58 protein-coding genes and 1 other RNA gene (1 of these 59 cut by a window edge) are annotated in these 56,332 nt (G+C 65.7%); 20 read left to right on the top strand and 39 right to left on the bottom strand.

All coding sequences use genetic code 11. The features are described 5' to 3' along the window. On the bottom strand, positions 1-608 hold the beginning of the coding sequence (locus ACZY0B_RS10810; RefSeq protein WP_463764099.1) for a flavin monoamine oxidase family protein. 739 nt of this gene lie to the left of the window's left edge; the window shows 608 of its 1,347 coding nt (coding positions 1-608); its start codon is at positions 606-608; the stop codon falls past the left edge of the window. A gap of 218 nt (positions 609-826) precedes the next feature. On the opposite strand from ACZY0B_RS10810, the gene ACZY0B_RS10805 reads away from it, so the two are divergent. Continuing rightward, positions 827-1,786, top strand: coding sequence for an alpha/beta fold hydrolase (locus ACZY0B_RS10805; protein ID WP_463764098.1), 960 nt, complete (start codon positions 827-829; stop codon positions 1,784-1,786). On the opposite strand, the gene ACZY0B_RS10800 is transcribed toward ACZY0B_RS10805, so the two are convergent. From ACZY0B_RS10800 to ACZY0B_RS10790, 3 genes are all read right to left on the bottom strand, one after another. Beyond that, on the bottom strand, positions 1,781-3,127 hold the full coding sequence (locus ACZY0B_RS10800; RefSeq protein WP_463764097.1) for a flavin monoamine oxidase family protein: 1,347 nt from the start codon (positions 3,125-3,127) through the stop codon (positions 1,781-1,783). The two genes, ACZY0B_RS10805 and ACZY0B_RS10800, sit on opposite strands and share 6 nt — an antisense overlap. 120 nt (positions 3,128-3,247) lie before the next feature. Beyond that, positions 3,248-4,363 (bottom strand): Rv3169 family protein, encoded by a 1,116-nt coding sequence (locus ACZY0B_RS10795; protein ID WP_463764096.1) that lies wholly within the window; start codon positions 4,361-4,363, stop codon positions 3,248-3,250. Further along, the gene (locus ACZY0B_RS10790; protein WP_463764095.1) at positions 4,363-5,496 is read right to left on the bottom strand and encodes a phosphotransferase family protein; all 1,134 of its coding nucleotides are present in this window, start codon (positions 5,494-5,496) and stop codon (positions 4,363-4,365) included. The genes ACZY0B_RS10795 and ACZY0B_RS10790 overlap by 1 nt, the downstream gene beginning before the upstream one ends. A 57-nt stretch (positions 5,497-5,553) precedes the next feature. Between ACZY0B_RS10790 and ACZY0B_RS10785 the strand changes: the two genes are divergently transcribed. The 7 genes from ACZY0B_RS10785 (at position 5,554) to ACZY0B_RS10755 (ending at position 11,217) form a co-directional block, all read left to right on the top strand. Then, positions 5,554-6,156, top strand: coding sequence for a TetR/AcrR family transcriptional regulator (locus tag ACZY0B_RS10785; RefSeq protein ID WP_463764094.1), 603 nt, complete (start codon positions 5,554-5,556; stop codon positions 6,154-6,156). After that, positions 6,153-7,022 carry an SDR family NAD(P)-dependent oxidoreductase gene (locus ACZY0B_RS10780; RefSeq protein ID WP_463764093.1) on the top strand — a complete coding sequence of 290 codons (870 nt, stop codon included), beginning with the start codon at positions 6,153-6,155 and terminating at the stop codon, positions 7,020-7,022. The genes ACZY0B_RS10785 and ACZY0B_RS10780 overlap by 4 nt, the downstream gene beginning before the upstream one ends. Before the next feature lie 79 nt (positions 7,023-7,101). Continuing rightward, positions 7,102-8,037: a DUF4129 domain-containing protein gene (locus ACZY0B_RS10775; RefSeq protein ID WP_463764092.1), complete on the top strand. Its 936-nt coding sequence runs from the start codon at positions 7,102-7,104 to the stop codon at positions 8,035-8,037. Beyond that, positions 8,034-8,516, top strand: coding sequence for a hypothetical protein (locus tag ACZY0B_RS10770; protein WP_463764091.1), 483 nt, complete (start codon positions 8,034-8,036; stop codon positions 8,514-8,516). Before ACZY0B_RS10775 ends, ACZY0B_RS10770 begins: the two co-directional genes overlap by 4 nt. 14 nt (positions 8,517-8,530) lie before the next feature. Then, on the top strand, positions 8,531-9,493 hold the full coding sequence (locus ACZY0B_RS10765) for an AAA family ATPase (protein WP_463764183.1): 963 nt from the start codon (positions 8,531-8,533) through the stop codon (positions 9,491-9,493). Between the two features lie 6 nt (positions 9,494-9,499). Continuing rightward, entirely contained in the window at positions 9,500-10,765 is a 1,266-nt protein-coding gene (locus ACZY0B_RS10760; RefSeq protein ID WP_463764090.1) for a DUF58 domain-containing protein, read from the top strand. A gap of 2 nt (positions 10,766-10,767) precedes the next feature. Next, the gene (locus ACZY0B_RS10755) at positions 10,768-11,217 is read left to right on the top strand and encodes a hypothetical protein (protein ID WP_463764089.1); all 450 of its coding nucleotides are present in this window, start codon (positions 10,768-10,770) and stop codon (positions 11,215-11,217) included. 25 nt (positions 11,218-11,242) lie between these two features. On the opposite strand, the gene nuoN is transcribed toward ACZY0B_RS10755, so the two are convergent. The 27 genes from nuoN to ACZY0B_RS10620 form a co-directional block, all read right to left on the bottom strand. Continuing rightward, entirely contained in the window at positions 11,243-12,838 is a 1,596-nt protein-coding gene (gene nuoN / locus ACZY0B_RS10750) for an NADH-quinone oxidoreductase subunit NuoN (protein WP_463764088.1), read from the bottom strand. Next, positions 12,835-14,415, bottom strand: a complete 1,581-nt coding sequence (locus ACZY0B_RS10745; RefSeq protein WP_463764087.1) for an NADH-quinone oxidoreductase subunit M — start codon at positions 14,413-14,415, stop codon at positions 12,835-12,837. Before ACZY0B_RS10745 ends, nuoN begins: the two co-directional genes overlap by 4 nt. Next, positions 14,412-16,298, bottom strand: coding sequence for an NADH-quinone oxidoreductase subunit L (gene nuoL, locus ACZY0B_RS10740; protein ID WP_463764086.1), 1,887 nt, complete (start codon positions 16,296-16,298; stop codon positions 14,412-14,414). The genes ACZY0B_RS10745 and nuoL overlap by 4 nt, the downstream gene beginning before the upstream one ends. Before the next feature lie 11 nt (positions 16,299-16,309). Further along, positions 16,310-16,609: an NADH-quinone oxidoreductase subunit NuoK gene (nuoK, locus tag ACZY0B_RS10735; RefSeq protein WP_025735676.1), complete on the bottom strand. Its 300-nt coding sequence runs from the start codon at positions 16,607-16,609 to the stop codon at positions 16,310-16,312. Further along, positions 16,606-17,379 (bottom strand): NADH-quinone oxidoreductase subunit J, encoded by a 774-nt coding sequence (locus ACZY0B_RS10730; protein ID WP_463764085.1) that lies wholly within the window; start codon positions 17,377-17,379, stop codon positions 16,606-16,608. The genes nuoK and ACZY0B_RS10730 overlap by 4 nt, the downstream gene beginning before the upstream one ends. Next, a complete protein-coding gene (gene nuoI, locus ACZY0B_RS10725; protein ID WP_463764084.1) occupies positions 17,376-17,921 on the bottom strand; it encodes an NADH-quinone oxidoreductase subunit NuoI in 546 nt (181 codons plus the stop codon). The genes ACZY0B_RS10730 and nuoI overlap by 4 nt, the downstream gene beginning before the upstream one ends. Then, positions 17,914-19,173, bottom strand: coding sequence for an NADH-quinone oxidoreductase subunit NuoH (gene nuoH / locus ACZY0B_RS10720; protein ID WP_463764083.1), 1,260 nt, complete (start codon positions 19,171-19,173; stop codon positions 17,914-17,916). Before nuoH ends, nuoI begins: the two co-directional genes overlap by 8 nt. Next, complete coding sequence (locus ACZY0B_RS10715; RefSeq protein WP_463764082.1) at positions 19,170-21,587, bottom strand: NADH-quinone oxidoreductase subunit G; 2,418 nt, start codon at positions 21,585-21,587, stop codon at positions 19,170-19,172. Before ACZY0B_RS10715 ends, nuoH begins: the two co-directional genes overlap by 4 nt. Before the next feature lie 7 nt (positions 21,588-21,594). After that, the gene (gene nuoF / locus ACZY0B_RS10710) at positions 21,595-22,938 is read right to left on the bottom strand and encodes an NADH-quinone oxidoreductase subunit NuoF (protein WP_463764081.1); all 1,344 of its coding nucleotides are present in this window, start codon (positions 22,936-22,938) and stop codon (positions 21,595-21,597) included. After that, positions 22,938-23,732 carry an NADH-quinone oxidoreductase subunit NuoE gene (gene nuoE / locus ACZY0B_RS10705; RefSeq protein WP_463764080.1) on the bottom strand — a complete coding sequence of 265 codons (795 nt, stop codon included), beginning with the start codon at positions 23,730-23,732 and terminating at the stop codon, positions 22,938-22,940. The genes nuoF and nuoE overlap by 1 nt, the downstream gene beginning before the upstream one ends. Continuing rightward, complete coding sequence (gene nuoD, locus ACZY0B_RS10700) at positions 23,729-25,054, bottom strand: NADH dehydrogenase (quinone) subunit D (protein ID WP_463764079.1); 1,326 nt, start codon at positions 25,052-25,054, stop codon at positions 23,729-23,731. Before nuoD ends, nuoE begins: the two co-directional genes overlap by 4 nt. Continuing rightward, positions 25,054-25,782: an NADH-quinone oxidoreductase subunit C gene (locus ACZY0B_RS10695; RefSeq protein WP_463764078.1), complete on the bottom strand. Its 729-nt coding sequence runs from the start codon at positions 25,780-25,782 to the stop codon at positions 25,054-25,056. Before ACZY0B_RS10695 ends, nuoD begins: the two co-directional genes overlap by 1 nt. Further along, positions 25,779-26,333: a NuoB/complex I 20 kDa subunit family protein gene (locus tag ACZY0B_RS10690; protein WP_463764077.1), complete on the bottom strand. Its 555-nt coding sequence runs from the start codon at positions 26,331-26,333 to the stop codon at positions 25,779-25,781. Before ACZY0B_RS10690 ends, ACZY0B_RS10695 begins: the two co-directional genes overlap by 4 nt. A gap of 8 nt (positions 26,334-26,341) precedes the next feature. After that, positions 26,342-26,719 (bottom strand): NADH-quinone oxidoreductase subunit A, encoded by a 378-nt coding sequence (locus ACZY0B_RS10685; protein WP_463764076.1) that lies wholly within the window; start codon positions 26,717-26,719, stop codon positions 26,342-26,344. A 200-nt stretch (positions 26,720-26,919) separates the two neighbouring features. Next, positions 26,920-27,321 carry an Rv3143 family two-component system response regulator gene (locus tag ACZY0B_RS10680; RefSeq protein ID WP_463764075.1) on the bottom strand — a complete coding sequence of 134 codons (402 nt, stop codon included), beginning with the start codon at positions 27,319-27,321 and terminating at the stop codon, positions 26,920-26,922. Positions 27,322-27,351: 30 nt separating this feature from the next. Continuing rightward, positions 27,352-27,888: a YceI family protein gene (locus ACZY0B_RS10675; RefSeq protein WP_463764074.1), complete on the bottom strand. Its 537-nt coding sequence runs from the start codon at positions 27,886-27,888 to the stop codon at positions 27,352-27,354. Positions 27,889-27,896: 8 nt separating this feature from the next. Then, positions 27,897-28,298: a nuclear transport factor 2 family protein gene (locus ACZY0B_RS10670; protein WP_463764073.1), complete on the bottom strand. Its 402-nt coding sequence runs from the start codon at positions 28,296-28,298 to the stop codon at positions 27,897-27,899. 9 nt (positions 28,299-28,307) lie between these two features. Then, a complete protein-coding gene (locus ACZY0B_RS10665; RefSeq protein ID WP_463764072.1) occupies positions 28,308-28,646 on the bottom strand; it encodes a DUF6285 domain-containing protein in 339 nt (112 codons plus the stop codon). After that, positions 28,643-29,632, bottom strand: coding sequence for a phosphotransferase family protein (locus tag ACZY0B_RS10660; RefSeq protein WP_463764071.1), 990 nt, complete (start codon positions 29,630-29,632; stop codon positions 28,643-28,645). Before ACZY0B_RS10660 ends, ACZY0B_RS10665 begins: the two co-directional genes overlap by 4 nt. Then, positions 29,629-30,867 carry an acyl-CoA dehydrogenase family protein gene (locus ACZY0B_RS10655; protein ID WP_463764070.1) on the bottom strand — a complete coding sequence of 413 codons (1,239 nt, stop codon included), beginning with the start codon at positions 30,865-30,867 and terminating at the stop codon, positions 29,629-29,631. Before ACZY0B_RS10655 ends, ACZY0B_RS10660 begins: the two co-directional genes overlap by 4 nt. Positions 30,868-30,877: 10 nt before the next feature. Then, positions 30,878-31,507, bottom strand: a complete 630-nt coding sequence (locus ACZY0B_RS10650; protein WP_463764069.1) for a TetR/AcrR family transcriptional regulator — start codon at positions 31,505-31,507, stop codon at positions 30,878-30,880. After that, positions 31,507-32,406, bottom strand: a complete 900-nt coding sequence (locus tag ACZY0B_RS10645; protein WP_463764182.1) for a hydroxymethylglutaryl-CoA lyase — start codon at positions 32,404-32,406, stop codon at positions 31,507-31,509. Before ACZY0B_RS10645 ends, ACZY0B_RS10650 begins: the two co-directional genes overlap by 1 nt. A gap of 5 nt (positions 32,407-32,411) precedes the next feature. Beyond that, complete coding sequence (locus tag ACZY0B_RS10640) at positions 32,412-33,617, bottom strand: CaiB/BaiF CoA transferase family protein (RefSeq protein ID WP_463764068.1); 1,206 nt, start codon at positions 33,615-33,617, stop codon at positions 32,412-32,414. Further along, complete coding sequence (locus ACZY0B_RS10635; RefSeq protein WP_463764067.1) at positions 33,614-34,819, bottom strand: alpha/beta hydrolase family protein; 1,206 nt, start codon at positions 34,817-34,819, stop codon at positions 33,614-33,616. The genes ACZY0B_RS10640 and ACZY0B_RS10635 overlap by 4 nt, the downstream gene beginning before the upstream one ends. Before the next feature lies 1 nt (position 34,820). Continuing rightward, the gene (locus tag ACZY0B_RS10630; RefSeq protein WP_463764066.1) at positions 34,821-35,912 is read right to left on the bottom strand and encodes a homogentisate 1,2-dioxygenase; all 1,092 of its coding nucleotides are present in this window, start codon (positions 35,910-35,912) and stop codon (positions 34,821-34,823) included. A 137-nt stretch (positions 35,913-36,049) separates the two neighbouring features. After that, positions 36,050-37,021 carry an NADPH:quinone oxidoreductase family protein gene (locus ACZY0B_RS10625; protein ID WP_463764065.1) on the bottom strand — a complete coding sequence of 324 codons (972 nt, stop codon included), beginning with the start codon at positions 37,019-37,021 and terminating at the stop codon, positions 36,050-36,052. Positions 37,022-37,084: 63 nt separating this feature from the next. After that, positions 37,085-38,083 (bottom strand): acrylyl-CoA reductase family protein, encoded by a 999-nt coding sequence (locus tag ACZY0B_RS10620; protein WP_463764064.1) that lies wholly within the window; start codon positions 38,081-38,083, stop codon positions 37,085-37,087. Positions 38,084-38,105: 22 nt separating this feature from the next. Here ACZY0B_RS10620 and ACZY0B_RS10615 point away from each other — a divergent pair, with 22 nt between their 5' ends. Further along, on the top strand, positions 38,106-38,963 hold the full coding sequence (locus tag ACZY0B_RS10615) for an oxidoreductase (RefSeq protein WP_463764063.1): 858 nt from the start codon (positions 38,106-38,108) through the stop codon (positions 38,961-38,963). A 15-nt stretch (positions 38,964-38,978) separates the two neighbouring features. Here ACZY0B_RS10615 and ACZY0B_RS10610 read toward each other — a convergent pair whose 3' ends face one another. The 7 genes from ACZY0B_RS10610 to ACZY0B_RS10580 all read right to left on the bottom strand — a co-directional run bounded on the left by ACZY0B_RS10610 (position 38,979) and on the right by ACZY0B_RS10580 (position 46,977). Beyond that, on the bottom strand, positions 38,979-40,187 hold the full coding sequence (locus ACZY0B_RS10610) for an acyl-CoA dehydrogenase family protein (RefSeq protein ID WP_463764062.1): 1,209 nt from the start codon (positions 40,185-40,187) through the stop codon (positions 38,979-38,981). 24 nt (positions 40,188-40,211) lie between these two features. Continuing rightward, positions 40,212-41,609 (bottom strand): acyl-CoA dehydrogenase family protein, encoded by a 1,398-nt coding sequence (locus ACZY0B_RS10605; RefSeq protein ID WP_463764061.1) that lies wholly within the window; start codon positions 41,607-41,609, stop codon positions 40,212-40,214. Between the two features lie 77 nt (positions 41,610-41,686). Further along, positions 41,687-42,469, bottom strand: coding sequence for a histidinol-phosphatase (hisN, locus tag ACZY0B_RS10600; RefSeq protein ID WP_463764060.1), 783 nt, complete (start codon positions 42,467-42,469; stop codon positions 41,687-41,689). 45 nt (positions 42,470-42,514) lie between these two features. Further along, a complete protein-coding gene (locus ACZY0B_RS10595) occupies positions 42,515-43,312 on the bottom strand; it encodes a slipin family protein (RefSeq protein WP_463764059.1) in 798 nt (265 codons plus the stop codon). Continuing rightward, positions 43,300-43,935, bottom strand: a complete 636-nt coding sequence (locus tag ACZY0B_RS10590; RefSeq protein WP_463764058.1) for a hypothetical protein — start codon at positions 43,933-43,935, stop codon at positions 43,300-43,302. The genes ACZY0B_RS10595 and ACZY0B_RS10590 overlap by 13 nt, the downstream gene beginning before the upstream one ends. Positions 43,936-43,938: 3 nt before the next feature. Further along, positions 43,939-46,257, bottom strand: coding sequence for a nitric-oxide reductase large subunit (locus ACZY0B_RS10585; protein WP_463764057.1), 2,319 nt, complete (start codon positions 46,255-46,257; stop codon positions 43,939-43,941). Between the two features lie 291 nt (positions 46,258-46,548). Further along, positions 46,549-46,977: a pyridoxamine 5'-phosphate oxidase family protein gene (locus ACZY0B_RS10580; protein ID WP_463764056.1), complete on the bottom strand. Its 429-nt coding sequence runs from the start codon at positions 46,975-46,977 to the stop codon at positions 46,549-46,551. Between the two features lie 141 nt (positions 46,978-47,118). Here ACZY0B_RS10580 and ACZY0B_RS10575 point away from each other — a divergent pair, with 141 nt between their 5' ends. Continuing rightward, positions 47,119-47,436, top strand: coding sequence for a hypothetical protein (locus tag ACZY0B_RS10575; RefSeq protein ID WP_463764055.1), 318 nt, complete (start codon positions 47,119-47,121; stop codon positions 47,434-47,436). Between the two features lie 69 nt (positions 47,437-47,505). Next, entirely contained in the window at positions 47,506-47,709 is a 204-nt protein-coding gene (locus tag ACZY0B_RS10570; protein WP_463764054.1) for a hypothetical protein, read from the top strand. 48 nt (positions 47,710-47,757) lie between these two features. On the opposite strand, the gene ACZY0B_RS10565 is transcribed toward ACZY0B_RS10570, so the two are convergent. Further along, entirely contained in the window at positions 47,758-49,119 is a 1,362-nt protein-coding gene (locus ACZY0B_RS10565) for an FAD-dependent oxidoreductase (RefSeq protein ID WP_463764053.1), read from the bottom strand. A 184-nt stretch (positions 49,120-49,303) separates the two neighbouring features. Here ACZY0B_RS10565 and prfB point away from each other — a divergent pair, with 184 nt between their 5' ends. The 9 genes from prfB to ssrA all read left to right on the top strand — a co-directional run bounded on the left by prfB (position 49,304) and on the right by ssrA (position 56,252). Next, positions 49,304-50,410 carry a peptide chain release factor 2 gene (gene prfB / locus ACZY0B_RS10560; RefSeq protein WP_463764052.1) on the top strand — a complete coding sequence of 369 codons (1,107 nt, stop codon included), beginning with the start codon at positions 49,304-49,306 and terminating at the stop codon, positions 50,408-50,410. Next, positions 50,400-51,386 carry a mechanosensitive ion channel family protein gene (locus tag ACZY0B_RS10555; protein ID WP_463764051.1) on the top strand — a complete coding sequence of 329 codons (987 nt, stop codon included), beginning with the start codon at positions 50,400-50,402 and terminating at the stop codon, positions 51,384-51,386. The genes prfB and ACZY0B_RS10555 overlap by 11 nt, the downstream gene beginning before the upstream one ends. After that, entirely contained in the window at positions 51,383-51,862 is a 480-nt protein-coding gene (locus tag ACZY0B_RS10550) for a hypothetical protein (RefSeq protein WP_463764050.1), read from the top strand. The genes ACZY0B_RS10555 and ACZY0B_RS10550 overlap by 4 nt, the downstream gene beginning before the upstream one ends. A 44-nt stretch (positions 51,863-51,906) precedes the next feature. After that, the gene (gene ftsE / locus ACZY0B_RS10545) at positions 51,907-52,596 is read left to right on the top strand and encodes a cell division ATP-binding protein FtsE (protein WP_463764181.1); all 690 of its coding nucleotides are present in this window, start codon (positions 51,907-51,909) and stop codon (positions 52,594-52,596) included. Continuing rightward, complete coding sequence (gene ftsX / locus ACZY0B_RS10540; protein WP_463764049.1) at positions 52,596-53,489, top strand: permease-like cell division protein FtsX; 894 nt, start codon at positions 52,596-52,598, stop codon at positions 53,487-53,489. The genes ftsE and ftsX overlap by 1 nt, the downstream gene beginning before the upstream one ends. A gap of 2 nt (positions 53,490-53,491) precedes the next feature. Further along, entirely contained in the window at positions 53,492-54,001 is a 510-nt protein-coding gene (gene smpB, locus ACZY0B_RS10535; RefSeq protein ID WP_463764048.1) for an SsrA-binding protein SmpB, read from the top strand. A 53-nt stretch (positions 54,002-54,054) separates the two neighbouring features. Further along, a complete protein-coding gene (locus ACZY0B_RS10530) occupies positions 54,055-54,843 on the top strand; it encodes an EamA family transporter (protein ID WP_463764047.1) in 789 nt (262 codons plus the stop codon). Positions 54,844-54,921: 78 nt separating this feature from the next. Continuing rightward, positions 54,922-55,767, top strand: coding sequence for a maleylpyruvate isomerase family mycothiol-dependent enzyme (locus tag ACZY0B_RS10525; RefSeq protein WP_463764046.1), 846 nt, complete (start codon positions 54,922-54,924; stop codon positions 55,765-55,767). A 116-nt stretch (positions 55,768-55,883) separates the two neighbouring features. Beyond that, positions 55,884-56,252, top strand: a transfer-messenger RNA (tmRNA) gene (gene ssrA, locus ACZY0B_RS10520). Positions 56,253-56,332: the final 80 nt, after the last annotated feature.

Here is a 56,332-nt window from a genome sequence, read left to right as displayed (position 1 = left end):
CCATCGGCGAAGTCGCCGGCGTCAAATGTCGTGGCGGAGAGCTGGTCTGCACCTGCCGCGAATTCGTCCTCGATCTCGGTGGCGACGAAGAATGCCAGCTGCGCGCGGTCCGAGGCGGAAAGCTCGTCGCGTTTCGCGGCGGCGTCGACTGCGGCGCCGAGACTTCCGCCAGTGACCCGGTCACAAGCCTGCTCAACGAACTGACGCCAAGGGTCGGGGTCGTAGTCGACTTGCGGTAGCCGGCGATCCACCGCGAGCTTCGCCCACCCGTAATAGTCGGTCGGGATGACCTGGGCCCGTGCCTTGCGCGCCAGCTCCATCATCGGGTCGTTGGCCGTGCCATGGATCCAGGACGCACCCATCTCGATCGGCACGCCCCAGTCGCGGTTGGTGTAGACGCGGCCGCCGACGCGATCGCGGGCCTCGATCAGGCGCACCGGCCATCCCGCGTCGACGAGGCTGCGTGCGGCAGCCAAGCCCGCCATGCCGGCGCCGACGATCAGCACCGACTGGGTGTCCGGTTTGGTCTCCGGCGGCGGAGGCGGTGGCGACGCCGACTGTTGACCCGATGTGCAGGCGGCCACCAGCCCACCGGTAACCGCGCTCATCGTTGCTGAGAGCAACGCCCGACGGGACATCGGGGACATGACAGTTAGCCTCTCACATGGAAACCGGCGCTGTGCCGCGGTTTGCTCGTTACCGGAAAATTGTGTGCTGTAATTCGGCGCGCGGGTTTGGCGGAATTGCATAGTTGGACGACCGTGCCGATATAGGATCGCTGCAACCAGGGTGCGGCGACGGGGCCGTGTCGAGGGGGGAGCTGGCGATGAGTGCTCGGCGATCGACACGTGTGGCCGACCCGCTTCCCGACGTATTACCGCCGAGTCGCACGCTGACCGTCCGCGCGGTCGACGGCACGCCGTTGCACGCGGAGGTCTTCGGGCCGCCCGACGGCTATCCGATCGTGCTGAGCCACGGCATCACCTGTGCGATCAGGGCGTGGGCGTACCAGATCGCGGACCTGTCCACCGATTACCGGGTGATCGCGTTCGATCACCGCGGCCACGGCCGAAGCGGCGTCCCGCGCCGCTGCGGTTACAGCCTCAAACACCTTGCCTCCGACCTGGATTGCGTGTTGGAGGCGACGGTGGCACCACACGAGCGCGCCATATTGGCCGGACACTCGATGGGCGGCATCACGATCGCCGCGTGGTCGGCGCGCTACCGCCACAAAGTCCACCGGCGCGCCGATGCCGTCGCGCTGATCAACACGACCACCGGCGATCTGGTGCGCCAGGTGAAGCTGTTCTCGGTGCCGGGCCAATTGTCGCCGGCACGCGTGATGGCGGCGCGCAGCCTGATCAACGTGTTCGGTGGGTTCCCGATCCCGAGTGCGGCGCTGCTGGCCAGTCGCTCTTTCGTCGCGATGCTGGCCGTCGGCAAGGACGCCGACCCCAGCGCCGCGAAACTCATCCACGATTTGTTCGCGCAGACATCACCCGCCGGGCGCGGTGGTTGCGCGAGGACGCTCGTCGAATCGCTGGGCTCGCGGTACCTCGACTTATCGGGGTTGACGGTGCCGACCCTGGTCATCGGCAGCGAACGGGATCGGCTGACCCCGATCGGCGCCTCCCGCGAGATCGCCCGGACCGCGCCCAACGTCGTCGGCCTTGTCGAACTGCCCGGCGGCCACTGCTCGATGCTGGAGCATCACCGCGAGGTCACCGGCCAGCTGCGGTTACTCGCCGAATCCGTCACCCTGCCAATCGCGCAGATCAGCTCATAGCAGGGCGCTGACCTCGTCGGCCGCTCGCCGGCCGGACCTGACGGCGCCGTCGAAAAACCCGGTCCACTCGTCCGCGGTCTCGGTGCCCGCCCAGTGAATCGGCCCGACCGGTTCCCGCAGCCACGGCCCGAACCGCGTCCACGACCCCGGCGGCACCGCCGCAGTCGGACCACCCGGGGCGAAAACCTCGGTGCCCCAACGATGATCCACATAGTCGAGAGGTGTGAGCGCCTCGTCGCCGAACAGCGAGGCGAAGCAACGCAACGTGTCACGGCGGCGCTGGTCGGTGGGCAGCGAGTCGAACGCCCGGGCGTCGACAAATCCCATCAGGATGCCCGGCCCGTCGGCCTGCGGACTGACGTCGAACGTGATGAACACCGGCCCCCGGTCGGAGAGCGCCTGTCCGGAGAATCCGTTGGCCCGCCAGAACGGTGTCGAATATGCCGCGAAGGCCTTGCTGAGCCGGCCCTGCGGCCATTGCCCAGCCAGTTGTTGGTACTCGGCGGGCAGTGGGGGAGTGAACTCGATCGACGCACGATGGGCCGGCGGGATCGCAACGATGACGAACCCGGCGTCGGCCTGGCCGCGCTCGGTTGTGACCGTGACGCCCGAACCGTGCCGCTCGATGCGGCGGACCGGGGCGTTCAGCACCACGCGGGCGCCCAGTTCGTCCGCCACGGCTCGGGCGATCTGCTGCGTTCCACCCTGGAAATGGTCCTGCTGGGCGCCGTCCTCGACATCGAGCAGCCGGTCCAGGCCGCCCGCGGCGCGTACGTAGCGCACCGCGTGCAGCATCGACACGTCATCGAGTTCGCATCCCCAGGTCACCCGGGCCATGATGGCCATCAGGTCGCGCGACGAGGCGGTGGCGCGTACCGAGCACAACCACTGTCCGAACGACAGGCCGTCAAGCTGACGGGCGCGGTCCGCACGCCACGGTGCGTCCACCGGAATACCGTTGGCAATTCTTTCGAATTGCCAACGCAGCCTGCCGATGTCGAGCAACCCGGTCAACGAAAGTTTGGGGATGGTGCCCCGGTAGGACCGCGTCCAGCCACGCCAGTGGATGACGTTCTTGCCGTCATGGTGCGTAGGCATGGTCGGGATCTGCAGCTCGGCCGCCAGCGCCAGCACGGCGTCTTGGGTCGGACCGACGAACGCACCGCCCATATCGACCGGCAATCCTGCGACGCTGCCGGTGAATGAACGCCCGCCGACCCGGTCCCGGCCTTCGAAAACCACCACGTCGTGACCCTGTTGAGTCAGCTCTCGCGCCGCCGCAAGGCCGGCAAAGCCGGCACCGACCACCACAACATCGACAGTCCACGACGGCATCGTCACGTCCTCCAGTCAACCGCATTGTGCCGCGCCAGCGGTACCCCCGTCCCGCGGCGAACGTCGACTTGTTGCGCGGCTATACCTCAAAATGGCCCGACAAGTCGACGTTCGGCGCGAGATCGGTTACGGCGCAACCGTTAACCAGTCGGCGAACCCCGACGGGTCGTGGCGACCCAGCGCGCCATGCTCGTAGAGGCCCCAGCCTTCGACCGGAGCTTTGTCGCCCTCGATGCAGACCGCGCGGCCGACATGGTCGATCACCCCGAAACCGGATCGTCCGATGATCGCCGGGTCGGTCATGTTGTACGTCAGGCGTTCGGCGAACTTCTCGCCCTTCCAGGTGCCGTGTATCCAGTCCGAATCGCCGCCGTAGCCGCCGCCGACGTGAATGGGCACCGGCAGTTTCGACTCGACGTCGAAGTGGACGGGGGAGCCGTCGGGAGTGGTTGCGTCGATCGTGGCGCCGGTCGGAATGCGGGTGCCGGAGCGGTAGTGGATCTTGACCCGTGGCCAACCCAGCTGCTCGACGCGGCCGTCGCGCCAGATCCGGGTGCAGTCGTTGAGCGAGCGGAACCCGTTGGGCTCCTCCTGGATGATCAGCACGATCGCGAAGTCGTCGAAAGCCATTGGCACGTAGAGCCACCACATGCCCTCGAACGGCGGGTCGGCCGGCCGTCCCGCCGGCTCGGCCTCACCGATCGGCCGGATGCCCCACGACCGGTCGCGGCTACCCAGCCAGGTGTTGGGGTCGACCGTGATTTCCTCGCCGTCGATCACGATGTGTCCGCTCCAGCTGCCGAGCTGCGCGAAACGCTGCGCGTCCAGGGTGACCCGGTTGCCGGCCCGCAGGATGTGTGGCTGCTCCTGCACGACGTCGAACAAGCCCTTCCAGGTGAGATCGGCTGCGATGCCCTCGGTTTCGTCGAGGACGATCCGCAGCTTGTGCAGAGGCTCGATGACCTCGACGCGGTAGCCGTTGACGTGCTGGTTGAGCCGGTCTTGATCGATGGCATCCGAGACGTGCACCGCGGTCTGTGTGTCCCCGCGCCTGATGAGCACGAACGCGTCCTTGACCCCGAGGTTGGGGTAGTAGCCGATGCCGCTGATCAAGAAGATGTTTCCGGTGCGGTCGTGGGCGTTGTAGTAGGACCGATCGTAGAAGTTGCGGTCCGAGGAGCCGGGCCACGCGATCGGCTGGGGGATCTGATGTACCGGGTACTCGTCGAGCGGTCCGAGCATTACTGGTCCTCTCCGATAAGACGTTTCATCAATCCGGCGTGGTAGAACAGCGACTCGACGTCGTCGGGCTTCTCGGTTTCGCCGAAGTGCACCCGCCGCGCACCGGTGCGCATGAACACGCAAGCCCACATCACGCCGGAATACACGTAGAACCAGCGCAGGTCGCCCACCTCGACGCCGGTGAGCCGCTGGTAGGTCGCGCGCACGTCCTCCTCACGCATCACATCGGGCAATCCCGGCAGCCCCGCAAGGCCGGTGAGCTCCTGGAACACCATGTGCGCGTAGATCATCCACGCGACATCGAGCTCGCGCGGACCCAGTGTCACCATCTCCCAGTCCAGCACCGCGACCGGCTGGAAGTCGCGGTACAAGACGTTGCCAACCCGGGCGTCACCCCACAGCAGCACCGGCTCACGCGCGTCCACTTCCGTCGGCCAGTTGTCTTCCAGCCAGTCGAATGTTTGCTCCAACAGCGGTGATCGGCCGATGTCCGGCACCGCGAAGTCGTACCAACCCCGCACCCAGTTGTAGTGCCGACGCAACGCGGTCTCGCCTTGACCTTCAGACAGGAATCCGAACGTATTCTCCGCGTTGGGGATTGAGTGCAACTTCGCCAGCACCCCGACGGTGGCGTCCTGAAGTCCGCGCTGCTGCTCGACGGACGCATCGGCGAACCAGTTGTCGCCGAAGGTGTAGGGCATGACGTCGGGCGGTACCACACCGTCGACGTAGTCCATCACGAAAAAGGGTGTGCCCAGGACGTCGCCGGTGGGCTCGAGCCAGCGCACCGGCGGGACGGGGACCTCGGTGATTTCGCCGACCTTGCGGATCACTTCGAATTGATGATCAAGGCGATAGGTGGGGAAGACCTGCACGTCCTCGGCGCTGGGCGCGACCCGCGTCACCAGCTTCTGCTCGATCGACTGCCCTCCCTCTTGCCACCGGGCGGTCAGGATGATCGTCTCCGACGACATGCCCGTCGAGTCGACGCCGCTTTCGACGGTGACGTCGGGTGTCGCGCCGTCGGGCAACACGGTGGACAGCCATTTCGACATCACCGCCGGCAGCGTCGTGACGTCGCGGCTCGAGCGTTGAAGTCGGTCGACGTTGTCGAGCACAGGCTCATTGGCCACGGGGTGCCTCCATTCTTTGAGACCTTTCGCGGCAATTACGATACGGTAGGTAGCGTTATGAAAGCAGACCCGTCCGACCTTGACAAGGCCCCTGGTGCCGGGCGCCCCAGGGATCCGCGTATTGACTCTGCCATCCTTGCGGCGACCGCGGAACTGCTTGTGGAAATCGGCTATTCGAACCTCACCCTGGCCGCCGTTGCCGAGCGGGCCGGCACCACGAAATCGGCGCTGTATCGCCGATGGTCGAGCAAGGCGGAATTGGTGCATGAAGCGGCGTTTCCGACCGCGCCCAGTGCGCTGGAGGCCCCGGCCGGCGACTTTGCCGCTGATCTGCGGATGATGATCGAGGCGACACGGGATGTGTTCACCACTCCGGTGGTGCGGGCCGCGCTGACGGGGCTGGTGGCGGATATGACGGCCGACCCCGAGCTCAACGCACGGGTGATGTCGCGTTTCACCGGCCTGTTCGCCGCGGTGCGGGTGCGGCTACGCGAGGCCGTCGACCGGGGTGAGGCACATCCTGATGTGGACCCGGACCGCTTGATCGAGTTGATTGGGGGCGCCACGATGCTTCGGATGCTGCTGCGCCCGGACGAAAAGCTGGATGACGCGTGGGTGGAGCAGACGGCCGCCATCGTCGTGCACGGGGCGACGCGATGACGCAGCGACTTGCCGGGCGTGCCGCGATTGTCACCGGCGGCAGCCGCGGTTTGGGCCGGTCGATCGCGCTGGCGCTCGCCGCCGAGGGCGCGGCCGTGGCGGTGGCCGGGCGCACCGAGCAGGTGTGGGACGACCGGTTGCCGGGAACCATCGGTGAGACGGTCGCCGCCATCGAGGCGGCGGGTGGGCGCGCGGTAGCGGTCCGCGCCGATCTGACCGACCGCGACGACGTCGCCCGGTTGGTGGAACAGGCCCGAGATGCGTTGGGCCCCATCACTGTTCTGATCAACAACGCGGCCTTCACCGCGCCGGGCCGGCCACCGGTACCCGGTGGACAACCGCGCGCAAAGCCCGCCAAAGCCGTCGGTGCCGCCAAGCCCGGCTGGCCGGGGTTCGTCAGCACGCCGTTGTCGGCGTTCCGCCGTCACTTTGACATCGCGGTGTTCGCGGCCTACGAGTTGATGCAGATGGTGTCGCCGGACATGATCGAGGCCGGTGGCGGCTCGATCATCAACATCACCTCGGTGGCGTCGCGGTTGCCCGGCGACGGACCCTATCCGGACCGAAGCGGCGGTGTCCTGCCTGGTTACGGCGGATCCAAGGCAGCGCTCGAGCATCTCACCCAGTGCGCTGCGTTCGACCTGGCAGATCACCACATCGCCGTCAACGCGCTGGCACCGTCGAAGCCGATCATGACGCCCGGCCTGTCGTACTACGCAACAGCGTTCAATGACACGGCATCGGAAGATGAATTCGCGCGGGCGGCAGTGCAATTGGCGCTGGTGGACCCCGCCACCGTTACCGGGCGCACGATCGGTCACCATGAGGTTCTCGACGGCAGCTTCCGGCCGTTTACCGTGGTCTAGCGATTTTCCCGCCTGACGTGCAAGGATGAATCAGGTCTGTGCCGCAACGGCATAGGAAAACCGGCGAGTGGTGTGCCAGATGCCCGATAAGCCGACGGGGCGCGTCGTTGCGCTCATCGTGCTGTTGATCGTCGTTGCCGCTGCGCTGCGCGGATATCTTCCGGCTCGCGATCATGCAGCGCATCCGGAGTCGGGTGGTGGCCGGGCGGCGCTGGTGTTCGTCGTCGTCCTGTTGAGTGCGGCCCTCGCGTTGCTGGCAGTCGCGGTGATCGCCCGTTTGCGGGATCCACGTGCGTTGGCGCCGAAGACGAGTGATCTCTCCGAGATGCTCGGCACCGGCCGAGGGCGACCGAGCTGGCGCGTGTTGTTGATCGGGCTCGCGGTGATCGTCGCGTGGCTGTTGATTGCGATGCTGCTGGCCCGATTATCGCTGCCCCACGGTGTTCCTCCCGCTGAGCATGCACCGGATGCCGGCGCGCAGCAGCACACCGCCGGGCCGCCGCCGCAGCACCGGCCCCCGCACAACGACAGCGGCAACATGCTGGGAATTCTGTTGGCCGCCACGGTTCCGGTGATGCTGATCCTCGTCGCCGGGACGCTGATCATGTCCCGGCGGAGATTCCGCGCCGCGACCCTGCACACCCTTGCCGATGACTACATCGAGGATCGGCCGCCGACGCGGTCGTCGGAATCCCTCGTGCGCGCAGCCGAAGTCGGGCTGGCCGAGATGTCGGACCGTAGCCGCGAACCGCGAGAGGCCATCATCGCGTGCTATGCCGCGATGGAACGTGAGCTCGCGAATGTGCCCGGAGCTGCGCCGCAGGAGTTCGACACACCGACCGAGGTACTGGCTCGCGCCGTCGAACGCCATGCGCTGCATATTGATAACGCCGTTCAGTTGGTGAATCTGTTCGAGGAGGCACGATTCAGCCCGCACGTGATGAATGAGGGGCAGCGGGACGTCGCGGTAGACGTGCTGCGGCTGGTTCTCGCAGAGCTTCGGAGCCCAGTATGAAAAGGCTGATGCCCCTGGGTGTTTGCTTGATCGTCGGCGCCGAGCTCTTGGTGCTGATCGTGCATGATCGCCCGTTCGTGTTGGTGGCCTCCGGTGTTGCCCTGGCCCTGGTGCTGCTCGACGTTCGCCGGCTGCTGGGGCGCGGGACCGAACCCGGGCCCGACCTGGACCCCGACGATCTCGGGGATTCGCTGCGCCGCTGGCTGGCCACCACCGAGACGACTATTCGCTGGTCCGAGTCCACTCGAGCGGACTGGGATCGGCATCTGCGTCCCATGCTCGCCCGCCGGTACGAAATCGCCACCGGTCAACGACAAGCCAAGGACCCGAAGGCATTTCAGTCGACCGGCCGCATGCTGTTCGGCGCCGAACTGTGGGAATGGGTCAACCCCAACGACATCAGCCGCACCGGTGACCGCCAGCCCGGTCCCGGCCGGGCCGCGTTCGAAGAGATCCTGAGGAAGTTGGAGCAGGTATGACAGAAGGCGTCACGATGCCGGCCGCGACCACCACCGCGAACTGCGAGGCGGTGCTCGACGAGATCGAACGCGTGGTGGTGGGAAAACGCACCGCGCTCACGCTGATCCTCACCGCGGTGCTCGCGCGCGGCCACGTGCTCATCGAAGATCTCCCCGGACTGGGCAAGACACTGATCGCGCGATCCTTCGCCGCCGCGCTGGGTCTGCGATTCACCCGGGTGCAGTTCACGCCGGACCTGCTGCCGGCGGACCTGCTCGGTTCGACGATCTATGACATGCAGTCGGGCCACTTCGCGTTTCGCGCCGGCCCCATCTTCACCAACCTGCTGCTCGCCGACGAGATCAACCGCACTCCACCCAAGACCCAGGCGGCGCTGCTCGAGGCGATGGCCGAAGGACAGGTCAGCATCGACGGCGAAACCCACAAGCTGCCAACGCCATTCATCGTTCTGGCCACCGACAACCCGATCGAGTACGAAGGCACCTACCCGTTGCCAGAGGCGCAGCTGGATCGATTCGCGATGCGGCTGGAACTGCGATACCTCTCCGAGCGCGACGAAACCTCGATGCTGCGCCGGCGCCTCGACCGCGGTTCGGCCGAGCCGACGGTCAATCAGGTGGTGGATGGCCACGATCTGCTGGCGATGCGCGAATCGGTCGAGCAGGTGACGGTGCACGAAGACGTCTTGAATTACGTGGTGTCGCTGGCCACCGCGACCCGGCGCCATCCGCAGGTCGCCGTGGGCGCCAGTCCGCGCGCCGAACTCGACCTGGTTCAGCTTGCCCGCGCTCGTGCGCTCTTGCTCGGCCGCGATTATGTGATCCCCGAGGATGTCAAGGCTCTCGCCGTCCCGGCGGTTGCGCACCGGATCACCCTGCGCCCGGAGATGTGGGTGCGCAAGATCCAGGGCGCCGACGTCGTCGGAGAACTGTTGCGGCGCTTGCCGGTACCTCGCACCAACGAGGGGGCCGGGTAGCCCGCTGTGGACGGTCGCGAGGTCGAGTTCCGATGGCGCGCATCGCCATTGACACGGGCAATCGCGACCTGCGCGGGGGTTGCGCTCACCGCCGCCGTGATCGGCGCGCATTGGCAGCTCGTCGCGTTCGCGGCGCCCCTGCTCGGCGTGCTGTGCTCGATCAGCTGGCAGCACCCCGTGCCGAAGATCTACGTTCGCGGGGAGCCGGAGTCACAGCGATGCTTCGAAGGCGAGCGGGCGAGGGTGACGCTGTCGGCCACGGAGGAAGCCGGGGCGCCCGGAGCATGGGCGGTCGAACTGACGGTTCCCGCCGTCGATGGCATGGAGCTCGAAGTTCTCGCTTCGGATTCCCGGCACGCGAAAACGGTTGTGGCAGTGGCACAACGCTGGGGCAGGTACGCGATCGGAGCCCGGGTTGATGCGGTGGCGCGCGGTGGCCTGCTGACGGGGACGGCAACCGTCGACGCCGCCGATGTCATCGTGTTTCCGTTGACGCCGCCGCAGTCGACGCCCATCCCGCGAACCGAGTTGCTCGACCGCCTGGGCGCCCACCTGACCCGGCATACCGGCCCGGGCGTCGAGTACGCCGATATTCGTCCCTACGTTCCGGGTGACCAACTGCGGGCGGTCAACTGGCCGGTGAGCGCGCGCCGCGGCCGGCTGCACGTGACGGAGCGACTGACCGACCGCGCCGCCGACATCGTGGTGCTGATCGACGGGTATCGGCAGCCCGCGGGCCCGGCAACCGACGCCACCGAACGAGTCGTGCGTGGCGCCGCTCAGGTGGTGCAGACCGCGTTGCGTTACGGCGATCGCGCCGGCATCGTTGCGCTCGGAGGTAATCGCCCACGGTGGATTGGCGCCGACATCGGTCAGCGGCAGTTCTATCGCGTTCTCGACACTGTGCTCGGCGCGGGCGGCCGATTCGAAAACACCACCGGCACACTGGCCCCGCGCGCGGCCGTTCCGGCCGGGGCGATCGTCATCGCGTTCTCCACGCTGCTCGACGCCGAATTCGGCCTGGCGCTGATCGATTTGCGTAAACGCGGTCACGTCGTGATCGCCGTCGACGCTCTCGACAGTTCTCCGTTTGAAGACGAACAGGACCCGCTGGTGGATCGGCTGTGGGCGTTGCAACGTTCCGCCATGTATCGCGACATGGCAACCATCGGTGTCGACGTCGTCTCTTGGCAGGAAGATCACACCTTGGAGCAGTCGATGGGCGTGATGCCGGATCGCCGCCACCGGGTGCGGGGACGGCTTCGGGGGTAGCAATGTCATCGGTCGCACGATTCGGGCTCCATGCTCTGGCAACGGGATTCGGCCTTGTGATGGTCGGCTTGGCCGCGGTGGGAACCCACGGGCCGGCATTGGGCGCCGGGTTGGCCGCGATGGTTACGGTGGGTGTCGGGATGGTGTTTCGACCGGCCGCCACGGTTGCCGTGTTGCTATCGGTGACCACGATCGTGATGTCCGATCCGTCATATGTCTACGTCGGACTTTCGGGCCTTTGCGCGGCCGCCTACCTGATCTGTCGCCACGCGGCCGGGATGCCGGACGTGGCCGTCATGGCAAGTTGGCCGACAATTGTTGCCGCAGTGGGGTTTACCTTTGTGGGCGTGGTCGCGATGTCGTTCCCGCTGCACCTGCCGTGGGTGCCGTTGGCGGCACCGCTGGCGGTCTTGGCGATCTACGTCGTGGCCACGCGGCCGTTTTTGGGCTGAGGTGGTTACTGCAGCAACTGCGCGGTTACTGCAGCAACTGCGCGGCGTGGTCGGCGAGGTCGAGCAGCGGTTGCGGGAAGATCCCCAGAATCACGGTGATTGCGGCGCAGATCGCGATAGCGATCTTGCTCAGGATGCCCGGCGCCACGACCTGTGGGGTGTTGTCCGTCGGCTCGGTGAAGAACATCAGCACGATCACCCGGACATAGAAATAGGCTGCGACCCCGCTGGCGATCACACCGATGATCACCAACGGCACGGCGCCACCTTGTGCGGCGGCCTTGAACACCGTGAGCTTGCTGATGAATCCACTGGTCAATGGGATACCGGCGAAGGCCAGCAAAAACATCGAAAGCATCACGCCCACAATGGGGGACCGCTGTCCGAGCCCGGCCCAGTGCGACAGCGTGGCGTCCTCGACGCCGTCGGAGTTGCGAATCAGACCGACGATGGCGAACGCGCCGACCGTGCTGAAGCTGTAGGCGACGAGGTAGAACAACGTCGCCGCAAGACCGGCCTGGTTGTCGGCGATCACACCGGTGAGGATGAAACCGACGTGGGCGACCGACGAATAGGCCAGCATGCGTTTGACATCGGCCTGGTTCACCGCGGTGACCGTGCCGACCGCCATGGTCAGGATCGAAATGGCCCACAGCACAGGGCGCCACTGCTCGTGCAGGGGCGGCAACGCGACGTAGACCACGCGCAGCAGTGCGCCGAACGCCGCGACCTTGGTGGCCGCCGCCATGAACCCGGTGATCGGCGTTGGCGCGCCCTGATACACGTCGGGAATCCACGAGTGGAACGGCACCGCGCCCACCTTGAACAACAGGCCGACCGACAACAGTGCGACGCCGACCAGCGCCATCGAGCTATCACCATGGGCCGCAAGCGCATCCCGGATACCGGTCAGCAGCAGTGTGCCGGTGGCGCCGTAGACCAACGCCACACCGTAGAGGAAGAACGCCGACGAGAAGGCGCCCAGCAGGAAGTACTTCATCGCCGCTTCCTGCGACAGCAGCCGGCGGTGACGCGCCAGCCCGCACATCAGGTACAGCGGCAGCGACAACACTTCCAGCGCAACGAACATCGTCAACAGGTCGTTGGCTGCCGGGAACACCATCATGCCGCCGACGGACAGCATCAGCAGCGGGAAGAGCTCGGTCTGGGCGCCTCCGGCCCGCTCGGCCTCACGTTCGGCGTCGCTGCCGGGGACCGCGGATGCCTGCGGGGTAAAGGCATCCAATCCGGAGGCATGCCCGGACACCCCCGCAGCGACCGCCACCTTGTTGGCGGTCTGGGCCATGTTGCTGCGCTCGGCGATGAAGATGACGGCCATCACGGCCACCAGCACCACGGTGCCCTGCAGGTACAGCGTGGGCCGGTCGATGGCCACCGCACCCAGTACCGCGCTGCGACCGGACGCGGGTAGCGAACGGCTGACCACGATGTCGGCGACGAATGCCGCGACCAAACCGCCGAGGGCCAGCGCTACCTGCGAGACGTAGCGAAAGTTTCTGGGCAGGAACGCTTCAGCCAGCACGCCGACCACCGCGATGCCGAAGACGATGAGCATCGGGCACAGCAGGAAGTACTCGATGCTGGGGGTGGGAAGGGTCATTGGTGCGGTCCTTCGGCTGTCCGGGGTACGCCCGTACCCACCGGTACCGTCGGCGCGGGATCATGCTGGCCGATGGTGATCATCGTGTGGTCTACAGCAGGATTGATGATGTCGAGCACCGGCTTGGGATAGACGCCGAGAACAAACAGCAGCGCCATCAACGGTGCGACGACGACCAGCTCGCGTAGCCGCAGATCAGTGATTTTCTCGTTGCCTTCGGCCACCGGTCCGGTCATCACGCGCTGGTAGAGCCACAGCATGTAGATCGCCGCCAGCACCAATGCGGTCACCCCAAACGCGCCGGCCAGCCAGTACCGGTTGAAAGTGCCCAGTAGGACCAGGAATTCGCTGATGAACGGCGCGAGGCCGGGCAGCGAGAGGGTGGCCATGGCCGAGACCAGGAAGGTGCCGGCCAGGATCGGCGCCACCTTCTGCACCCCGCCGTAGTCCGCGATCAACCGGCTGCCCCGTCGTGTTACCAGGAATCCCGCGATGAGGAATACCGCCGCCGTGGACAGGCCGTGATTGAGCATGTACAGCGTCGAACCGCTCTGGCCCTGGCTCGTCATCACGAAAATGCCGGCGATGATGAACCCGAAGTGCGAGATCGAGGTGTAGGCGATCAGGCGCATCATGTCGGTTTGGCCGATCGCGACGATCGCGCCGTAGATCACCCCGATGATGGCCAGCGTCACGATCAGCGGCCGGAAATAGTTTGACGCATCGGGGAACAGTTGCAGGCAGTAGCGCAGCATCCCGAAGGTGCCGACCTTGTCCATCACCGCCGTGATCAAGACCGCGGTGGCCGGAGTGGCCTCGACCGCGGCGTCGGGCAGCCAGCGGTGGAACGGCCACAGCGGGGCCTTGACGGCGAACGCGAACATGAAGCCCAGGAACAGCGCCTTGAACACTGCGGGGTCCACGCCGGCGAAGCGGCCCGAGGAGATGCCGGTCACGATTTCCCGGAAGTCGAAGGTCCCCGAACCGTGTTGTGCGGTCACCACATACAACCCGATGACTGCCGCCAGCATGATCAGGCCGCCGAACAGGTTGTACAGCAAGAACTTCACTGCGGCACGCGAGCGGCCGGCGCCCTTGCCGAAACCGCCGATCAGGAAGTACATCGGGATCAGCATCGCTTCGAAGAACACATAGAACAGCAGCACATCCAGTGCGATCACCGAGATCAGCACCATCGACTCGATGGCCAGCGTCAAGGCGACGTAGGCGTGCACGCCTCGGGTGCCCTCGCCGCCGTCGTTCCAGCCCGCCACCAGCAGCAGCGGAATGAGGATGGCGGTCAGCAGCACCAGCACCACTGCGATGCCGTCCACGCCGAGGTTGTAGCCGGCGCCGAACGCGGGAATCCAGGGATGCTTTTCCAGGAATTGGTAAGGGGCGCCGCCGGTCTTGAAGCCGAGCGTGACGACGAGCGCGACCGCCAGGGTCAGGACGCTGACCACCACGCCCGTCCACTTGGCGAGCTGGCGCAGCCCGGGCGGCATCAGGATGATGATGATCGAACCCGCCAGCGGCACCAGCCAAAGCACCGACAGCCATGGCACGTTCGAGCTCACCACAGTTGCACCGCCAGGATCGCCGCGACCAGCAGAGTGGCGCCCGCCAACATCTCTAGTGCGTAGGAGCGGGCGAAGCCGGTCTGCAGCCCCCGCAAGCGATTTGAGGTCCGGCCGACCAGTGCGGCCAGGGCGTTGACCGAGCCGTCCACGCCCACGTTGTCGAATTCGACCAGCGCGTCGGTCAACTGCGCGCCAGGGCGCATGAATACCTCCTCGTTGAAGGCATCGCCGTACAGGTCTCTACGTGCGGCGGTGGTCAGCACCGACACCTGAACGGGAGCAACTCTGGGAATCTCAAGCCTGCCGTACTTCTGATAAGCCACCAGGATTCCGACCGCGACGACCGCCAGCGCCAGCGTCGTGCTGATCCAGGCCGGTAGGGCGTGCGTACTTTCTTCGTGCGCGCCCACGACCGGTTCCAGCCAATGCGGCAGGGTGCCGCCGATGGCGAACAGGCCGCCGGAGAACACCGACCCAACGGCGAGCAGGATCATCGGCCCGGACATCAAGGCCGGTGCCTCGTGCGGATGGCTGCCCGGGGCCCAACGCTTTTCGCCGAAGAAGGTCATCAGCATCACCCGCGTCATGTAGAACGCGGTGACGCCCGCGCCCAGCAGCGCGGCTGCGCCCAGTGTGTAGCCACGGAGGTCGCCGGCGCCCAGCGCCGCCTCGATGATGGCGTCCTTGGAGTAGAAGCCCGCGAACGGCGGCACGCCGATGATCGCCAGGTATCCCAACCCGAAGGTGATGAACGTGACGGGCAGGGCGGCGCGCAGCCCACCGTAACGGCGCATGTCCTGCTCTTCGTGCATCGCGTGAATGATCGAGCCCGACCCGAGGAACAACCCGGCCTTGAAGAAGCCGTGGGTGAGCAGATGCATGATCGCGAACGCGTAACCGGCGGGACCGAGCCCCGCGGCCAGCACCATGTAGCCGATCTGGCTCATCGTCGACGCCGCCAGCGCGCGCTTGATGTCGTCCTTCGCGCAGCCGATGAACGCCCCGAACAGCAGGGTCACGGCGCCGACAAGGACGACGCCGAGTTGGGCGCCCGGAGCGAGGTTGTAAATCGGGTTGGACCGCACGATCAGGTACACACCGGCGGTCACCATGGTCGCGGCATGGATCAGCGCGGACACCGGGGTCGGGCCCTCCATGGCGTCACCCAACCAGGCCTGCAGCGGAACCTGCGCGGACTTGGCGCAGGCGCCCAGCAGCAGCAGCAACCCCATCGCCGTCAGCACGCCGCGGCTGGCGGCCGGGGCGGCGGCGAAAACACCGGCATACGAAAGGGTTCCGAACGTGCTGAACATCAAGAACATGCCCAGCGCCAGGCCGGCGTCGCCGACTCGGTTCATCACGAACGCCTTCTTGGCCGCCGTCGCTGCCGACGGTTTGTGATACCAGAATCCGATCAGCAGGTAGGACGCCAGACCGACGCCTTCCCAGCCCACGTAGAGCACCAGGTAGTTGTCGGCGACGACCAGCAGCAGCATCGAGGCCAGGAACAGGTTGAGGTATCCGAAAAACCTTCGGCGGTCCGGATCTTCGGCCATGTAGGCGACCGAGTAGATGTGGATCAGCGATCCCACGCCGGAGATCAGCAGCACGAAGCAGATTGACAACTGGTCGATCTGCAGCCCGAAGTCGACTTGGAATTGGTCGACCGGGATCCAGGTGAACACCGTCTGGTGGATGGCGCGGTGCTCACTGTCGCGGCTCAGCAAGTCCGACAGCAGTGTTGCGCCCACCCCGAACGCCCCCAGCGCGGCGACGACGCCCAGCCAATGTCCCCACGCGTCGGTGCGTCTGCCGCCGAACAGCAAGATTGCGGCACCCGCCAGCGGTAGTGCCACGAGCAGCCAGGTCAAGTGTGTCATCGCGGCGATCTTTAGCCTTTGAGTAGGTTCGCGTCGTCGACCGACGCCGATTTGCGGGCACGGAAAATCGTCATGATGATGGCCAGGCCGATCACGACCTCGCACGCGGCCACCACCATCGTGAAGAACGCGATCATCTGTCCGTCCAGGTGGCCGTGCATGCGCGCGAAGGTGACGAATGCCAGGTTGACGGCGTTGAGCATCAGCTCGACGCACATGAACATCACGATGGCGTTGCGGCGCAACAGCACTCCGGAGGCCCCGATGGTGAACAGCAGTGCCGAAAGATAAAGGTAGTTAGCCGGATTCATGACGCACCGCCTTTGATGGCCTGCCGGCGGGGAGTCTCTTTGCCGTCCGCGCCGCGGGTTTGCAGCATGCTCGACACCGACTCGTCCGAGTAGGAGCCGTCGGGCAGCAACGCGGCCACGTCCACCGCGTTGTGGCGTGCGTAGACGCCGGGGCTGGGCAGCGGGGTCGGGCGACCGGTTCGGAACCGTTCTTCGGAGAGTTCACGCTGCGTCTTGCGACGTTCGAAACGCTCGCGGTGCGCCAGCACCATCGCCCCGACCGCGGCGGTGATCAGCAGTGCGCTGGTCAGCTCGAACGCCCACAGGTAGCGCGAAAAGATCAGCGCCGCCAGGCCTTCGACGTTCCCGTTGGCGTTCGCGGTGGTCAATCCGACGAAACCCCCGGTCGTCACCTTGCCGATGGCGGCGACCAGAAGAATGCCGAACCCGAGTCCGGTGATCACCGCGGCGACGCGCTGCCCGCGCAGCGTTTCCTTCAGTGATTCCGCGGAGTCCACGCCGATCAGCATCAGCACGAACAGGAACAGCATCATCACCGCGCCGGTGTAGACCACGACTTGAACCACACCCAAAAACAGAGCGTCCTGGATCATGTAGAAGATGGCCAGGATGATCATGGTCATCGCCAGGAACATCGCCGAGTACACGGCGTTGACGGCGGTTACCACCCCGATCGCGCCGATCACGGCGAGGGCGCCCAGCAGCCAAAAGGCGACCGCTTCGCCGGTGGAGGTCCGGATCATGACATCGGTCGCCAGTGTGGTGGTCACCGGGCCTCTCCCGCGTTCTGGTTCTCGCGCAAGCCATCTGCGGTGACGTTGCCCTGGTAGTAGTCCTTGTCGGTGGCGCCTTCGGCCCTGGGGTGCGGCGGCGCGAGCATGTTTTGCAGCAGCGGCGCCAGCAGCCGGTCCTTTTCGTAGATCAGGTCGGCGCGGTTGTCGTCGGCCATCTCGTAGTTGTTGGTCATTGTCAACGCGCGGGTCGGGCAGGCCTCGATGCACAGACCGCAGCCGATGCACCGCAGATAGTTGATCTGGTAGACCCGGCCGTAACGCTCTCCCGGCGAAAACCTTGCCTCGTCGGTGTTGTCGGCGCCCTCGACGTAGATCGCGTCGGCCGGGCAGGCCCAAGCGCACAGCTCGCAGCCGATGCACTTCTCCAGGCCGTCGGGGTAGCGGTTGAGTTGATGACGGCCGTGATAGCGCGGGGCGACCGGGCCGGGCTTCTCCGGATACCCCTCGGTGACACGCTTTTTGAACATCGCGCTGAATGTGACGCCGAATCCTGCGACGGCGTCCAGGAATTTAGCCACGTGCTTTCTCCTTGCTCGCACCGACTGACGACGTCAGAACCTTGGCCGGCAGCGGTGGTGTCGGGAATGCCGGTGGCGGCGGTGCCTCGTCGCGACGCTTGCGAAGCTCGCGCGCCAGTGCGCGATTGCCCGGCGGGCTGAATGGCTTACGCAGCACGAGCACGAGTCCAACGGCGAAGACGATGCTGCAGACCACCAGCAGGGGAGTCCAATGCGCATAGCCCTGGTTGCGCAGCGTGCGGATAACCGCCGCGATCAGCACCCAGACGAGCGACGCAGGGATGAGCAGCTTCCAGCCCAGTGCCATGAACTGGTCGTAGCGCAGCCGGGGCAGGCTGGCCCGCAGCCACATGTAGATGAACAGGAAGACCCACATCTTGGCGGTGAACCAGAGCACCGGCCACCAGCCGGTGTTGGCGCCATCCCACATGTTGAGCGGCCAGGGAGCATGCCAGCCGCCAAAGAACATGAGCGTCGCGAGCGACGAAACCGTCATCATGTTGACGTATTCGGCCAACATGAACATCGCGAACTTCAGCGACGAGTACTCGGTGTGGAAGCCGGCGACGAGTTCACCCTCGGCCTCCGGCAGGTCGAATGGGGCGCGGTTGGTTTCACCCACCATCGAGATCAGATAGATGATGAACGACGGCAGCAACAGGAATACGTACCAGACGCCGTCCTGCGCCTTGATGATTCCCGACGTCGACATGGTGCCGGCGAACAGGAAGACGGCCGCGAACGACAGCCCCATCGACACCTCGTAGGAGATGACCTGCGCGGTGGACCGCACCCCACCCAGCAGCGGGTAGGTGGAGCCGGATGCCCAGCCGCCCAACACGATGCCGTAGACACCGATCGCCGAGAGCCCCAGGATGAACAGCACCGCGACCGGCATGTCGGTCAGCTGCAGCGGGGTGCGGTGGCCGAATATCGACACCTCGGGGCCGAACGGGATGAACGCGAACGCGGTGAACGCGGGGATCGTCGAGATGACCGGCGCCGCAAAGTAAACGAACTTGTCGACGCCGACCGGGGTGATGCTCTCCTTGAGGGCCAGCTTGATCCCGTCGGCCAGGCTCTGCAGGGCGCCCCAGGGGCCGGCCCGATTGGGTCCGGGCCGCAGCTGCATCCAGCCCAGGATCTTGCGCTCGAGCAGGATCGCGAGCAGTACGTTCAGCATCAGGAAGACGAAGATGGCCAGCGCCTTGCCGAGCACCAGCCACCAGGTGTCGTGTCCGAAGGTGGTCATGAGCCCGCTCCGATTCGCACGATGTTGCCGACGGTGACGCCCAGGTCCCGCTGCACCGCGGAGCCCGGCGAGTTCAGCGGCAGCCACACCACCCGGTCGGGCATGTCAGTGATGTTCAGCGGCAGGCTGATTGAGCCGCGCGATGTGCTGACCGTGACGGTGTCGCCCTCGGCCGCGCCGATCTCGGTCGCGGTGCCGGCCGACAGCCGCGCCACGGGTTTGCGTGCTGTTCCGGCCAGATACGGTTCGCCATCCTGTGCACGGCCGTTGTCGAGCATCATCCGCCAGCCGGTGAGCACGGCTTCGCCCTTGCCGGGCTGGGGCGGTTCCCCCGCGTCGACCGGTGCGCCGCTTGCGCGCTCGCCGTCCCAGTTGCCCAGCGCCGACATCTCCTCGCGAGCCGTTGCGACGCTGGTCATTCCGAGGTACACGCCCATTTCGTCGGCGAGCGTGTCGAGGACCTGATGATCGGATTGGGCGGCCTGCTGGGTGCTGCCGTGCAGCGCGGGCGCGAAGGGCCGGAATCGGCCCTCCCAGTTGATGAATGCGCCCGCCTTCTGCGTGGTGGGCGCGACGGGGAACACCACGTCGGCGCGTTCGGTGACCTCGCTGCGCCGTAGCTCGAGGCTGACGACGAAGCGGGCGGCGTCCAGCGCCGCCAAGACGGCATCCGGATCGGCGAAGTCGGCGGGTTCGATACCGCCGACCAGCAGCGCTCCCAGGCTTCCGTCCTGCACGGCGGCCAGAATGCCGTCGACGTCACGCCCAGCGGCGGAAGGCAATTCGTCGACATTCCATGCCGCGGCAACCTGTGCGCGGGCGGTGTCGTCGGCCACCAGACGACCGCCGGGCAGCAGCCCGGGCAGTGCTCCGGCCTCCAGCGCGCCACGTTCCCCGGCACGCCGCGGCACCCAGGCCAGCCGGGCCCCGGTGGCATCGGCGAGCCGGGCCGCCGCGGACAACCCACCGGGCACCGTGGCCAGGCGTTCGCCGACCATGATGACCGCTCCGGGGTGGGACAACAGGTCGCCCACCTCGCCGGTGGCCAGACCGTCCAGGGTCGACGGTTCCGCGCCGGGCACGGTTTGGATCAACCGGCCGGACATCTTCGTCAGCGCGCGCGTGGCGAACGGGGCGACCGCGTAGATCGGCACGCCATGCTTGCGGGCGGCCTTGCGCAGCCGCAGGAATACGATCGGCGCCTCGTCCTCGGGTTCGAACCCGACCAGCACGACCACCGGCGCCGATTCCAGATCGGAATAGCTGACCGTGAGTGGCAGGCCCGCGACGCGCGCCGACAGAAACTCCGCCTCTTCGGCCGAGTACGGGCGCGCGCGGAAGTCGATGTCGTTGGTGTCCAACGTGATTCGCGCGAACTTGGAATAGGCGTAGGCGTCTTCCCAGGTCACCCGGCCCCCGACGAGCACACCGGTGTGCCCGCGAGCCGCCTCGAATCCCCTTGTGGCCGCGACGATCGCGTGCGCCCACGACGCCGGCTGCAGCGTACCGTCGGCGTCGCGGACCAGGGGAGTGGTGAGCACATCGGGCTGGGTGTCGTACCGGAACGCCCAACGTCCCTTATCGCAGTTCCACTCCTCGTTGACCTCGGGGTCATCACCGGCAAGCCGGCGCAGCACCTTGCCGCGGCGGTGATCGGTGCGCTCGGCGCAGCCGCCCGCGCAGTGCTCGCACACGCTGGGGCTGGAGACCAGATCGAAAGGGCGGGCCCGGAATCGGTAGGCGGTGCCGGTCAGGGCACCCACCGGGCAGATCTGCACGGTGTTGCCGGAGAAGTACGAGTCGAACGGCTCATTGGCGTAAATGCCGACCTGCTGCAGGGCGCCGCGCTCCTGCATGTCGATGAACGGATCACCGGCGATCTGCTCGGAGAACCGCGTGCAGCGAGCGCACAGGATGCACCGCTCGCGGTCCAGCAGCACTTGCGAGGAGATGTTGATCGGCTTCGCGAACGTGCGCTTGACATCTTCAAAGCGAGAATCGGCGCGGCCGTTGGACATGGCCTGGTTCTGCAGCGGGCACTCGCCACCCTTGTCGCACATCGGGCAGTCCAGCGGATGGTTGATCAGAAGCAGCTCCATCACGCCGTGCTGCGCCTTGTCCGCGGCCTCGGAGGTGAGCTGAGTGCGCACCACCATGTCTTCGGTGCAGACGATGGTGCACGACGCCATCGGTTTGCGCTGACCCTCGACCTCGACCATGCACTGCCGGCAGGCCCCGACCGGATCCAGCAGCGGGTGGTCGCAGAACCGCGGAATCTGGATGCCCATCAGCTCGGCTGCGCGAATCACCAAGGTTCCCTTGGGAACCGAGATCTGGGTGCCGTCAATGGTCAGCGTCACCATGTCTGGCGGCGTCACCTCGTCGCCAGTCTGGGTTTTGGCCGCACTAGTCATCGGGCTGTCACGCCTTTCCGTTCGACGTAAGCATGGAGTCTCGTGGGTCGAACGGGCAGCCGCCTCCTTCGACGTGGGCGATGTACTCGTCGCGGAAGTGCTCGATCGACGACATCACCGGGCTGGCCGCACCATCGCCCAACGCGCAGAACGACTTTCCGAGAATCGCGTCGGAGATGTCCAGCAGCTTGTCGAGATCCTCGAGGGTCCCCCTGCCGGTTTCCAGCCGTTCGTAGATCTGGTCCAACCAGAAGGTGCCCTCACGGCACGGCGTGCATTTCCCGCACGATTCGTGTTTGTAGAATTCGGTCCAGCGCCGCACCGCGCGCACCACACAGGTGGTCTCGTCGAAGATCTCCAGCGCCTTGGTGCCCAGCATCGAGCCGACGGCGCCCACACCCTCGTAATCCAATGGCACGTCGAGGTGTTCGTCGGTGAGCAGCGGTGTCGACGACCCGCCGGGCGTCCAAAACTTCAGACGGTGCCTGGCGCGGACCCCGCCGGCGTAGTTGAGCAACTCGCGCAGCGTGATGCCCAGCGGGGCCTCGTACTGGCCGGGGCGGGTGACGTGCCCGGACAGCGAATACAGTGTGAAGCCAGGCGATTTCTCGCTGCCCATCGATCGGAACCATTCGACGCCGTTGAGAATGATCGCCGGCACGCTGGCGATGGTCTCGACGTTGTTGATCACCGTGGGGCAGCCGTAGAGCCCGGCCACCGCGGGGAACGGCGGCCGCAAGCGGGGCTGTCCGCGACGGCCCTCGAGCGAGTCCAGTAGCGCGGTCTCCTCGCCGCAGATGTAGGCGCCGGCGCCGGCGTGTACCACCAGCTCCAGGTCGAACCCGGATCCGTTGATGTCGCGACCCAGGTAGCCGGCGGCGTAGGCCTCGGCCACCGCGTTCTGCAAGCGGCGCAACACGGGTACGACTTCACCGCGCACGTAAATGAAAGCGTGGCTGGCCCGAATGGCATACGAGGCGATGATGACGCCCTCGACGAGCAGGTGCGGTGTCGCCAGCATCAGCGGAATGTCTTTACACGTACCGGGTTCGGACTCGTCGGCGTTGACCACCAGGTAGTGCGGCTTGGCGGCCGCGCCGCTGTCGCCCTGCGGAATGAACGACCACTTGGTGCCGGTCGAGAAGCCGGCGCCGCCGCGGCCGCGCAGGCCGGAATCTTTGACGGTGCCGATCACCGCGTCGGGCGCCATCGCCAGCGCCTTCTGCATTGCCTGGTAGCCGTCGTTGCGGCGATAGGTTTCCAACGTCCACGACTCGGGGTCGTCCCAGTACCGGCTGATCACCGGGGTCAACGGCGTCGCTTGCTCGCCGGGCGCGGTGGGGGCGGCCATTACTCTTTCTCCCCGGCGGTCGTGGTGTTCGGTTCCGGCGCCTGCATGCCGTGCTCCTTGGCCACCTCTAGTCCGGCCAACGTGGCCGCGCCGGCGCCGCCCTGGCCTTCATCGGGGCGCTCGTCGGCGAGACCGGCCAGGATGCGCGATGTTTCGCGGAATTTGCACAACGGGGCACCGCGGGTCGGTGCTGCGGGCTTGCCGGCTCGCAGCGAGTCGACAACTTCGCGCGCCGACTCGCAAGTCTGGTTGTCGAAGAACTCCCAGTTGACCATCACCACCGGCGCGAAGTCGCACGCGGCATTGCATTCGATGTGCTGCAGGGTGACCGATCCATCGGAGGTGGTCTGGTCGTTGCCGATGCCGAGATGCTCTTTGAGCGAGTCGAAGATCGCGTCGCCGCCCATGACCGCGCACAGCGTGTTGGTGCAGACGCCGACGAGGTAATCGCCGGTGGGGCCGCGGCGGTACATGGTGTAGAAGCTGCCCACCGCCGATACCTCGGCACCGGTCAGTCCGAGCTGCTCGCCGCAGAACTCCAGGCCCGCCGGTGTCAGATAGGAATCTTGCGCTTGCACCAAGTGCAGCAGCGGCAGCAGCGCCGAACGCTTGTTGGGGTAGCGGCCGATGATCTCCTTGGCATCGACCTCCAGCCGGGCCCGGACATCCGGCGAATACGACTGCGGCGCACCCTCAACCACGAACTGGTTGGGTTCTTCGGGCGGCGGCCCCAGCCGGATGAACACCCGCTCGCCAGAGCCGGCCCCAGGGCTGGAAGAAATGGGGTTAGTCATCGGTCGACTCCTCCCATGACCGGGTCGATACTGGCGACCGCGGTGATCAAGTCGGCGACCATCCCGCCTTCGCACATCGCGGCGACCGACTGCAGATTGGTGAAGGACGGGTCCCGGTAGTGCACCCGGTAGGGACGGGTTCCGCCGTCACTGACCATGTGCACGCCGAGTTCTCCACGGGGTGATTCCACCGCGCTGTAGACCTGCCCCGCCGGCACCCGGATGCCTTCGGTGACCAGCTTGAAATGGTGGATCAACGCTTCCATCGAGCCGCCCATGATCTTGGCGATGTGCTCGGGCGAGTTACCCATGCCGTCGGGGCCGACTGTCAGGTCGGCGGGCCAGGCGATCTTGCGGTCCTCGACCATGTGCGGCCCAGGGCGCAGCTTGCCCAGGCACTGCTCGACAATCTTGATCGACTCCCACATCTCCTTGACGCGAATGATGTAGCGCCCGTAGGCATCACACGTGTCGGCGGTGATCACGTCGAACTCGTAGTTCTCATACCCGCAGTAGGGTTCGCTCTTGCGCAGGTCGTGCGGCAAGCCGGTGGCGCGCAGGATCGGGCCGGTGATGCCCAACGCCATGCATCCGGCCAAGTCGAGGTAGCCCACGCCCTCGGTGCGCGCTTTCCAGATGGCGTTCTCGTTGAGCAGATCGCCCATTTCCCGCAGCACCTGTCTGAGCCCCTTGAGGCCTTCGACGATGTCGGCTTCCGCGTTGGGCGGCAAATCCTGCGCCACCCCGCCCGGGCGCACGTAGGCGCTGTTCATCCTTAGACCGCTGATCTTTTCGAACAGGGTCAGGACGATCTCGCGTCCCCGGAAGCCGACGAACATCGGTGTCATCGCGCCCAGTTCCATACCACCGGTGGCCAGCGCGACCAGATGCGAGGAGATCCGGTTGAGCTCCATCATCATCACCCGGATGACGTTGACCCGCTCCGGGATCTCGTCGGTGATGCCGAGCAGCTTCTCGACGCCGAGGCAGTAGGCGGTCTCGTTGAAAAACGGTGCCAGGTAATCCATTCGGGTTACGAAGGTGACGCCCTGCGTCCAGTACCGGTATTCGAGGTTCTTCTCGATGCCGGTGTGCAGGTAGCCGATTCCGCAGCGCACCTCGGTGACGGTCTCGCCCTCGATCTCGAGGATCAGCCGCAACACGCCGTGTGTGGACGGGTGCTGGGGCCCCATGTTGACGACGATGCGTTCGCCGGGATCCGCGGCGTGGGCGGCCTCGACAACCTGCCCCCAGTCCTGTCCACCGACGACCACGACAGTTTCGGCGCCGCCATCGGGCGTCGAATCAGTGATTGTGCTCATTAGTTGTACGCTCTCCGCTCGTCGGGCGGGGGTATCTGCGCTCCCTTGTACTCGACGGGAATACCGCCGAGCGGGTAGTCCTTGCGTTGCGGATGGCCGTGCCAGTCGTCCGGCATCTCGATGCGGGTCAGCGACGGGTGCCCGTCGAAGATGATGCCGAAGAAGTCGTACGTCTCGCGCTCGTGCCAGTCGTTGGTCGGGTAGATCGCATACAAAGACGGAATATGCGGATCACCGTCCGGCGCAGACACTTCCAGCCGCACGCGGCGATTGTGCGTGATCGACTGCAGCGGGTAGACGGCGTGCAACTCGCGGCCGTCCTCGTGCGGGTAGTGCACGCCGTTGACACCCAGACACATCTCGAAACGCAGTTCGGGTTCGTCGCGAAGACGTTGCGCCACCTGTGGCAGTGCCTCGCGGCGCACATGCAACGTCAGTTCGTTGCGGTCGACAACGACTTTCTCGATGGCGTTTTCGAATTCGATGTCGCCGGCCTTCAGCGAGTCGGCCAGCCGGTCGACCACATCGTCGAAATAACCGCCGTACGGCCGGGGACTGCTGCCCGGCAGCGTGACCTCCCGAACCAGGCGGCCGTAGCCGGATGTGTCGCCCGATCCCGAGATGCCGAACATGCCGCGACGCACGTTGATCACTTCTTCGCCGGGCGACGGAACGGCGCCGCCCACTTCGCTGGCGGCTACCTTCGGGTCTTGCTCCGGTGAGCTCATCGCAGTAGTCCACGCATCTCGATGGTGGGCCGGGCCCCCAGCGCCGCCTGCTCGGCTTCAGCGACGGCGTGCTCGCGGTTGACGCCCAGCGGCATTTCCTGAATCTTCTCGTGCAGCTTGAGGATTGCGTGCAGGAGCATCTCCGGACGGGGCGGGCAGCCGGGGAGGTAGATGTCCACCGGAACCACGTGGTCCACGCCCTGAACGATCGCATAGTTGTTGAACATCCCGCCGGACGACGCGCAGACGCCCATGGCCAGCACCCATTTCGGTTCTGCCATTTGGTCGTAGATCTGGCGCAGCACCGGGGCCATCTTCTGGCTGACCCGCCCGGCCACGATCATCAGATCGGCCTGCCGGGGCGTTGCCGAGAACCGCTCCATCCCAAACCGTGCGATGTCGAACCGCGGCCCGGCCGTTGCCATCATCTCGATCGCGCAGCAAGCCAATCCGAACGTCGCCGGCCACAGCGAGTTCTTGCGGACGAAGCCGGCGATCTTCTCGACAGTCCCCAGCAGGATGCCGGCGGGTAGCTGTTCTTCCAGGCCCACGATTTACCTCAATCCCATGTCAGGCCGCCGCGGCGCCACACGTAGGCGTAGGCCACAAAGACCGTGAGCATGAACACCACCATCTCGACCAGAGCAAACGTTCCCAGCGCGTCGTAGCTGACCGCCCAGGGATACAAGAACACGATCTCGATGTCGAAGACGATAAATAGCATTGCGGTCAGGTAATACTTCACCGGAAACCGCTGCCCGGGCGTCGCATGCGGGCCACTTACCGGGGTTTCGGTCGGTTCGATTCCACATTCGTAGGCCGCCATCTTCGACTTGTTGTAGCGCGACGGGCCGGCGATGCTCGCGATCGCAACCGAGCCGACAGCGAAAGCGGCGGCGATCCCGCCGAGGACCAGGATGGGTATGTAGACGTTCAACTCGCTCCAAGATCCGTCGTTGGGCCGCCTATAAGCGACCAGGCGGCGACCGTGGCTGCTGTGACGAACGGGGTCTGTAGCCCATCACAGTGATCTTCAACATAGCGTTGAGGTCGCTTGGGCGCTTGCTCGGGGTGATGCTAACTGTCCGGCCGCGATCTTCGTCGCGTTTCGGGTCGGGCTACTGTCCTGACGGTGCGCTAGATGGCGGGAGCACGGAGCAACCCGAGCACGGTTCGACCCAGCACGATGGGGTCGATCGGATGCGGTACCGAGGCTTCGGCGCGCGACCAGTTCGCCAGCCACGCGTCGTCCGGGCGTCCGGTGAGCACCAGGATCGGTGGGCAGGTTTCGAGTTCGTCCTTGAGCTGTTTGGCGATTCCCAATCCACCGGTCGGGGTCGCCTCGCCATCGAGGATGGCAAGGTCGATGCCGCCCTCGTCCATGGTGCGGACCACCATCGGGCCGGTCGCCACCTCGACGTAGTTCAACTCGGGCAGATCCGGGTGCAGGCGTTTGCCCAATGCCCGCTTCACTTTGTCGCGGGTATTGGGGTTGTCGCTGTAGACGAGGATCCGCAGAGCGATGGTGGCGTCGGGCACGGTCCAGATGCTACTGGTGCGCGACCGGCTTTATTGGCCAGACCGCACGAAAACGGCCTGCGCCGCTGCCTTGGCCGTCGGCGCGATCATGCCGAACTTGTTCCAGCCGATGTCGAACTGGGATCGATCGATTTTGGTTTCCCCCGCGATCTGGATCGAACCGTCGCCGGCCTCGGTGACGGTGACGGGCAGTGGCAGCGGAGCCGTGACGCCCTTGATGGTGAAGCTGGCGCGCAGGTCCGCGGCCTTGCCTTCGGTCGGGTGCACTGCGGTGACGACGACGCTGATCTCGGGAAAGCGCTCGACATCGAAGAAGTCGGACGAACGCAGGTGCTCGTCGCGTCGGCCGATGCCGGTGTTCAGCGACGCCGTGTGAATGTCCAGGCGGCCGAAGACCGCGCCCTTGCCGGTGAGCTGTCCGTCGCCGGCGAACTCGGTGAAGCGACCCTTGACGTTCAGCAGGCCCCACATGTTTCTGATCTTGAAGGTGACGGCCGAGCGGTCCGGAACGATGTTCCACACCCCGGCCAGGTCGGGATCATTCAGCAGTGTTTCCAGCGTCGTCATCGTCCGTCTCACCTCATCAGCGGCGCGATCTCGGCGGGGTCGAAGTACTCGTCGATCCGATCGATCAATCCGTTTGTGCCCACCCTGATCACGATGCAAACACGCATGGAGATCGATTGCCCCTCATGGCCGGTGGCGTGCAGGACGTGCTGCTGGACGAAGCCGCTGATCGATCCGTCGTCGAAGAGCCGACGGTCGAGGATTTCATAGCGGCGCTCGGTGGTGGCACCGATGAACCAGTCGATGACTCGCAGTGCGCGCGGCTTGTCGTTATCCCGGCTGGCGCCCACCCGCCACACCGCGATGTCGTCGCTCCACAGCCGATCGACCGCGGCCTTGTCGCCGTTGACGATCGACGTGAACAGCTGGTCGGCCGTGTCGACGACGACCTCGGCAGTAGCAGCGGGCATGTCAGGCTCCTATTCGCTGTCGTATCCGGGATGGGCAACCGCTAGTCGATTGCGCACCAGGGTCCTCAGGCCGGACAGGACATCCCCGGCACGCTCGTCGAACTCGCCGGCCCGGATGGCGGCGGCAAGTTGTTCTTCGTCGGGGAAACCCAAGTCGGCCAGCGTGGCTCGCGATTCCGCCTCGCTCTCGTCGAGCAGTTCGCGCTCGACGATGCGCAATGCGTTGGCGGCCACCCGGGAGTGGAAGTTGACCTGTCCGTCGGTCGCCGCCCGAACGTCGGTTTCCAGGAATTCCGCGACTGCGGCCACGAGTTCGGCTGCCAGCGGGCGGCCGTAAGCGCCGATCACGATCGGACCTCCTCGAGCAGGTTGAGGAGGTCCCACTCGGTCTCGCACACGCGGCGGCCGATCGCGGCCAGTTCGACCGAGCGGGATTGGCCGGTCAAGTGCCGTTCCGCCTGGTAGCGGCAGATGACACCCCAGCGCAGGGTGGCCAGCACCAGCCACCAGTGCAGCGCCACCCGGTCGACGGCAGTCCCGCTGGCCTGCTCGTAGTCGCGCACGAAGCTCTCGATGCTGCCGAGGCCGCCGGCACCGAGGCTGGCTGGAGCGCCGAATCGCCAGGCGCGGATGCAGAACCAGGCCAGGTCTTCGTAGGCCTCGCCGAGGTGTACCAACTCCCAGTCGAGGACCGCGGCCAGGTCGGATCCGTCGACGATCAGGTTGCCCATCCGGTAGTCACCATGTACCAGAACCGTCGCCGACGGGTGCGGTTGATGGGCGGCCAGCCAGCGAAACGCCCATTCAAAGGTCGCGGTGGTGTCATTCATCGCGTCGAGCCGCTCGCGCCACTCGACGAGCTGGTCCTGGTGGGTCAGGCCGGGTATTTGCGGGTCGGCCCGGTGGATGGCGGCCAGCGCCTGCGCGCATTGCCGGAGCAGTTCGGTTCGGTGCGCGTATCCGTCGGCGGCATCGAGCCGGCGCTGGATGCGCCGGACGATCGTCTCGCCCTTGATCTCATCGCAGACGAGAAACGGATTGCCCAGCGGCGCAATCGAATCGTCGGCGACCAGGATGTGGGGGACCGGTGCCCCGGCCGCCGCGGCGGCGGCCTGCGCGCGGGCTTCCAGCTCCATGCCGGCGTGCACGTCGTCGGGTGGTCCGGTGCGCAGGATCAGCGCGCGGCGCTGGCTGCCGGTGACCGCGTCGAACGCCCAGGTGGTGCGGCTGGCGCCGCCGGTGAGCGCCCGCAGATTCTCGATCGTGGTGCCGGCGCCGAGTGCCGGCTCCAGCACGCTTACCAGTTTGGGGGCCAGCTCGTTGCCGTCGGTCACTGCTTGCCAAACTTGAACAGCCGCTGGGCCACTCGGCGAATCTGGATTTCCTCGGCTCCCTCGGTGATGCGGTAGCGGCGGTGGTGGCGGTAGATGTGCTCGAACTGCTCATGACGGCTGTAGCCGAGGCCGCCGTAAACCTGCATGGCGCGGTCGGCGGCATCGCAGACCAATCGGTTGGCGCGATAGTTCGCCATCGACACTTTGTCCGACACCTCCATGTGGTGGTCCCTATCCAAGTGCCAGGCGGCGAATTGCACCAGCAGCCGCACCATCTGCGCTTCGGTCTGCAGCTCCGCCAGCGGCCATTGCACGGCCTGGTTGACCGACAGCGGTTTGCCGAACACCGTGCGTTTGGCAGCGTATTCGGCGGCGCGGTCGATGCAGTATTGCGCCGCGCCCAGGCTGCTCGCGGCTTGTCGAATCCTGTTCTCGTGCAAGAACGTTTGTGCGACCTCCAGGCCGCGGTCGACCTCACCGAGCACCGCGTCGGTGGGGATGCGCACATCTGTCAACTCGACTTCGCCGTGGTCTGTCGGCATGTTGAATGTCCACCAGTAGTAGGGGACCGTGAATCCGGGCGTGTCGGTCGGGACCAGAAACGCGGTGATACCCCGGGCTTGCCCCGGCTCACCGGACGTCCGGGCGAAGACCAGGTCATGCGTGGCGCGGTGCACCCCGGTGTTGAATCGCTTGGAGCCGTTGATCACCCAGCTGTCCCCGTCGCGTTGGGCGTGGGTCTCCAGCCAGGTCGCGTCGGATCCGTGCTGCGGCTCGGTAAGCCCGAAAGCCATGGACCGCTCCCCGGTGATCAACGCCTCTGACCACACCCGGCGCTGCTCATCGGTGCCGAACCGCTCCATCATGATCACCTGCGGAAAGTTCCCGACGATCGATGACTCGTTCTGCAGGTCGTTGTGCAATCCAAGGCCCTTGTGCGCCAGGTGCTCCCGGATCACCGCCATGTCGACGTTGGTACCGTCGCGGCCGCCGAGCGAGGCCGGCAATCCGTAGCGCAGCCAGCCCGCCTTGTCGGCGCGCCGACGCATCTCGGCGAGTAGCTCCTCCCACTCTTGCGTCGGGATGCCGTCGTTGTCCCAATCGGTGCGGGCGTGCTCACGGCGCTGGTCGAAATACTGGATATTCTCGCGTTCCAGCGGCTTGATCTCCGCCTCGATGAACGCATCCATCTCGGCCAGCAGGCCCGGAAGATGTTCTGGGAGGGTGAAATCCACGATGATCTCCTTATGCGCCGTACAGGGTCTTCTTCCAAACCGTCGACAGGGTAACGATGGCGTCGTCGTCGCTGATCTCCATTCCCAGACCAGACTGCCCGACGAAGACGGTGGTGAAGTTCTCGAACAGCAGCGCGATGGCCGCCGCGGTGTGCTGCGGGTTCAGCTCGCGGCCGTAACCTTGCTCCTGGGCGCGCCGCACCGATGCGGCCACGATATCCATCCCGAAACGCCGAAACTCGTTCTGCACAGCCGCGAACCGTTGTTGGGTGGTGGCCAGTTGGGCGACGGCGATCATGATGCCGATGTTCTGCTTGAAGATGTTCCAGTATCCGGTCACCACCGAGGTGAAGAACGCATCATCATCCGGCGAGTCGGGCAGGTGCAGGCTCAACCCGGACGGGGCGACGACCTCGTGCAGGAACGACTCCGCCAGGGCGGCCAGCAGGTCTTCCTTGTCGGCGAAGTACCGGTAGAAAACCGCCGGTGACTTTCCCGCGGCCGAGGTGATGTCGGCCAGCGTGGTGCCGTGAAAGCCTCTTTCGGCGAACAGTTTTCGTGCTGCCAGTTCGATGGCCTGCCTGGTCTGGCGGCCTTTGGATGTCAGCGCCCGCGTCGATTCGGGGGCGGGCGTGGACATCAGTTTCTGATCCGGTCGCCGGCGCGCAGCAGCGCGCTCGGCAGGTCATGGCGGACAGCCGATTTCGCGACATCAGCGGCGGCGATCGCGGCCTGCAGGTCGACGTCGACATCGATATCGCTGTCGGTCAGCAGGTAGACCAGGTCCTCGGTGGCGATATTGCCCGTGGCGCCCGGCGCGAACGGGCAACCGCCCAGCCCACCGACCGAGGCGTCCAGCCGGGTGACTCCAGCGCTGACCGCCGCGTACGCACTGGCCAGGCCGGCACCGCGAGTGTTGTGGAAGTGCGCACCCAGGGGCAGGTCGCCGATCACCGGACGCAGTTGAGCTATCAGCGAACTGACCCGGCCCGGGGTGGTGGTGCCGATGGTGTCGGCGATCGACAGGCGATCGGCCCCGCGGTCGCGGGCGGCCGTGGCGATCTCCAGCACCCGCTGCGGCGGGGTGGGGCCTTCGAACGGCGAGTCCCACGCGGTGGCGATGACGACCTCAACGGTGACGTCACTGCCGTGTGCGATGGCGACGATGTCGTCGATCTGGTCGGTGGCCTCGGTGCTGCTGCGCCCGACGTTGGCCTTGCTGAACGTGTCGTCGGCGGCCACCACGTATTCGATCGACCGTAGCCCGGCGGCAACGGCGCGCTTGGCGCCGTTGGGGCTGGCGACCAGGGCGGAGAATTCGATGTCGGGGTAGTTGTGCAGGTGCGCGGCGAGTTCGGCGGCGTCGGCCATCGACGGCACCTTCGTCGGGGACACGAAAGCCGTCACCTCCACCTCGCGTACGCCGGTGGCTGCCACCGCCGCGAGCAGTTCCAGCTTCGCCGCCAATGGGATTGGCTTTTCGATCTGCAGCCCGTCGCGCAGCGCCACCTCACGGATATCGACGTGCTGATTCTGCACTGGTTTCACAGCACCCCCTCGGCGCGCAACTCCTCGAGCTCTTCGGCGGTCTTGCCCAGCAGCCCCAGATAGATGTCGTTGTTGTGTTGGCCCGGGCAGGCCGGCCCGGCGTGGCGGACACTTCCGGGCGATTCCGACAGCACCGGAATGACGCCGGGGCCCAAGACATTGCGCTCGATGCGTTCGTCGTAGTGCTCGACCAGCATGCCGCGCGCCCGCAGCTGAGGGTCTTCGACCACTTCCGCGACGGTGTTGATCGGGCCCGCGATCACGCCTGCGGCAGAAAGGGTTTCGACGATGTCCCCGGGCTGCCGCTCGGCGGCCCAGGCGCCGATGATCTTGTCGAGTTCGTCCTGGTTGCGGCCGCGGGCGGTGTGGGTGGCGAACCGGTCGTCGCTGGCCAGCTCCGGGCGTCCCATCGCGGTGCACAGCCGGGCGAACACGGTGTCCTGGTTGGCGGCGATCACCACCCAGGAGTCGTCGGAGCTGCGATAGATGTTGGACGGCGCGATGCCTTCCAGCCGAGTGCCTGACGGTCCGCGTACCACGCCGCCGACGTCGTAGTCGGGAATCGTGGATTCCTGGATGGCCAAACATGATTCGGTGAGCGCGACGTCGACGACCTGGCCCCGCCCGGTCACGCTGCGGCGGTACAGTGCGGCCATCGCGCCCTGGGCGCCGAACATGCCGGCCAGGCTGTCGCCGAGCGAGAGCGCAATCCGGGGCGGCGGTCCGCCGGGAAAACCGTTGAGGTGCCGCAGTCCGCTGGCGGCCTCGGCCACCGAGGCGTAGCCGGCCTTGTGTGCGTCGGGCCCGGTCTGTCCGTAGCCGGACACCCGGACCAGGATGATGCCCGCGTTACGTGCGCTGAGCACGTCGTAGCCCAGGTCCCACTTCTCCAGCGTTCCCGGACGGAAGTTCTCCACCACGATGTCGGACTTCTCGACGAGCTCGAGGAACAGTTCGCGGCCGGGCGGCCGGCGCAGGTCGAGGGTGATGGCTTTCTTGTTGCGCGCGGCCACGGTCCAGAAGACGTGGTGCCCGGCGTGTTCGGCCTGGCCCCAGTTGCGCAGCGGGTCAGGTGCGCCCGGCGGCTCCACCTTGATCACCTCTGCGCCCATGTCCCCGAGTAAGCGGCCGGCGAACGGACCCGCGATCAGAGTGCCAAGTTCGAGCACTCGGATGCCGTCCAGCGGTCCGCTCACGGTCATTCGGCGCTCGCGAAATCGTGTCGGATCAGCCAGTCGGTAACGATGTCGACGGCCTTGCGCAACTTGTCGCGTTGGTCAAGGCCTGCGTAATAGTGTGTAGCGCCGGGGATTTCGTGCATCTCCTTGTCGGGATGACCGATCGCCTCGAACAACCGCCGGGTGTGGCTGGGGGTGCAGGCGTCGTCGGCCAGGTTGCCGATCACCAGCGCGGGGATCGCGATGTCGTGTCCGCAGTCCACGCCGTCGCCGCGCGCCTCGTCGTAGCTCCATTGCGACAACCAACCGCGCAGCGTCGAGAAGCGGGCCAGTCCGACCGGGCTCATGTTCACCACCTGGGGGTCACCCAGGTAGCAGGTTCCCGGGGTGCGCTCGTTGGGATCCACGGTGGGATCCAGCCATCGGGGGTCGGCCATGGTGCCGTGCACGACGAATCCGAATTCGTCGTCGGGGCGGCCCTGAGCGCTCAATTCTGCCAGCTTCTCTTTGACCCATGCGGTGATGCGGCGGTTGCGATCGATCTGCGCTTGACGGTACCGGTCCAGGAATTCCTGGCTGTAGGGCGGTTGGTTGGGGTTGTCGGGGTTGTAGATATCCAGCTCGGGATCGCGCTTGGTGGGATCGGATTCGTCGAGGATGGATGCGTCGAGCCATTCGGTCAGCGTGCCGTGCCGGCTGATGTGCGCGGCCAGCAGCATGATGCCGTCGGCTGCGGGCAGCTCCAGCGCGGTCAGGTCCGGGCCGTCGCCGGTCGGGCTCGATGTGATCGTCGCGTGCTGGGCCTGCTGCTGGTAGAACACCGACAACGAGCCACCGCCACTCCACCCGGCCAGCACCACTTTTTGATAGCCCAGCCGGTTTTTCGCGTCCTTGATGCACTCGCCGAGATCCTCGACCACCTTCTCCATCAGCAGCGCCGAATCCGTGCCGCGGAACCGGCTGTTGCAGTAGATGACGTGGTGGCCGGCCCGGGCCAGCGCGTTGATCATCGGCAGATACGCGCCGCCGCCGATCGGGTGCATGAACACCAGCACGGTGTCCGACGGCTTGTCTTTCGGTTTGAGCAGATAGCTTTCCAGCACGGTGATCTCGGCCAGTCCGCCGTAGACATCGCGGACGCTGGAATTGTTCTGGAAGGCAACCAGATACGGGATTCGTTCGTAGTCGTGCTTGACGGCTTGCTTCACAGTTTGCGTGCTCCCCATGTCAGTGTTGTCCCAGGTCGTGTGCCAGTACTTCGGGTGACGGTGTCAGCCGCCGGCGGGTGTCGACGGCGATGACCTGCCAGTCGACGCGTGAGTGCTCGTCGAATTTGCGACGTGCTCGTTCCCGCGCCTTCTCCGGCGCGCCGTGGTGAACCCCTTGCGGCGCATGGGTAATCAGGCCCGGGGGCATCGGGATGCCGTAGAGCGAGCCGCCGTGGAAGAACGCGATTTCGTCGTAGTCGACGTTGCGGTGATACCAGGGGGTGCGTTCGGTGCCGGCCACACCCTCGGCGGGCTTGGGCAGGAAGTTCATCACGTAGACGCCGGTGGCCTGCATGAACAGATGCACGGTCGGCGGCAGGTGGACGCTGTCGGAGGTGATGACGTTGTAGTCGTCGATGTTGAAGGTGAAGGCGAAGTTGTCGCCCCGCCAGCCTTCGACATCGAGCGGATTGTGTTGGTAGAACAGCGTTGTCGGGCCGCCCTCGTGGACGAGCCGGACCTCGTACTCGTCGCGGCCGTCGTCTTCGATCGGAGCCGGCTCGGGGATGGTGGCCTGCGAGGGGTCGAACGGGAAGTGCCGGCCCAGCGGGCCCGGCGGTGGCACCCGGAATTCGTCGGTGGCCTCGATCATCAGCAGCGTGGTTTCGCGATCCGGCACCTGGCGCCAGGTGCACGCCTTCGGGATGTAGATCCAGTCGCCGTCGCGGTAGCGCAGCGGGCCGAACTCGGTCTCCAGCAGTCCGGTGCCTTGGTGGACGAAGGACAGCAGATCCCCGTCGACATGGCGGGCGAAGTAGGGCATCGGCTCGGCGCGACGGCTCAGCAGCACGCGACAGTCCTCGTTGCTGAACATCAGCAGCGGTCCACCGTTGGCGTCGGTGGCGTCGCTGGGCTTGAGCTCGCTGGACAGCACGTCGACCGGCCGCAGCGGTCCGGTCGACCGGTAGGCGGTGGGATCGTGGCGGCGGTAGATGTTGGCCGTCCGTCCGGTGAACCCGCCCCGGCCCAGCTCGTCGTCCTTGAGGCCGTCGAGGTCGGCATGCAGGCGATGCGGTGTCTTGCCTTTGCGCAGGTGAACGAAGGATTCCATGGTGACTCCCGGGTGGTGGACGGGTTCGTCAGGCGATCAAAACTGAAAGTGACATTACTTTCTCTTTTCGAGGCGCACAAGGGTGCGGCCCGGTTGTCGCTCGGAGGCGGGCAAAAGGCCGCTCGCTTGCGCGGCCGCTAGCCGCGGACGCGGAGGACGACTTTTCCTTTAGCGGTGCGATTCTCCATGGACGCGACCGCGGCGGCGGCTTGGTCCAGCGGGAAGACCTCGGGCTGCGGGGCAGCCAACTGGCCCGAGCTGAGCAGGCGCTCGAGTCCGGCCCACTGCTCATCCAGCGCGTTGGGGTGCGTCGCCGTCCAGGCGCCCCAACCGACACCGACCACGTCAATGTTGTTGAGCAGCAGGCGATTTACCTTCACGGTGGGAATCTCGCCACCGGTGAAGCCGATGACCAGCAGCCGTCCGCCCGCAACGAGCGAGCGCAGGGAATCGGTGAACCGGTCACCGCCGACCGGGTCGACGACCATGTCGACGCCGCGGCCGCCGGTCAATTCCTTCACCGCGTCCTTGAAGCCGTCGGCCAACACCACATCGGTTGCGCCCGCCGCGGTCGCGACCTGGGCCTTCTCTTCGCTGCTGACCACCGCGATGGTGCGGGACGCCCCGAGCGCGGGCGCCAGCCGGAGCGTCGAGGTTCCGATCCCGCCGGCCGCGCCGTGCACCAGCACCGTCTCGCCCTGATGCAGGCGGCCGCGCACCGTCAGCGCGAAGTACATCGTCAGGTCGTTGAACAGCAGGCCGGCGCCCGCCTCGAAGCTCACGTTGTCCGGCAGCTTGAACGCCCGGTCGGGGGAGAGCACCGCCACCTCGGCCATCCCCCCGGTCAGCATCGTCAGGCCGACAACCCGATCACCGGGACGTACATGACAGTCGTCCGGCGCCGATCGAACGACCCCGGCGATCTCGGCCCCCAGCACGAACGGCGGGTCGGGCCGGTACTGGTAGAGGCCGCGGGTGAGCAACGCGTCCGGGAATGCGGCGCCGGCGGCGTGCACCTCGACGACGATCCCGTCGCCGGTGGGTTCGTCGACCTCGCCGACCTCGATCGCGTCTGGACCATCTAGCCGCGTCACCCGTGCTGCACGCATGCTGCCTCCGTTGTCGATAGGGCCGGAAGCTTCCGGCCAGCGCTCGAATAGCCTACTGCCAGCTCAGAATCCACCGGCGACGCGCACCACCGCGCGACCGGAGAAGGTGCCCGCACGAAGTTGATCCAGCACGCCGACGACGTCTTTGACGTCGACATCGCTGGTGACAGCGTCCAGATGCCGCGGCCGCAAGGAGTCGCCGAGCAGCGCCCACAGCTTGCGGCGCCGGGCGATCGGCATCAGCACCGAATCCATCCCGAGCAGGGAGATGCCGCGCAGGATGAACGGCATCACCGTGGTGTGCAGCGCGGGCCCTCCGGTGAGCCCGCTGGCCGCCACCGCGCCGCCGTAGTCGACGGTGCTGAGCACATCGGCCAGCGTCGCACCCCCGACGCAGTCCACCGCGCCCGCCCACCGCGCCTTGGCCAGTGGTCGTGGTTTGGCGTCGGGGTCGGCGGGCAGCCGGCCGATAATCTCCGCGGCGCCAAGCTCTTTCAGCATCCCGGCGGCTTTCTCCTTGCCGCTGGATGCGACCACTTGGTAGCCGGCGGCCGCCAGCAGGTCCACGCTGACCGACCCGACGCCGCCGGAGGCGCCGGTGACGACGATGGGCCCGGCGTCGGGCGTGATGCCCCAATCGATCAGCGCTTGCACACTCATCGCCGCGGTGAAGCCGGCGGTTCCGATGGCGGCGCCCTCATGCGGACTCAACGCGCCGAGCGCCACCACCTGGTCGGCGGGCAACCGCGCGTACTCGGCGTAGCCGCCGTGGTGGCCGGTGCCGATCTGGTACCCGTGGGCCAGCACCTGGTCACCGACACTGAAATCGGGTGACTGCGATGCGACGACTTCGCCGGTCAGGTCGATGCCCGGCACGATGGGATAGTTGCGCACCACGCCGCCGCCCGGCGTCAGCGCCAGCGCGTCCTTGTAGTTGACGCTCGAGAACAGCACCCGGATCGTCACTTCACCGGGCGGCAGGTCGGACGAGCTGAGTGTCTCGACCGACGCGGTTACTTGGTCACCATCTTGGCGGGCTACCAGCGCGTGAAAAGTGTCCATGCGACGACGCTAACCTCGCCCTATGGATCCCTATCCACTCGGTCGCTTTTCGGTAGCCCGGATCGGCTTCGGGGCTATGCAACTGCCTGGTCCCGGTGTACTGGGGCCACCGCGCGATCGCGACGAGGCGCTGGCGGTGTTACGCCGTGCCGTCGAACGCGGCGTCGACCACATCGACACCGCCCAGTTCTACGGCCCGGATGTCGCCAATGAGCTCATCCGCGAGGCGTTGCACCCCTACCCGGGGAACTTGGCTTTGGTGAGCAAGGTCGGCGGACGTCGCGATGACGCCGGCGCCTGGCTGCCGGCGAGCGAGCCGGCCGACCTGCGCCGCGATATCGAGACGAATTTGCGGACGCTCGGCGTCGACCAATTGGCCGTGGTCAACCTGCGGCTATTCGAGAGCGACGGGCCCGACCAGCTGTTCGACGATCAGCTCTCGGTCATGATCGACGCCCGCGACGAGGGATTGATCGGCGGAATCGGGCTGAGCAACATCAACCGCGAACACCTGCTGTACGCCGTGGAACGTACCGAGATCGCCTGTGTGCAAAACGCTTTCAATCTCCTTCACCGGGACTCGGCGGCGGTGCTGGAGGAGTGCACCAGGCAGGGCATCGCATTCGTTCCGTTTTTCCCGTTGGGCGCGGCTTTCATCCAGCCGAACCCGGTGCTCAGTCACGAGCTGGTCCAGAACGCCGCCGAGCGACTCGGGTGCACGCCCGCGCAGGTCGCGCTGGCATGGACGTTGAGCGTCGCGCCGAACGTGCTGCTGATACCGGGCACCTCCTCGCTGCGGCATCTCGAGGAGAACCTGGACGTTGCTTCGATCGAGCTCGACGCAGACGCGCGTGAGCAGCTGAACGCCATCGCTGCCTAAGCCCGCGGCCGATCGCTACTTGAGTTCGGCGGACGACAGGCCCAGCAGGCGGCGGGCGACGACGAGCTGCTGAATCTGCTGGGTTCCTTCGAAGATGTCCATGATCTTCGAATCACGAGCCCACTTCTCCAACAGCGTCTGCTCCGAATAGCCTGCGGTGCCAGCCAATTCGACGGCTTTCAGTGTGACGTCGGTGCCCACGCGGCCGGCCTTGGCCTTGGCCATCGACGCTTCTTTGGAGTTGGGGATCTTGTTGTCGGCCTGCCAGGCGGCGCGCAATGTCAACTGGTAGCTGGACTCCCAATCGGCCTCCATGCGCAGGAATTCGGCCGCGGCGGCGCTTTGCGCGTGCGCGGGCCTGTCGTAGGAGATCTCCACTCCAGCCTCGGTCAGGATCTTGCGCAACTCTTCCAATGCGGCCCGCGCGATTCCGATCGCCATGCCGGCGACCACCGGCCGGGTGTTGTCGAAGGTCTCCATGACGCCGGAAAACCCTTGGCCCGATTCGATTTCAGGGTTGCCGAGCAGGTTGTCCTTGGGTATGCGTGCGTTGTCGAATCGGATGACGGCCGTGTCGGAGCCCTTGATGCCGAGCTTGTTCTCCAGCCGCTCGACGGTGACACCGGGATGTTCGCGCGGCACGATGAACGACTTGATCGCCGGACGGCCCTGTGACTTGTCCAGCGTCGCCCACACCACGATGTGCGTGGCCCGCGAACCCGCTGTGACGAAGATCTTTTCCCCGTTGATCACGTACTCATCGCCGTCGAGCTTGGCGGTCGTGGACACCGCCGCCGAGTCGGATCCGAAGCCGGGTTCGGTGATGGCCATTGCCGCCCAGACTCGGCCAAGCCGGCTCAGCTGTTCGTCGGTGGCGACCCCGCTGATGGCCGCATTGCCCAGGCCCTGATAGGGAATCGACAGCATCATCGCCGCGTCGCCCCAGCAAGCCTCCAACGTCTGCAGGACCGCAGCCATGTTGGAGCCGTTGCGGTTTTCTTCCTTGCTTTCGCTGCCTCCCAATGCGTCAGCACCGGCCAGCCCCAGGGCATTGGATTCGGCGGCCCCTGAGAACAGGCTCGCCAACGTGTCCAGCTCGACCGGGTAGGCGTGCTCGTTGAGGTCGTACTTGCGGGCGATCGGTCGCATCATCTCCGCGCCGGCCTGGTGCGCTTTGTCGATCACCGCTTGCATCTTGCGGGGCAGTTCCAGATTGATTGCCATGATTGATCTTTCGCTAGTGCGGAGCTAGATGACGACAACACCCTCGGCGATGCCGATGGCCCGCAGGTCGCGGTACCAGCGTTCGACGGGGTGTTCTTTCGTGTAGCCATGGCCGCCGAGCAGTTGCACGCCGTCCAGGCCGATTTGCATGCCTTTGTCGGAGCCCAGGCGCTTGGCCAGTGCCGCTTCGCGGATGAACGGGAGTCCCTGTTCGGCACGCGCGGCGCCGCGCCAGGTGATCAGGCGCAGCCCGTCGAGCTCGATGGCGATGTTGGCGCACATGAACGCCACGGCTTGACGACGGGCGACGGGCTCGCCGAACGCCTCGCGTTCCTTCACATACGGGATGACGTAGTCGAGGACCGCGTGCGAGGTACCGACGGCCAGCGCGGCCCAGCCCAGCCGGGACAGCGCGATCGCCTCGGAGTAGTCCGCATCGGTGGCTGCGTCTTCGCCCAGTCGGGCATTCAGCGGCACCGACACTCCGGAGAGCTCGAGCTGGCCCAGGGCCGCGGCCCGGATGCCCATGCTCGGATCTGCCTTGACGGTAAGGCCTTTGGCGGCCGACTCGACGATGAAAAGTGCCGGCCTGCCGTTCAGTTGCGCGCCGACGATGAACAGCTCGGCGTCGGCCGCGGCCGGGACCAACGACTTCACGCCGTCGAGTCGGTATCCGCTCGGTGTGCGCACCGCGGTGGTCTTGAGCCGGGTGGGGTCGAACAGCGGCTGCGGTTCGGCGATGGCCACGCAGGCCTGTGGGACATTCTCGCCGGCGAACTCGGACAGATAGGTGGCCTGCTGGTCGGCGCTGCCCCAGTGGGTCAGCGCGGACGCCACACCGCCCGGTGCCAGGATGGGCAGCGCCAATCCCATGTCGCCGTAGGCCAGTGCCTCGGCCACCAGAACGTTGGTCACGCTCGAGCGGTGTGCGGCGATTCCTTCGAAGTCTTCGGGGATATTGATCGCCGTGATGCCCAGTTCCGCGGCCTTCGCGATCAGGTCGGGCGGGTAGCTCGCCGCCTCGTCAGCCTCGGGCGCCGCGGGCCGCAGGATTTCTTCGGCGAATTCTTCAAGGGTCTCGACGATCATCTTCTGTTCGTCGTCGGGCCTCAGGTCGTAGTAGTCCTTGCCGCTGGACTTGAGCCGAGTCGGCCCACTGCGCAGGTTCTGGACTCGCTTGAACTGCCGGGACGCCGCGCCCGCGGTGGAGAAGATCGTTTTCGTGCCGTAGCGCAGGCCCCGGTTGAGCGGGTCGCGCAGCTGGTATTTGTCCAGGAATTCCTGGCCGACGATCGGGGTCAGCAACGCCATGGCGATGTCGATCCCGGTGCGCTTGTGTGGTTGCATCCCGACGCCGGTTTTGCGGCCGCGCCGTTTTGCACCCGAGCGGGAGGTATTTGAGCCGGAGACAGTGTCCGTCATTTCAGCAGCCTCGGTAGTTGGGGCGATGCGATGAAGACCCTATCTTACTCCGGAGTAAGATAAACAGCGCGTGTTAACTAGTTCACACCAAGGCTGCGCAGCACGCGCTCGTGTAGCAGGCCGTTTGTCGCCACCGCGTCACCACCATGTGGGCCGGCGACGCCGTCCAGGCCGGTGAACGTCCCGCCCGCCTCACGGACCAGGATGTCGAGCGCGGCCAGATCCCACACCGAGACTTCCGGCTCGGCGGCGATATCGACGGCCCCCTCGGCAAGTAGGCAATACGAGAAAAAGTCACCGTAGGCGCGTACCCGCCACACCGCATCGGTCAGTTCGATGAAGCGGTCACGCAGGCCGCGCTGCGCCCACCCCGACAGGCTCGAGAACGAGAGGCTCGCCGAATCCAGTTGTGCCACTGACGAAACCGATAGAGACCGCGGCGGCGCGCCATCAGCCGACACAAAGGCGCCCTGGTCGCGTGCCGCCCACCACCGACGTTGCAGCGCAGGCGCACTCACGACGCCGACCACTGGGACGCCGTCGTTGAGCAGTGCGATCAAGCTCGCCCACACCGGCACTCCGCGCACGAAGTTCTTGGTGCCGTCGATCGGGTCGATGATCCATTGGCGTCCGGTGAACGTAGTGGTCCCGCCGAATTCCTCGCCGAGGACGCTGTCGTCGGGCCGCTCGCGCGCGAGCACCTCGCGCAGTTCGGCCTCGACCGCCCGATCGGCGTCGGTGACCGGAGTCAGGTCCGGTTTGGTGTCGACGCGCAGGTCCAGCGCTCCGAACCGGTCGCGGGTCAGCACGTCCGCACCGTCGGCAAGTGTCATTGCCAATGCGAGATCGTCCTGACTCATGCCAGCAGTCCTACCACGGCGGTCGGCTGCTGGGTGCGGCGTACGTCATCCTTCGTGGTTGAAGTTGTCGACGACGCCCTGCAACGCCCCGGGGTTGCGCAAAAACGGCGTGATGATGTCGACCGGGAGGGGGAACACCACCGTCGAGTTCTGGTCGGCGCCCAACTCCAACAGCGTTTGTAGATACCGCAATTGCAGCGACGCCGGGCTCTTCGAGAGGGTCTCGGCCGCTTGCCGCAGCTCCTCTGAGGCCTGCAGTTCCCCGCGCGCGTTGATGATCTTGGCGCGGCGCTCGCGCTCGGCTTCGGCCTCGCGGGCCATCGCCCGCTGCATCGACTCGGGTATCTCGACGTCCTTGATCTCCACCACCCGAACCTCGACACCCCACGGTTCGGTCATCTTCTCGATGATGGTGCGCAGATCGCTGTTGAGGTCCTCGCGGTGTGCCAGCAGCGTGTCGAGATCCGCGCGGCCCAACAGCGAGCGCAGTGTCGTCTGGGCGATCTGCGAGGTGGCGACCGCATAGTTCTCGACCGCCAGAATCGCCTTCAGCGGGTCGGTCACCTGGAACATGACGACGGCGTTCACCCGGGCCGGGACATTGTCGCGGGTGATCACCTCCTGCGGCGGAATGGTCAACGTGACCAGCCGCTGGTCGACCCGAATCATCTTGTCCACCAGTGGAATCAGCAGCTGAAGCCCGGGCTGATAGAGCGGGCGGACATGGCCCATCCGGAACACCACACCACGCTCGTACTCGCGCAGCACCGCTAGCGACCACCATGCGAGCACGATCAGGACAACGATCAGCGCGGCGGTCGCCGCGATTGCTACTCCGGCCATTTCGCCTTCTCCTTCTTGCCTTCCCAGCTGCCCCAGCGAGTGGAATACCGGTCGATCGTCGCGGCCACTTGGTCCTCGATCGCGGTACGGTGCGGCAGGTGCTCGGGCGCATTGGACGGCGTGTTCCACAGGTGCCGGGCGAGGGGCAGGCCCAGCACCACCACGACCAGAATTGTTCCTATCAGCACCAGCAGATCGCTCACGGAATGATTGGCGACCAGGGTAGCCAGCGGCAGGATCACTCCGAATGTGGCTACACAGCAAGCGATTCCGCGGTGAAACCGCCCGGCATCCGAATGCGGCCAAGGGTCGATGTCACGACCGATCTCCCGGCCGTGATCCGACGTCGTGCAATTGGCTTTGACGGGACAGCTGTTACACACGGCCGGCAACGCGCGATAGCGCATCACCCGGTGCTTCGGATCGAACGAGCTCGGCCACAACCAGTGATCCTGTGGGCACACCCAGGCATCGTGGTCGGGCCGGTAGACGAATTGGCCGGTGCGCCACTGCGCGGCGCGTGCCGACGCGTGGCGCGCCATCGTGTCGAAACCCCATCCGATGGCCACCAGTGCCACCGAATACCCGGCGATCAACCACACCGATGTGGCCGGCGGCGCCATCGGTCAGTCCTTCGCCGGTGCGGGAGTACCTGCGGCGGTGTCGATCTCGGTGTAGAGCGGGTGTTCCGGCAGCTCCTCGACCGTCGAACCGGAGCGGAAGTTGCGCAGTGCGGTCCATGCGATCCACACGAAGGGCGCCACGCCGCCGACAATCATGATGACATCGCCTGGTAGCCGCAGCCATTCGAGAACCGAATTGCCGGGCTTGGTGATGTAGCCCAGCGATCGCGCTTCGAAATAGCCGTCGCCGACCGAGTGGTAGAGCTGCAGCACGCCCAGCGGCAACAGGGTGACGAACACCATCCACGCCAAGCCGATGTTCATGCACCAGAACGACATTCGGGCCAGCTTCTCCGGCCACCTGTCCGGCGGGATCACATAGCGGAACGCGAACATCGCCAGGCCCACGGCGAGCATGCCGTAGACGCCCATCATCGCCGCGTGCGCATGGTTGGCCGTCAGCGCGGTCCCGATCTGGTAGTAGGAAACGACTGGCAGGTTGATCAGGAACCCAAAGATGCCTGCTCCCAGGAAGTTCCAGAAGCCGACCGCGACCAGGAACATCACCGCCCAGCGATGGGGGAACGGGTTGGCGTCACCTGACTGCTGGCGCGCGCCCAGCTGCAGGAAGGCCCATGCCTCGACCGTCAGGAAGGTCAGCGGGATCACCTCGGCCGCCGAGAAGAACGCGCCCAGCGCCATGTGCTCGACCGGGGTGCCGGAGAAGTACAGATGGTGCATGGTGCCGATGACACCGCCGGCGGAGTAGAGGATGACGTCGAGGAAGATCACGCCCAATGCGATTCGTTCGCGCACCACACCCAGCAGGACGAACATGTAGGCCACCATCACGGTGGTGAACAGTTCGAGGAAGTCCTCGACCCACAGGTGCACAACCCAGAACCGCCAGAACTCGGCAACGGTGTAGTGAGCGCCGCTACTGGCCAGCAGCCCGACGGCGTAGAAGGCCGGGATCGCCAGCCCGGAGAAGAAGAACAGCCACGGCATGTTCATCTTCGACTCGCCCCTGAGCCTGGTCCGCATGCCGCGCCAGATGATCGCGATCCACAAGAACAGCCCGACGATCAGCAGGATCTGAAACAGCCGCGGCAAGTCGAGATACTCCCACTGCTGCGAGAGCAGCCCGTGCGGAATCACCCCGTAGATGGAGAGCGCCTCGCAGGTCAGCGAACCGAACACCACCACCGCGACCGCGACCAGCAGTACGTACGCCAGCAGGCCCTGACGGCGCGGCTCGCGGCGGGCGATGAACGGCACCAGGAAGATGCCGCCGGCCAAGAAGGCAGCCGCCGTCCAGAACAGCGACAGCTGGACATGCCACGTCCGGGCCAGGTTGTAGGGGAGCACCCGGGCCAGGTCCAGACCGAAGAACGTCGACAAGTCCGCCCGGTAGTGCTCGGCGGCCGCGCCCAGCAGCGTCTGCGCCAGGAACAACACCGACACCACCGCGAAGTACCAGATGCACGCCCGCTGCGCCGGCGTCAGGCTCACGTCACCGGGCTGGCGGAACGACAGGTTGGAGGGCTCAGCGCTGTGCCAGCCGACCTTCTGACTCCATCGCCCGTAGACCGCGAACATGATTCCGATGCCGCCGAGCAGTGCGATCAGCGACAGCGCCGACCACACGATCACCGCGGCCGTGGGACCGTTGTCGACGCGCTTCTCGGCCGGCCAGTTGTTCGTGTAGCTGTATTTGTGGCCGGGACGATCGGCGGCCGCCGCCCATGCCGTCCAGGCGTAGAACGCCGTCAAGTCGCGGATCTGCGCCTTGTCGGTGATGAACTGCGGCAGCAGCCCGTACTTGGTTGAGTTCTCGCCGAAGTAGGCCGCGTAATGGTTTTGGATGTGGTCAAACGCCGCAGCCTGGCGGTCGGTGAACACCAGCGTCTTGGTGTCGGTGTGGTAGCGGTTCGTGCGGAATTCGGTGACCACCCGTTCGTGCGGATCTGTCACACCTTGTGCGCGCAGTTGATCGGCCACGTCGTCGGTGGCCATCCGCAGGTATTCGGCGGTGTAGTCAGGCCCCAAATAGGCGCCGTGGCCCAGCACCGACCCGTACTCCATCAGTCCGCGGGCCTGGTAGAGCTCCTGGCCGCGGGTGATGTCGTCGCCGGTGAACAAGAGCTGGCCCGATTCGCTGACCACTTTGTCCGGCATGGGCATTGACGCCGTGTAGGTGCGGTAGGCCAGGATGCCCATCACGAGGAACCCGAAGATCATGACGAGTGCGACGCCCTGGATCCAGCCCTTTCCGATGAGGGGTTGCGACGATGTCTGATGAACGCTCTGGTCAGTGGTCATTTCGACGACCTTCCTGTCGGGCGCTGGGCCCTGCCGGCGTCGACGACGCCACATAACATCCAAGGCGGGCTGCGTCGCGGAGGCAACAGTATTGGCCGCCGAATTTGATCGAAAGCGGCCAGTGACGCTGATTCGATGGCTAATACCGCTGGGAGACATAGAGTTTGGTGCCTGCACCGTCGCGAATCCGGCCCCCGGCTCAGGAACCTTTGACCCTTACAGTGCACCGTTTTGCGGCGGGATTATGTTACTGCGGGTTGCAGATAAGTTCCGCAGGGCGGGTTGACCGCGTCAGGCAAAAGAGGCGTTGGGATCGGGTTCCGGACCGAATGTGAATTGGCGTCCGGTGATATCGGTCGGGGTCACCCGGACGTAATGCTTCTTGATGGTCGCGGTCCACGGCATCAGCTGGGCGCGTTCGGCTTCCTCGATCTCCGCCGGGGTGCGCAGCACCCGGGCGTGGCCCCGGACAATCACACTCCAGCCCTCGGCGACGTCGTGGTCGTCGGCCTCGAACACCACAACGCTGTTCGCCACGGCGGAAAACAACTTGGTGCCCTCGGCGGTGCGAAACAGCACGGTCCGGTCTTGCACCGCGTAGTTCACCGGGAAGATCTCGGGCTCACCGGCGAAACTGGTCACCAGTCGGCCCAGGGCGACGCCGCCCAGCCTGCGCCAACTCTCGTCTTTCGACAAAACGACCGCGGGCTCATCAGTCATCGACCTCACCTTTCCATGGCGCACCATTTCAAAGTCGACGCTACGGCGAATCCGCGTGCGACAGTAGGGTCCTAGGTCAATTCGGCGAACACCGCCCTCGGTGGGCCACCGTTTTCGCCTCGGCCGTCCTACCATGGCGACGTGTGGGAATTCGGTTTGCTGCTTTTGCTCGTCGCGGTCTTGGGCGTATTTCTTGTGCAGCGATTCGTCCCGCGCGGCCCGCGCGGTGAGCTCCTCAATGGCACGTTACTGGTGACCGGAGTGAGCCCGCGACCGGATGTCACTGGCGAGCAGTACGTCACCCTCGCCGGTGTCATCAACGGGCCCACCGTCAATGAGCACCCCGTCTACTGGCGTTTGGTGGTCGACGTCGACCAATGGCCGTCCATGGGTGAACTGCATCAGGTGGTGTATTCCCCGAAGAATCCGGACAACTGGAAGTTCGCCCCGCCCGAGTAACCCGCCGCTCGGCGCCGAGGGGACCCTATCGCTGCTTGCATTGTGGCTGCCAGGTGGCATTCTGATGGCATGGCGGGCAAAGACATCGACCGGACCCGGGCGAAGAGTGCTCTCGAAGTGATCAGGCAGCACCCGGTCCTGGTGCTCTTCGCGGTGTCGCCCGCGCTCGCGGCGCTGGGCGTCATCTGGTGGGTCGCCGGCGCGGGGTGGGCTATCGCCGCGGCCATCGCTCTAATGCTCGCCAGCGCGGGCTTCATCGTCTTCCGCAGCTGAGTTACGTTCAGCCCCAACGTAATTAGGCCATCGCGGACCGGTCTGCGATCAGCCGTGGCTGATGTGCAGCAGCCTCTCCAGGCTTGGTAGTTTGACGCGGGGACGTCCGTGCGGTTCGCCGGCCGCACGCTCGTGGCGATCGATGATCTCCCAGTGCGCCGAGGTGACCAGCTTCGGTTGACGTGAAGCCAGCCAGTCGGCCACCTTGTCGGCGTGGTCGTCCGGGAATTCGGACAGTTCTTCAGCGCCGGTCAGATCGTTGATCAGGGTGTCGACGGTTTCCTGGGAGTCCTTCTTGTTGGTGCCGATCACTCCGGTCGGCCCCCGCTTGATCCACCCGACGACGTATTCGTTGCGGCTGCCCTCAACCCGGCCGCCCGAGTTGGGGATGGTCGCGCTCTTGTCATCGAACGGCAGGCCCGGCGTGGGCACGCCGCGATAGCCGACCGAGCGCACGACCAGTTGAACCGGCAACTGCTCGCGTTCCCCGGTGTCCTTGGCCGAGACCCGCCCACTCTCGTCGGCGACCAACTCGTTGCGGCCCAGCACGATTCCCTCGACCCTCTCGCCGCCCTTGAGCTCGATCGGAGACGTCAAGAATCGGAACACCATGCGACGGTGTCCCGGGCGGGGTTCGCGGTTGGCATAGTCACGCAGCACCTTGATGTTCTGCTTGGTGGTTTTGCCGGCGGCCTCGGCGTCCTCGTCGCTGATGCCTTCCAGCTGCGCGGGATCGACGATCACGTCGACCCCTTCCAGGTCGGCGAGCTCGCGCAATTCCAGCGTGGTGAACGCGGTCTGCAGGGGTCCGCGCCGGCCGACGATCACCACTTCTTCCACGCCACATGGGCGCAGCGAATCCAGGGCGTGATCGGCGATGTCGGTGCCTGCCAGCGCGTCGGGGTCGGTGATCAAAATCCGTGCGACGTCGAGTGCGACGTTGCCGTTGCCGATGACGACGGCCCGGGCACCCGAGAGATCCGGCGAGATCTGCTCGAAGTTCGGGTGCGCGTTGTACCAGCCGACGAAATCGACGGCAGCGACGCTGCCCGGCAGTTCCTCACCGGCGATGTTGAGGGAGCGATCAGACTGCGCGCCGACGGCGTAGATCACGGCGTCGTAGTGCTCGGCGAGCTCGGCGGCCTCGACGTGTTCGCCGACCTCCACGTTGCCGAAGAAGCGGAAACGCGGATCGCCGGCGGTTTTTTCGAACTGCTTGCTGATCGACTTGATCTTGGGGTGATCGGGCGCGACGCCGGAGCGCACCAGACCCCACGGCGTCGGCAGCATCTCGAGCATGTCGACAGCGACGCCGATCTCATCGGACGTATCGGCGGCCTTCAGCAAAGACGCTGCGGCGAAAAAGCCCGACGGTCCGGAGCCGACGATGGCGACATGGAATGGACGCATATGCAAGCCTTCTGTTCATGCCCGGCTGCGACGCAAGCGGCTGAGAACGGGCTGGGCGTCGCAGTCGCGGGCGCACATGATGGTGATTCGATGCTAGACGGTGAACCCCCGACGGTGGTCGAAGTGCCGCACGTCGCGACCGCAGCATTCGCCGCCGACCAGCGCGCCGGTAACGTTGTCGGCTGTGGAACCCGACCGACAAGCCGATATCGCTGCCCTCGACTCCGCCCTGACCACGGTGGAGAGGGTGCTCGATGTGGACGGTCTGCGCAGCCGCATCGAGAAGCTCGAGCATGAGGCGTCCGATCCCAAACTGTGGGACGACCAGGCCAACGCGCAGCGGGTGACCAGCCAGTTATCCCATGCCCAGGGTGAGCTTCGTCGCATCGAAGAACTAAGGCAGCGCCTCGACGATCTGCCGGTGCTCTACGAGCTCGCGGAAGAGGAAGGTGCAGCCGACGCACGAGACGAGGCCGACGCCGAGCTCAAGGCGCTGCGCGCTGACATCGAAGCCTCCGAGGTACGCACCCTGCTGTCGGGCGAGTACGACGAGCGAGAGGCGCTGCTCACCATCCGCTCTGGCGCCGGCGGGGTCGACGCTGCCGACTGGGCCGAGATGCTGATGCGGATGTACATCCGCTGGGCCGAGCAACACAAGTACGGCGTCGAAGTGTTCGACACCTCGTATGCCGAGGAAGCCGGGATTAAAAGCGCGACGTTTGCCGTGCACGCGCCGTATGCCTATGGCACGTTGTCCGTCGAGCAGGGCACTCATCGGTTGGTTCGGATCAGCCCGTTCGACAACCAGAGCCGGCGTCAGACGTCGTTCGCCGAAGTCGAGGTGTTGCCGGTGGTGGAGACCACCGATCACATCGACATTCCGGAAGGCGATGTACGGGTTGACGTCTATCGTTCCAGCGGTCCGGGTGGCCAATCGGTGAACACAACCGACTCCGCGGTTCGGCTTACCCACATCCCAACGGGTATCGTTGTGACTTGCCAGAACGAGAAGTCGCAATTGCAGAACAAGGTTTCGGCAATGCGAGTGCTGCAGGCAAAGTTATTGGAGCGCAAGCGTTTAGAAGAGCGCGCTGAACTGGACGCCCTGAAAGGTGAGGGCGGCAGTTCGTGGGGTAACCAGATGCGCTCCTACGTATTACACCCGTACCAGATGGTCAAGGATCTGCGGACCGAGTACGAGGTGGGCAATCCGGCCGCTGTTCTGGACGGAGACATCGACGGGTTCCTGGAAGCGGGAATCCGGTGGCGCAATCGAAAAGATGACGACTAACACAACAATTCTTGCAACTTCGGCAACGCAGCGCTGGCACGGCTTTTGGCGCGGCGAGATCGGTGGCTGGATCCTCGATCGGGGTCTGCACATCATCATGCTGTTCATCGCCGCGGTACTGGCGGTCCGCTTCGTCACCTGGGTGGCTCAGCAGATCACCCGGCAGCTCGACGTCGGCTTCGCCACAAGCGACGCCCTGGTGCGCTCGGAGGCGACCAAGCACCGCCAGGCGGTGGCATCGGTGATCCAGTGGGCGTCGATAGTGATCATCGCGATCTGGGTCGTCGTTCAGATCGGCGAGGTGCTGCAGTTCTCGGTGGGCGGGTTCATCGCGCCTGCCACAGTGCTCGGTGCCGCGCTGGGTTTCGGCGCTCAGCAGCTGGTCAAGGATCTGCTCTCGGGCTTCTTCATCATCGTCGAGAAGCAGTACGGCTTCGGTGACCTAGTCTCGTTGACCGTCTCGGGGATCGCCGCCGAGGCGCGCGGCACGGTGGAGAATGTGACGTTGCGGGTGACCCGACTGCGCTCGTCGGATGGTGAGTTATTCACCATCCCCAATGGCCAGATCGTCAAGACCATCAACTTGTCCAAGGACTGGGCGCGCGCTGTGATCGACATCCCCGTCTCGACCAGCGCCGACTTGAACCGGGTCAACGAGGTCTTGCACGAGGTGTGCGACCGCGCCATGGACAACCCATTGCTGGGCGAGTTGCTGCTGGATGCACCCACCCTGATGGGGTTGGAGAGCATCGAAGTCGACACCGTCACGCTGCGCATGGTGGCACGTACCCTGCCCGGCAAGCAGTTCGAGGCGGGCCGGCAGTTGCGGGTGCTGGTCGTTCGGGCACTGGGCCACGCCGGCATCGTCACCACGGCCGACGCGACGGTGAGCGTGGTCGAGGATGACCCGGCCGCTCCCGCGGCCCAGGCCGCCGAGGCGGCTCATGAGATCGCGCGTGAGTCGGTGCAACGGTGAAACTGACACTCAACGTCCTGGAGAAGCGCAGCGACGATGCGGATAAAAGCTGGCCGAGCTACATGTTCGGCGGCCGGATTCGCACGTCGACACTGCTATTGATTGTGGTGTTTCTGGCGGTGTGGTGGGTCTACGACACCTATCGCCCCGAGGTTGCTCCTAAGCCGCCGGTTCCGCAGGTGGTGCCGCCGGGCTTCGTACCCGACCCCAACTACACCTGGGTGCCGCGCAGCAGGGTGCAGGAGCCGGCACCGACCAACACGTTCACGCCGACCCCGATCACCACGGTGCCGCCGACCCCGACCACGACGGCGCCGCCGCCGCCGCCGACGACCACGTCGCCGCCCCCGTTCCAGCTGCCCTGCCTGCTGCCGCCGCCCTTCTGTCCGCCCAGCGCGAGCCCGAGTCCACCAGCCCCACAGCAACCGCTGCCGGGGCCGGGTCCGGCGCCCACATCGGCGCCACCGGCGAGCTGACCTTCGCGTCGCACCGAAATTCACCGCTACACTGGCGTGCCGTGATGATCACCCTTGACCATGTCAGCAAGAAGTACAAAGCGTCGGCGCGTCCGGCGTTGGACGACGTCAACGTCAAAATCGACAAGGGTGAATTCGTCTTCCTGATCGGCCCGTCGGGTTCGGGCAAATCGACGTTCATGCGGTTACTGCTGGCCGCGGAGTCGCCGACCAGCGGTGACGTGCGGGTCTCGAAATTCCACGTCAACAAGCTGCCCGGCCGGCATGTGCCCAAGCTGCGTCAGGTGATTGGCTGCGTTTTCCAGGACTTTCGTCTGCTACAACAAAAGACGGTGTATGAAAACGTCGCCTTCGCGCTCGAAGTCATCGGTAAGCGCGCCGATCAGATCAACCGGGTGGTGCCCGACGTGCTCGAGACGGTCGGACTGTCCGGCAAAGCCAACCGGCTGCCGACCGAGCTGTCGGGTGGTGAGCAGCAGCGGGTCGCGATCGCGCGCGCGTTCGTCAACCGCCCGCTGGTGCTGCTGGCCGACGAGCCCACCGGCAACCTGGACCCCGACACCAGCAACGACATCATGGATCTGTTGGAGCGGATCAACCGCACCGGGACGACGGTGCTGATGGCGACGCACGACCACCACATCGTCGACTCGATGCGGCAGCGTGTCGTGGAGTTGTCGCTGGGCAGGCTGGTTCGCGACGAACAGCGGGGCGTCTACGGGATGGACCGCTAGTGCGCTTCGGCTTCCTACTCAACGAGGTCCTGACCGGGCTTCGCCGCAATGTGACGATGACGGTCGCGATGATCCTGACGACCGCGATTTCGGTCGGCCTGTTCGGCGGCGGTCTGCTGGTGGTTCGGTTGGCCGAGCACTCCCGCGCCATCTATCTCGACCGTGTCGAGACGCAGGTCTTCCTGACCGAAGACGTCTCCGCGAACGACCCGGCCTGCGGCACCAATCCGTGCAAGGCACTGCGGACGAAGATCGAAGGCCGCGATGACGTCAAATCGGTTCGCTTCCTTAATCGTCAGGACGCCTACGACGACGCGATCCGAAAGTTCCCGCAGTACAAGGACGTTGCGGGCAAGGATTCCTTTCCCGCGTCGTTCATCGTCAAGTTGAACAATCCCGAGCAGCACAAGGACTTCGACGTTGCGATGCAGGGCCAGCCCGGAGTGCTGTCCGTGCTCAACCAAAAGGACCTGATCGATCGGCTGTTCGCGGTCCTGGACGGCCTAAGCAACGTCGCGTTCGCCGTCGCGTTGGTGCAGGCAGTCGGTGCGATCCTGTTGATTGCCAACATGGTTCAGGTCGCGGCATATACGCGGCGCACGGAAATCGGAATCATGCGACTCGTCGGGGCCAGTCGCTGGTACACCCAGCTACCCTTCCTGGTGGAGGCGATGCTCGCGGCGGCCCTGGGTGTGGCGATTGCGATGGGCGGCTTGCTCGTGGTGCGGGCGTTGTTCCTGGACAACGCGTTAAACCAGTTCTACCAAGCCAATCTCATCGCCCGCGTTGACTACGCCGACATCCTTTACATCTCTCCGATTCTGTTCCTGCTCGGCGTGTCGATGGCCGGGTTGACGGCATACGCGACGCTGCGCCTTTACGTACGGCGTTAGCTGTGGCCGATAAGTCCAGTGGGGGCAAGGCGAGTGGTGGCAAGCGGGACAGCAAAAAGGTCGTGGCCACCAATCGCAAAGCCAGGCACGACTACGCGATCGTCGAATTGTTCGAGGCCGGAGTGGCTTTGGTCGGCACCGAGGTCAAAAGCCTGCGGCTGGGCCAGGCTTCGCTCGCCGATGCGTTCGCAACCGTCGATGACGGCGAGGTGTGGTTGCGTAACTTGCACATTCCCGAGTACAAACACGGTAGCTGGACCAACCATGATCCTCGTCGCAATCGGAAGCTGTTGTTGCACAGGGCACAGATCGACACACTGATCGGAAAAATCCGCGATGGTAACCTCGCCTTGGTGCCGCTTTCGTTGTATTTTTCCGAGGGCAAGGTCAAGGTCGAGCTCGCGCTGGCACGAGGCAAGCGAGCGTACGACAAACGTCAGGACCTCGCCCGCCGTGACGCCCAGCGTGAAGTTGTTCGCGAGCTGGGGCGACGAGCAAAGGGTATGAACTGATCGGAGCCGCTTACGCCCAGCTGTCCGCCGTCTCGTACGGGGTCAGCGATTTCATGGGCGGCGTAGCAGCACGGCGCGTCGCCGCCCTGCGCGTGATGTTGGCCGCGTACCCGGTCGAGGCGGTGTTGCTGGGCCTGCTGGCGCTCTGCGTGGGCGGGCCGATTCATTCGGGTGCGATCTTCTGGGGCTGCCTGTACGGCATCGGTCAGGCGTTCGGCATGTGGGCGTTCTACGCGGCGCTGGGCTCCGGCCCCATCTCGGTGGTCGCGCCGCTGGCGGGAGTGCTCAATGCCGCGGTACCCGTGGCCGTCGGCGTCGCCCTGGGGGAGCGACCCGGTGCGGCGGCGTCGGCCGGCGTCGTGCTGGCGATCGTCGCGGTGACGCTGGTCAGCCGTGAGGCCACGGTCGAGGGCAAGACACAATTCCGGTTCACCCCGAAAGTGGCATGGCTCACGATATTGGCCGGGTCTGCGTTCGGGCTGGACTTGGTGTTCCTTCACCAGTCGCCGCACGACTCCAAGCTCTGGCCCCTGATGTTCGCGCGGGTGTCGGCCACCGTGGTGATCACTATTCTGGCCGCGTCGAGGCGTAACCTGCGGCTGCCGCGGGGGCAGTCGATGAAGCTGGCGCTGGCCATTGCGCTGCTGGACATCTGCGCCCTCGTGACGCAGTTGATAGCGCTGCAGTCGTGGCTGTTGTCGTTGGCCAGCATCATGATTTCGCTTTATCCCGCCGCCACCGTGGTACTGGCGATGATGGTGTTACGCGAGCGAGTGAGTCGCTGGCAAGGGATCGGCATGGTGATGGCCATGGGTTCTGTCGCCATGATCGCCGCCAACTGACTTCTGTGTCGCGACCTAAGGGTTAGCGCCTTCGGCCCACTGGATTGGACGACCGCGGTGGCGGTCTAGCATCCGACCATGGCCACACGCTCTCTCACCACACTCGACAAACCGGATGTGTTGGACGGTCTGTTCGCGGTGTGGGACTCCTTAGACGCGCTGCTCGCCGGGTTGTCCGAGGCAGAGTGGCGGGCGGCGACCCCACTGCCGGGTTGGGACGTGCAGGGCGTGGTGTCGCACATCATCGGCACCGAGTCGTTCCTCGAGGGCATCGCCGCGCCCGAACCGAACATCGACGTCAAGGCGCTTGATCACGTGCGCAATGACATCGGGGCGATGAACGAGTGCTGGGTGCACCACCTCGGCGGGCAATCCGGCAGCAGCGTCCTGGAGAAATACCGCGCGGTGACCGAAGGTCGTCGCAAGGTCTTACAGGCGATGTCCGAGGAGGACTGGAACGCCGAGACCTTCACCCCCGCGGGCCCCGAGAGCTATGGACGGTTCATGCGGATTCGGGTCTTCGACTGCTGGATGCATGAGCAAGACATCCGCATGGCGATTCAGCGGCCATCGACCGACGCGGAGCTGGAAGGGGCCGCCTCGCGGCTGTCCCTGGATGAGGTCGCTGCCACCGTGGGCTTCGTCGTCGGCAAACTCGCCAAAGCGCCCGACGGCTCACGCGTCCTGTTCGAGCTGACCGGTCCGCTGGCGCGCAGCATCCGCGTCACCGTCGACGGGCGTGCGCAGGTGGTGGAGGACTTCGGCGGGCAAGAGCCGACGGCGACCATCCGGATGGATGCGCTGCAGTTCACCCGGCTCGCTGGCGGGCGCCCGATGTGCCCCGCGCGCCCGCAGGACGTCGAACTCGGTGGTGACAAGGACGTCGCCGGCCGGATCGTCGAGCGGTTGAACTTCGTGATCTGACCGCAGCCTGGCGCGGGAAGATAATTCCGTTGCTGCTGGTTATTGCTGCCGTAGAATGGGTTGACCTGCCGAAAATCGGCGGGTGCGAAGAAGCAGAGCGCGAAAACACAAGACAAGGGGCTGAACGGTTTCGACTTCGCGCATCGAATCAAGGGAAGCGTGCCGGTGCAGGCAAGAGACCACCGTAAGCGTCGTTGCAACCATATAAGCGCCGATTCACATCAGCGCGACTACGCACTCGCTGCCTAAGCGACTGCGTGTCTGTCAGACCGGGAGCGCCCTCGGCCCGGACCCTGGCATCAGCTAGAGGGACCCACCCACGGGTTCGGTCGCGGGACTCGTGGGGACATCAAACAGCGACTGGGATCGTCATCCTGGCGAGTTCGTGTGACCAGGAGATCCGAGTAGAGACATAGCGAACTGCGCACGGAGAAGCCTTGAGGGAATGCCGTAGGACCCGGGTTCGATTCCCGGCAGCTCCACAGGGAAGGGCCGCAGAGATGCGGCCCTTTCGTTTGACTGGATCGATTGCTTCGACCCGGTGCTCCGAATGGGCGATCCTTAC

The sequence above is a fragment of the Mycobacterium sp. IDUB_19 genome (genome assembly GCF_055419445.1).
This window is presented reverse-complemented; position numbering and strand designations above follow the sequence as displayed.

Bases quoted from the DNA above. Each gene is read 5' to 3' on its own strand.
- nuoD (WP_463764079.1), bottom strand. From the start codon at position 25,054: ATGAGCACAATCACTGATTCGACGCCCGATGGCGGCGCCGAAACTGTC.
- ACZY0B_RS10755 (WP_463764089.1), top strand. From the start codon at position 10,768: ATGTCATCGGTCGCACGATTCGGGCTCCATGCTCTGGCAACGGGATTC.
- ACZY0B_RS10770 (WP_463764091.1), top strand. From the start codon at position 8,034: ATGAAAAGGCTGATGCCCCTGGGTGTTTGCTTGATCGTCGGCGCCGAG.
- nuoH (WP_463764083.1), bottom strand. From the start codon at position 19,173: ATGACCACCTTCGGACACGACACCTGGTGGCTGGTGCTCGGCAAGGCG.
- ACZY0B_RS10610 (WP_463764062.1), bottom strand. From the start codon at position 40,187: ATGGCAATCAATCTGGAACTGCCCCGCAAGATGCAAGCGGTGATCGAC.
- hisN (WP_463764060.1), bottom strand. From the start codon at position 42,469: ATGAGTCAGGACGATCTCGCATTGGCAATGACACTTGCCGACGGTGCG.
- ACZY0B_RS10565 (WP_463764053.1), bottom strand. From the start codon at position 49,119: ATGCGTCCATTCCATGTCGCCATCGTCGGCTCCGGACCGTCGGGCTTT.
- ACZY0B_RS10595 (WP_463764059.1), bottom strand. From the start codon at position 43,312: ATGGCCGGAGTAGCAATCGCGGCGACCGCCGCGCTGATCGTTGTCCTG.
- ACZY0B_RS10615 (WP_463764063.1), top strand. From the start codon at position 38,106: ATGGATCCCTATCCACTCGGTCGCTTTTCGGTAGCCCGGATCGGCTTC.
- ACZY0B_RS10670 (WP_463764073.1), bottom strand. From the start codon at position 28,298: ATGCCCGCTGCTACTGCCGAGGTCGTCGTCGACACGGCCGACCAGCTG.
- ACZY0B_RS10630 (WP_463764066.1), bottom strand. From the start codon at position 35,912: ATGGAATCCTTCGTTCACCTGCGCAAAGGCAAGACACCGCATCGCCTG.
- ACZY0B_RS10795 (WP_463764096.1), bottom strand. From the start codon at position 4,363: ATGCTCGGACCGCTCGACGAGTACCCGGTACATCAGATCCCCCAGCCG.
- ACZY0B_RS10775 (WP_463764092.1), top strand. From the start codon at position 7,102: ATGCCCGATAAGCCGACGGGGCGCGTCGTTGCGCTCATCGTGCTGTTG.
- ACZY0B_RS10625 (WP_463764065.1), bottom strand. From the start codon at position 37,021: ATGCGTGCAGCACGGGTGACGCGGCTAGATGGTCCAGACGCGATCGAG.
- ACZY0B_RS10785 (WP_463764094.1), top strand. From the start codon at position 5,554: ATGAAAGCAGACCCGTCCGACCTTGACAAGGCCCCTGGTGCCGGGCGC.
- ACZY0B_RS10525 (WP_463764046.1), top strand. From the start codon at position 54,922: ATGGCCACACGCTCTCTCACCACACTCGACAAACCGGATGTGTTGGAC.
- ACZY0B_RS10715 (WP_463764082.1), bottom strand. From the start codon at position 21,587: ATGACTAGTGCGGCCAAAACCCAGACTGGCGACGAGGTGACGCCGCCA.
- ACZY0B_RS10675 (WP_463764074.1), bottom strand. From the start codon at position 27,888: ATGACGACGCTGGAAACACTGCTGAATGATCCCGACCTGGCCGGGGTG.
- ftsE (WP_463764181.1), top strand. From the start codon at position 51,907: ATGATCACCCTTGACCATGTCAGCAAGAAGTACAAAGCGTCGGCGCGT.
- ACZY0B_RS10580 (WP_463764056.1), bottom strand. From the start codon at position 46,977: ATGACTGATGAGCCCGCGGTCGTTTTGTCGAAAGACGAGAGTTGGCGC.
- nuoL (WP_463764086.1), bottom strand. From the start codon at position 16,298: ATGACACACTTGACCTGGCTGCTCGTGGCACTACCGCTGGCGGGTGCC.
- ACZY0B_RS10530 (WP_463764047.1), top strand. From the start codon at position 54,055: ATGGGCGGCGTAGCAGCACGGCGCGTCGCCGCCCTGCGCGTGATGTTG.
- nuoF (WP_463764081.1), bottom strand. From the start codon at position 22,938: ATGGCCGCCCCCACCGCGCCCGGCGAGCAAGCGACGCCGTTGACCCCG.
- ACZY0B_RS10590 (WP_463764058.1), bottom strand. From the start codon at position 43,935: ATGGCGCCGCCGGCCACATCGGTGTGGTTGATCGCCGGGTATTCGGTG.
- ACZY0B_RS10780 (WP_463764093.1), top strand. From the start codon at position 6,153: ATGACGCAGCGACTTGCCGGGCGTGCCGCGATTGTCACCGGCGGCAGC.
- ACZY0B_RS10555 (WP_463764051.1), top strand. From the start codon at position 50,400: ATGACGACTAACACAACAATTCTTGCAACTTCGGCAACGCAGCGCTGG.
- ACZY0B_RS10640 (WP_463764068.1), bottom strand. From the start codon at position 33,617: ATGACCGTGAGCGGACCGCTGGACGGCATCCGAGTGCTCGAACTTGGC.
- ACZY0B_RS10635 (WP_463764067.1), bottom strand. From the start codon at position 34,819: ATGGGGAGCACGCAAACTGTGAAGCAAGCCGTCAAGCACGACTACGAA.
- nuoN (WP_463764088.1), bottom strand. From the start codon at position 12,838: ATGACCCTTCCCACCCCCAGCATCGAGTACTTCCTGCTGTGCCCGATG.
- ACZY0B_RS10605 (WP_463764061.1), bottom strand. From the start codon at position 41,609: ATGACGGACACTGTCTCCGGCTCAAATACCTCCCGCTCGGGTGCAAAA.
- ACZY0B_RS10765 (WP_463764183.1), top strand. From the start codon at position 8,531: ATGCCGGCCGCGACCACCACCGCGAACTGCGAGGCGGTGCTCGACGAG.
- ACZY0B_RS10585 (WP_463764057.1), bottom strand. From the start codon at position 46,257: ATGACCACTGACCAGAGCGTTCATCAGACATCGTCGCAACCCCTCATC.
- nuoE (WP_463764080.1), bottom strand. From the start codon at position 23,732: ATGACTAACCCCATTTCTTCCAGCCCTGGGGCCGGCTCTGGCGAGCGG.
- ACZY0B_RS10570 (WP_463764054.1), top strand. From the start codon at position 47,506: ATGGCGGGCAAAGACATCGACCGGACCCGGGCGAAGAGTGCTCTCGAA.
- ACZY0B_RS10805 (WP_463764098.1), top strand. From the start codon at position 827: ATGAGTGCTCGGCGATCGACACGTGTGGCCGACCCGCTTCCCGACGTA.
- ACZY0B_RS10695 (WP_463764078.1), bottom strand. From the start codon at position 25,782: ATGAGCTCACCGGAGCAAGACCCGAAGGTAGCCGCCAGCGAAGTGGGC.
- ACZY0B_RS10620 (WP_463764064.1), bottom strand. From the start codon at position 38,083: ATGGACACTTTTCACGCGCTGGTAGCCCGCCAAGATGGTGACCAAGTA.
- nuoK (WP_025735676.1), bottom strand. From the start codon at position 16,609: ATGAATCCGGCTAACTACCTTTATCTTTCGGCACTGCTGTTCACCATC.
- ACZY0B_RS10650 (WP_463764069.1), bottom strand. From the start codon at position 31,507: ATGTCCACGCCCGCCCCCGAATCGACGCGGGCGCTGACATCCAAAGGC.